The following is a 57,671-nucleotide window of genomic DNA, read 5'->3' on the forward strand; positions in this document are numbered from 1 at the left end:
AGAAAATTACACATATCTGCGTTTAAAGAATGTTCAGGATCATTTCCATAAAAGCGAAGTCCGGCATACCATTTCTGTGTTTCTGTTTCTATATCACCGGGAAGTTTATTATTTATATCCAGTTCATACCGGAGTTCATTGGATTCATTCATCTGCAGTAAAACCCAAAGAATATCGCTGAGAGTAGAAATCTGTACTTTATTTTCAGATAATCCAAATAACCAGTCCAGTGAGACATGAAATTTCTGAGCAATAGTCAATAACACATCATTGGAGGGAGTAACCACACCATTTTCATAACTGGATAAAGTTGACTGACGTATACCAATAGCTGCGGAAAAGTTTTTTTGATTCATCTTCAGATCAGTTCGCAGCTCTTTTATTTTTTCTGAAATAGATGATTCCTGCATATTATCCACCTCCTTAAAAGCTATGATTAGTATATCACAAATGATAAAAATCAACAATATAGAAAAATATCATTCATGATGATAAAAATTATTGACAATGATTATTTAAAATGATATAGTATCAGTGAAAATGATAATTATAGACAAGGAGGAAATGATATGCAGAGACAGAACTATATGATTACAGCGGAAGAAGTTGCAGAGAGCATGGGGATTTCACTTGGATATGCTTACAAGCTGCTTCGCAAACTGAACAAAGAGCTTGCAGATCAGGGATATGTAACCGTTGCGGGCAAGATACCGAGGGCATTCTGGGAAAAGAAATTTTATGGATATTCCCAGATTGCAATGTAAGGGGGTGAGAAAGTATGGCAGCATACAAAGATGAAGAAAGAGGAACCTGGTATGTTTCATTTTATTATGAGGACTGGACAGGAGCCAAAAAGCGAAAAGTAAAAAGAGGATTCCGCACTAAGAAAGAAGCATTAAATTTTGAAGCGGAGTATAAAAGAACAGCGAAAGCAGACATGGATATGACAATGGGAGAGTTTGTAGAAGTCTACTTCCGAGACAAGTCTCAGTCATTGAAGGACAGGAGTATCAAGAACAAAAGAGATACGATGAATGCTCAACTGTTACCGTATTTTAAGGACAGACCGATGAACAGTATCACACCAGCAGAGATTATCCAGTGGCAGAATACGATTATTGAAAAAGGATATTCAGATGATTATCTGAAAACAATACAGAATCAGATGACGGCATTGTTTAATCATGCGAAGAATATCTACAATCTGGCAGATAATCCTTGTGACAAAGTAAAACGTATGGGAAAGACTTCAAAAAAGAAAATGAAGTTTTGGACAATTGAAGAATATCGGCAGTTTATGACCGGAATAGAACCGGGAAGCAAATATTATGTGCTGTTTGAATTATTATTCTGGACAGGAGCGAGAGAAGGCGAAGCACTCAGCATTACACCTGCTGACATTGATTTTGAAAAGAATCTACTTCATATCAATAAAACTTACTACCGTATGCATGGAGAGGACGTGATTACATCTCCCAAAACAGAAGAATCGAACCGTACGATTTCCATACCGGAATTTCTGAAAAAAGAGATTCAGGACTATATTAGCAGACTGTATGAGTTGCCCGAAGATGAACGGATTTTTCCAATGGTTCATGAAGCGGTACAGCATAAGTTAAAACAGGTGGTTCAAAAGACCGGAGTAAAAAAGATAAGAGTACACGACATTCGTCACCCGTATGTCAAGCCCAAGACAAAAAAATTTATAACTTTTTTTGAAGTTTTTGGGCAGCTTCATAGCTGCCCATAGCTGTTTCAAATGGGTGTTCACGGTTATACCTCCTTTTCGGATTCCTTAGTTTCTAAGAAATCCTGTGTTGCATATTCAATCTCAATCCGATCTCCTGGAAAGACGTAAACTTTGTTGATAAGCCGGTCAATCAGAGCTTTTGTCAGAATGTTGGCGTTTCCGACTTCCTGCACAATTTCCTGTTGTTTCAGCTTAATCTCATAATCACTTTTTATCTGCTTTGTCTGTGCAGTGATGACAGCATGAACATTTTTGGCTTGTACCAGTTCCGTGTCATAAACCGCTTTTCGTGTTCGATAGGTTTCCAAATCAATCTCTCCGAGTGCATACTGCTCATAAAGATGCCGCTTGCTGTCTTGAATAGAACGGAGTTTTTCTTCATGTTCGGCCTGCTGGACTGTCTGCAAATCCAATTTATCCTTATTGCTATCAATTCCCAATGCCGGACACATTTGAGCCCGAATTGTTTCAAATACAACCTGCTCCAGATCTGCCATCTTTATGCGCACACCATGACAAGGAAGCGTTTCAGCCACCTCGGAATGACGGCAATAAAACCACGCACCATTTCGTAGAGACATTGCATGATCGCAGCATCCACAGAATACCTTACCACGGAGCAGATAATCACGCGGCTTTTTATTTAACAGAGAGAAACGCTTAATAGAAGCATTGGCTTTCTCAAATAGATCCACACTTACAATAGCCGGATGATGGTTCGGTATTTTGAACCACTCACTTTCATCCTTTAACTGTGTATGTCGGCTGCCAATCTCTTTTACCTTTCTCTTGCCAATTACATAGGTACCGATATATCTTTGATCTTCTAAAATACGCAGGACCGTTGATGTACTCCAAACGCCGTTTGTTCGGGAAACATTGTAATAGTCCTTGCCTTTAAGTTTGCGATATTCCCCAGGGGTGGGGATATTCATAGCATACAATCTTCTTGTGATCTCGGCTGCGGTGTTGCCTTCAGACGCCCATTGAAATATCATCTGCACATTCGGGGCAACATCCTCGTCCGGTTCCATACGTCCGTCTGCACTCTTGCGATAGCCGTAAGGACAGATGACACTCTGATATTCTCCACGACGCATCTTTGCGTATTTTGCACTTTTGGTTTTCATGGACATATCCCGGCTATAACACTCGCTAATAAGATACTTGAAAGCAATATCAATCCCTCCGGTATCACCTTTGAAATTAGCCGTGTCAAAATCATCACTGACGGAAATAAAACGGGTGTGGTAAAGAGGAAATACCCGCTCAATAAAATAGCCGGTTTCAATGCTGTTACGTCCAAATCGGGAAAGGTCTTTTACAATAATACAGTTGATCTTTCCAGCCTGAACCATTGTTAAAAGTTCCTGCACCGCCGGACGCTCAAAGTTTGTCCCTGTATGACCATTGTCAATAAATTCCAAAATCTCACTGTTATCCCATTCCGGCAGAGACATAGCTTTTTCACGAAGAATCAGTTTTTGATTTGGTATACTCAAACTTTCGGTTTTGAAATCTTCCACAGAAAGACGGATATAAAGGGCAATCACATAGTTGCGCACGGTTCCACCGCCTTTCCCTGAAATTCATTTTTGAAACGGAAGGTTACATGAATATTCCGCTCGTGGTCGATCTCAATTCGTTCAATGAGCCGTTCAATCAGTTCTGCAGTCAGTACATGATCCTGTGCCAGTGTTTTTGCATCCTTTTCCATTGCACGGTATCTGGCAAGCTGGTTGTCCAGGGAGTCCATAGATTTTTCAAATACTTCAATCTCACCAGACAGAGCATTGATAGCATGTTCATAATCCGCTTTCAATTCAAAGTATTCGTCATTTGTCAAAATACCCTGTACAAAATTTTCATATAGGCCACGGATCAGCCGGCGTGTTTTTTCAATTTCCTGTCGTTTGGCCGACATCTGAATTTTCAGCTTATCTTTTTCCTGTTTTTGTCTTGCCTCCAACTGAAAGAGTGGCAGCGACATTCCCAGCGCAACTGTCAGCTCTTTTTCAAGAATATCCGTAACAGTAGAAATCAGTTCTTTCTCCTGTATCATCGCACCTTTGCAGCTATCTTTTTCTACCCGGCTGTTTGTAAGGCAGTGGAACCAGTAAGTGTCGGGTCCTTTCCGGCGCTCGGCGCGTTGCCTGTGAAGGCTTCTGCCACAATCAGTACAGAACACTTTACCTTTGAAAATGTTTGGTGTGTAGGGACGTTTTGGAGTTGCTTTGCTTTCTTCACAGATCTGTTTTCTGTATTCCTGAACTGCATGAAACAACTCATGGCTGATGATCGGTTCATGGGTGCATTTTACAATAATCAGATTATCTTCTCCAGCCTTGACCTGCTGATGATCTACAATCTTTGTTTTCCCTTGCACCAGATCGCCTGTATAAACTTCGCTTTCTAAGATTTTCATCACTGTACGGGTCTGCCATTTGCCGCTTCCGATCAGTCCCGGACTGGTAATCTCGCCAGTGGTCTTTTTATAATGGCTCGGTGCCGGAATCCCCATCTCATTTAGGTTGCGGACAATCCGGTTCAGTGCCACATGTTCATGTGCCCATTCAAAAATCTGTTTTACTACAGGGGCAGTATTTTCATCAATCAGAAGTTTATGGCAATCATCCGGGTCTTTCCTGTAACCGTAAGGTGCCCGTGCACCAATATAGTCGCCATCTTTCATAGCCTGCCGCGCCTGTGCTTTGATTTTTCGCCCAATGTCCAGAGCATAGGCTTCATTGATCATATTTTTCAAAGGCAGCATGATACCGCCATGAAGATTTCCGGAATCCGCTGTGTCAAACTGATCCGTAACAGCAATGAACCGAACATTATGCGCATGAAAATATTGTTCGATATAATAACCTGTGTCAATAGAATTTCGCCCTAATCGGGAAAGATCCTTAACAATCACACAGTTAATGTGGCCTGCTTCAATATCAGATAGCATTTGCTGAAATCCAGGGCGGTGAAAATTTGTCCCTGTTGCTCCGTTGTCGATATAAGTATCATACACAACGAAGTCCGGTTTATCTGAAAGAAAGTCATTCAGTACCAACTTTTGGTTTTCTACTGAGCAGCCCCGCTTTTTGTTATCCTCCACAGAAAGACGGATATACAGAGCCACATGTACATACAAAGATGGTGCCGGCATGGGAGCTGCCGTCTGTTTTCTGCTTTTTCTTGCCATTTAGCCCACCATCCTTTCTTCGTTTTTTGTAGCAATCTGTTCCGCCAAAGAGATTGCTTTCTGATACTCATCCTGGTAATTAAATTCAATATGCAGTTCATCTTTACCCATTACCCGTATGCTTCGGATAAGCTGCATGACTGCCCGACGGTCAATACCCTCCATAGTAGAAAATTTCATAAAATGGTTGATCCAACGGTTTCGTTCGCTTCGGTTTTCTAATACATCTGTAAGTTTTTCGTTCCATTCAGCGATTGCTTTTTGGAACAGTTCAATATCTGCATTGTATTTTCGCTTGTAAGAGAGAAATTCTTCCTTTGTCAGAATTCCACTCACCAGATTTTCATAGAGTTTTGCCTTAAAGCCCTCGGTCTGTGCCACACGCTTTTCATTTACTCTGATCTGTGCGGCATATTCCTGCGCCAATTCCCGGTTAATCCGTTCTTGACTGATACTGGACAGCAGGGCATCCAGAGAAGCAACATTTTCAATATGTCCTTTCAAACTGTCCTGTACACATTCAATCAGATCCGACTCTTTCAGCATGACCGACGATGTGCAGCCATTCTTTTTACCGGTCGGGCAGTAATAATAGTGATACTCTTTATCTTTATAGCGGTTCGTCTTGCGGGTCATACGGCAGCCACAGCAGCCGCAGATCAAAATGCCGGAAAACAGGTAAACCTTATCCGATTTAGGAGAAGTCCTTGTGTCAATCCTGCGGAGCCTTTGCACCAGATCAAAATCGTGCTTTTGTATGATTGCCTCATGGGTTCCCTCCACACGAATCCATTCCGAAGAAGGTTTGTCCTCACGCTCTTTTAATTTGAAATGGGGCGTTGTCTGCTTGCCCTGGACCAGTGTTCCGGTGTAAGTTTCATCCTGTAAAATGCGGATGATTGTAGTTGCAGACCATTTGCAATCCTTTCGGTCTGTATAGCCACCTTTTGCATGAGGCATTCCGTGATTGCGCTTATACGCCAACGGTGAAAGAATTCCTAATCGGTTCAGTTCATCCGCTATATGGGAAGCGCTGAATCCTTCCAGCCGTTTTCTGAAAATATCCCGCACAACATTGGCAGCATATTCGTCTACTTCCAGGCTCTTGTGTTTATCGCCGACTTTCACATAACCATAGATGGTAAAAGCACCTACAAAATCCCCGCTGCGCCGTTTTACTTCCAGGGCACTCCGTGTCTTAACGGAAATATCCCGACAGTAAGCCTCATTCATAATGTTTTTGACAGAAACCGTGAGATCATCGGCAGCGTCATTTTCCGTATCCACATTATCGTTAATTGCGATAAAACGCACTCCATAGGCTGGAAACACCCTGCGCATATAGCGGCCTGTTTCTATGTACTCACGACCTAAGCGGGAGAGGTCTTTGACAATCACGCAATTAGCTTCGCCTTGTTCGATCATCTGCATCATTTCCTGAAATGCCGGGCGATCAAACAAAACGCCACTATAACCATCGTCAATTTTTTCTGCCACAACCTCAATTTCCGGGTGTCGGGCTATGTAATCATCGATCAGGCGCCGCTGATTGGCAACGCTGTCACTTTCTACTGTTTTATCATCCGTATAAGAAAGACGGATGTACTTAATCGCTTTGTAAACCTGCATAAAAAAACACTCCTTTCGTTGCACAGAAAAATCCCCGCAATTCAAGAAGTGTGGTTAGTCCATATTCAATTCCTTTTCCGATTCTTATTCTACCATGCTTTTACGGAAAAGTCAGCCCCTTTCTTAAAATTGCGCCTATCGTAAAATACCCTTGATACATTCTTCCAGGGTAGCACCTTCAGCAGAAAAGCTGGCCTGTACAGTAAAACGGCCACACTTAAAATGGTATGGATTTTTTATCTGCTGAACAAATTCTGCAATCCGTTCATCACGGGAAAGTTCTTTGTTGACAGAAACATCCCGAATGTCTACCAGCGTACCCACTTCACTGACAATGGTGTTCATTTCCATAGTATCAACTCCCTTCTGAAAACTGTGTTATCAAAACCACATGAATAGGTCGGATCTACGGTTGTTACACACATAAATCCGGCCCATTATATCTGATTTCGATTTTACTGCCGTATTTGCCACGCACCCCGGCAAGTCCTTCTGTTATAAGGACGGGGCTGTTACAGGCTGCGGGTAGCGTCACCGCATCATAGTCCCACATACGCCGCCGCTTTGCCAGAGCAAGCAAACGCCGCAGGAACTCTCCCCAAGTCTTTAGGAAGCTGTGAAGAAGTACCATTATGATCTGTGTCGTTATCGCGTCCGGCTTGCCACAGCCGGTTTCGTAGGTTGCGTTTATCGCTCGGACAGCCTGGATTCATCACCTCCTTAGGCTGCCTGTCACCGCGCCGCCCCATCTGCCGCTCGGAACACAGAATGAAGTACCTGTAACAGCGTATATTCGGTTGTCAAGGAACAAGCAAGGGGCATGGCAGACAAATTGATATTGCAGTTGGGGTGGGAGGATGTATATGCTTCCTTACCACACCCGTCCAGCTTGTCCCGCCGAATATGTCCCTCTACTATTCAGTACATTTTTAGGGGCAAAGTTGCCGTCTGTTATAAAATTTCTTTGAAATATTTTTCCAGACTACGCAATCCGGCTTCGATAGAACGGGTGATCCGGCTTTTGTGTGTTCCTTCCGCTTTGGCAATATCTGCTTTGCTCATGCCAAGAAAAAAGTGTGCATAGATTCGTTGGCGCTGCTTTACCGGAAGTTTGGAAAGACCTTTATAAATCAACTCCGTCATTTGGCGCTGTTCCCAAATTTCTGCCGGGTTAAGAGGCTTTTGCAATATCTCACGCTCAATACCTTCGTCTCGATCCAGAGAGTAAAATGCTTTATAGCGGTATGTACGAATCCGATAGGCTTCTTCCAACAACATATATTCCCGAAGCAACAAAGCAACTTCATCCGGCACCTCAACGATCATGTCCTGTGTATAATACGGGTAATAATCCCGAAGATTGATTTTCTTCATAGTAATTTCCTCCAATTTCGATGTTTGAGTTGATGGCAAAAATCGAAATCAGAGGGTGGGCTGCGGCAGCGATAAGGTCTAAGTCTCTTTCTGATTAAAAAAAGGGTACAAAAAAGCGCGCCCGTACAAAGAACAGGCGCGCCAAAGCAGCAGTATGAAATTTTTCCGGGAGGTTGACAGCGAAAATGCTCAAACTTTGTCGAAACCAAAAACGCCGCAATCCATACGAGCTGGACTACGACGTATAGGTGACTGAATGTAAAGCAGTTTATCTGCAGATCTGTGTTGCATAGACGCATAGGCATTTCCTCCCATCAAGGAGGAACCTGAATCGGCTGCTTGATACCTCCTTGGGAGAAAATTATATCGGTTATGTTTCCTTTATCAGTCCGCAGATATTCGCTTTTTACTCTTTATATTCGCAATTTTCTACATATTCCGCTCTTAGAATATATGCTGCAAAAAGCAAGCCCACAAGGGGAAACAACACCTTGTGGGCTCATGTTATAGATGTTCAAATTTATAGCCGATCCCGGCGACACTCTCAATATAGTTTGGAAGATCCGGTTCAAAGCGCAACTTCTTACGCAGCTTACTTATATGATTATGAATCGCTTTTCTCGAATAGAAATCACAATCCTCTTTCCAAACCAAATCGGTAATCAGTTCGTAAGTAAAAACACGTTTGGGATTGGCAATGAGCAATGCCAGTATATCAAACTCCTTACTTGTCAGGTTGATCATCCGTTCCCTAACCCTGACAGTGCGGTGTTCCAGGCATAGATAAAGCTCGCCTTCCTGTATTTCTGTTAGAGGATTTTTCTTTGCTGCGAAGGAAGTGTGACAGGAATTGAATACCGTTCCATGACAGGCTCCTTGTTCCAAAATATATTGCATTAGAGCATTCTTTTGTTCCTCGTTAAGAAGCAGAAATAACTTTTCTCCAATCTGCTTGCCGGATTCTTCTATATCAAAAACAGCTAATGTCCCATCACATCATCACCTCCGTATTTTAATAAATTTATTGATTAGAGTTCAATTCTTGCTTTCGATGGCTTATCTTCCCAATAGGTAACTTTAATCGTTGTTCCCTTGTCAGGAACGTTGTTTCCTGCACCAATCCATTTTCGGCAGATGTAATCTTTACCGTCTATCGTATATTTGACCTTGATAATATGCGGAAAGGCTGCGCCATCCATCGCATGAACGCGGGCAGGTTTACGATTCACTTTTAACCACCATTGTTTTATAACTGAAATTACAGTTCCCATTGTTTCTTTTTCCATAAGTTATACCTCCAATGATATTTTTGATTGATGATACCTATTTTCTATTCAGCCTTTTCTTTGTTTGTAGTAAAAGCGGAACGCTGCTGCGCCGGTGGCCGCCAACTGTACCAGAATCAGCACAGCAAACAGACCGAAGCTCTCATAGTAGAACAGTTCATCCCAAAAATATAGTCTGTTCAAATGATGCCATTTATTGTATTCTAAATTTGTAGGTAAGCTGAACGGGTAACTTACCAAGGGATAGCGGCAACAGATGTCTATCTAACCATACTACCATTGAGATCGAAAAGTATGAATTGAAGAGTACAATAATAGGGTTGATTGAGGATCAACTTTTATTTTTTGTACCTTCATGTTAGAAGCCGTTGTGGACTATTACCTAAAAATAATAGATATAACACAAAGAGAATTATTCAATCTGTCCAAGCATAACAGGAAGGAAAAGATTGAAATTCCATAGGTAGTGGCTTCGTTGACGCGACTAAGTTCAATACGGAAAAATCGGTCTGCAGGTGTGTCAAACAGAAGACACTATTTTTTTATATCTGAGACCGATTGTTTCCGATACAATTTATGGAACATTCAGCACATCATGGACAAACCAAGTCTGAGCCGTGACCATAATGGCAAATGTGCAAATAGCAAAGAGAAGTACTTCAGCCACAGCATTGACACGGCTGGATTGAAGTTGCTTTTTCAGATTGGCAGGCAAGATTCTTGACAGCAGACAATAAACTAAAAATCCAATACAGGCTCCAGCGGTATTTGTCATCAAGTCATTGATGTCGGAAGAACCCCAGCCAAACATCTGGACAATTTCAACAGCCAAAGAAAACAGAAAGCCAGTCAATGCAACCGTCTTCATGTGATGATATTTCTTGTACAGCAGCGGCAGGAAAAATCCCAACGGGACAAACAGAATAATATTCAGAATGGTATCAATTGGCCCAGTTATCATACCGATAAATGGAGTCCAAGAAATGTTCGGGCGAAAGGTCATTGTGCTTGTAAAGCCGATGCCTGTGACGGTCAAAAGTCCGAATAAATAATAACCAAAAACAAACACTGCAGCGGTATGGAGAAAACTTTGTGTTCTCCCCAATTTTTTGAGCCACAAGAAATACAGTACGAAGACTGGAACCATAAACACATACCCACTAATTGAGCGGATGAGAATATCAGAAATTGGTATCATTATTATCTCCTTGTCAAATTCAAATTTATTGCCCATTCCAGCATTGAGCATTTTCTCATAAAGCAAACAGAATACTGTCATTAGTAACGACGGTATTCCCATAATGCTAATCGTAAGTCTAATTGTTCAATGTCGATTAGACATTCACTTTTACATTTTGGACAAAAGAGAGGAAAATTTTTAAGTACGGTATCTTCCCGAATTTTGTCGCGTGTTTTATTCCCGCAGACTGGGCAGCGGATGAACTCTGTTTTCTCCATATTGTTCACTCCGAATTGCGATCATTCTTTTTCTTATCCCGATATTTCCGTATGAGTTTATTACGGATAGGAACGCCAACACCAATCAAAAGCACAACTGCCAAAATTGTGAAATCCATACAATCACCTCACATTTCCTTATTCTTCATAACCCGAATGGACAAGAAGATTGAAACCGCATACATCACGACAATAGCAAAAACCGCAAGGAAAACGAGAAGTATCGGAGAAGATTCAACGACTGAAATAATTGAGTTTCCGATAGCTGGCATTTTAGAGAGAAGAAGTAAAGTCACCAAAAAACCGGCCACTGGAATATACATAAATACCCGTCCTTTGATTGAGCCGTACTTGTAATATCCCGGAATCTGGAACACGGTATAGAGTGCAAATAAGAATACTCCTGCAATAGCGGCAGTTACAATATCAAATACGCCAACTGTTTCACCCAGCACTTTCAAGACAAGCGGCTGTGCAATCAAAGAAATAATCAAGGAAAGAAGCCCCATTGCAAGGACAAAAACATAGCGTCCGATCACAAGCTCGCTTTTACGAACAGGTAAAATACCAAACAGACGATCCATGCTGTTTTTTTCTGTGATGGAAAAGGTATATCCCGTCGTCATGGCAATAAAGCACATAGCAAATGATACCCCTGTCAGCAAAGAACGATTGATTGCGGCAAACACAATCGGCAGGAGCAGGGTAAAGCAAATCGTCTTAAAATATGGTTTTACCAATGCAATATCTAATTTTGTGGATTTCAAAATATTACTCATAATCGTCACCTTTCTTGCTTGTAAACACTACAATTTCATCAATGGTGGCAGGATCAACGGTCAGGTTAGGGAAACCGCTAATATCTTCGGTTTTCATCAGAGCCTCAAATCCCGTAGGGAATGTACGAATACCAGCCGCCTTATTTTTCAGATCATCGGACAGTTCCTCAATTCCACCTTTTACAATGCGGAACATATCTACAAAATCATCTTTGCTGCCAGTAAAGTACAGCTCGCCATAACTGATGTAGGTAATATAATCGGCTGCACGCTCCAAATCGCCTGTGATATGGGTGGAGAACAAAACACTATGCTCGCCATCTTCAATATACTCTGAAAGAATTTTCAAAAGTTCATCTCTGGAAACCGGATCAAGTCCACTGGTCGGCTCGTCGAGGATCAGCAGCTTGGCGTCGTATGAAAACGCACAGGCAAGCATTAACTTCATCTGCATACCTTTGGAAAGTTCTTTTACCTTTTTGGTTGGTGCAATGTGAAATTTCCGTAACATATCCGCAAATTTCTGGCTGTCCCAATTTGGATAAAATACCGAAATGGATTTTTCAACCTGCGACACTTTCCAATCATCACTGAAATAATTTGTATCGAAAACAACGCCCAGCTCTGATTTTACTTTTTGTTCTTCTGCGATATTATCCAGCCCCATCACTTTGACTGTGCCACCGGTGCGCTTGAGCATATTCAAAATCAGTTTGATTGTCGTTGTTTTGCCAGAACCATTCGGGCCAATCAAGCCCATAATATATCCCTTTGGCAAAGTAAAGCTGATATTGTGAAGCTGAAAAGAATCAAAAGATTTTGAAAGATTCGTTACCTCTAAATAATTAGTCATCTGTTTTTACCTCCGTTAAAATGTCCAAAAGGCGATGTAATTCCTCTGTGGATAGATTTGCCATTCTTGCAGCTTTTATTGCTTCGGTGAGATTGTTTTCTACTTTGCAAATAAGCTGCTCCTTAATCAGTTCTGAACCAGACCCCATTACGAAACATCCACGCCCCTGCACATTTTTAACAAAGCCCTCTTGCTCTAATTCTGTGTATGCCTTTGTCACTGTTAAGACGCTGATCTTTAAGTCTTTGGCAAGTGTTCTAAGGGAGGGCAAAGTTTCTTCGGCTTGAAGCTCGCCAGATAAAATAGCCGCCTTGATCTGCTGTTTAATCTGCTCGTATATGGGGACGCCAGATACATTTGAAATAATCAGTTTCATTGCTGCATCCTCCGTGTGTTTTAACTGTTATGCTGTTGTGTATAACAGTATAACATGCAAGGCTCCAAAAAGCAATATAGTTTAAGAAAAGTTCATAATAGCAAAAATTGGTCGGGATAATAAAATTACTATCCTGACCAATTTCTTTTAACAGGAAGTGCCTATTTCATCCGCTAATATTCCATCCAACTTTATTCCATAAAAAACACCCCGCCTAATCAGTTCCGGGATATTTACCAGAGTAGTAATGAGGCTGTATTTTACTTTCTTTGTTTGCAGTAAATGCGGAACGCTGCTGCGCCAGTGGCTGCCAACTGTACCAGAAGCAGCACAGCAAACAGACCGAAACTCTCATAGTAGAACAGTTCATCCCAAAACAGGAGAACATCACAGAGGGCAGTCAAGGCAACCGTCCAGCGGATGTGCCGGGCCAGCCATTGCCGGAACACCAGCACAAGGACAACGGGCGGTACGATCAGCAGCGCCAGATTCAAAATCAAGGTCGGGGTCAGTTCCATTGCGTCGCCTCCTCACTTTTGTTGATAAGGGTATTGTAAAACCCCAATGTCAGCGAAGTGTTACAGCGGCTAAGAAATTTCAATGAAAATCGGGGTGAAATGTTACAACGCTCGGACACTTTTATATTAGTTGGGTCTACTTCCTTAGTCTACAATCCGTAATCTCTCAACCAACGGAGTTTTTTGTAAACTGTAAAAAGCGGAAATAGTAATCATCAAAATAATCAGAACCACCACAATGCAATATACAGTAAACAATGCTAATGGAAATGTATATGACAAATAGAAAATCCCTGCACTTATCAAGCCTTTTATCAATATCTGCCCTAAAATAATTCCCAATATCAGAGTAAGTATCAAGCTTCCTATCGCCAATACACAACTTTCGCATAGTGCCATTTTTTCTGTTTGTTTCCTAGTCATACCGATGGATTGAAACATAGCGTATTCCCGCTTTTTTGTTGCTATATTTGTAATGATTGTACTTGCGAAAGTAATGATACTAAAAAGCAGCAAGAATAGTGTTACGCCTATGATAGATATTCCTACCTGCCTTATAGTAGCTTCTTTTGAAGCAATCGCTTCTTGCATAGTCGTCAGTGTTAATCCATCTGACATATCCACTAATTTCTCTAAAGATATTGTGGTGTGTTCCAATCCGGTATCATTTGCCTTTACAATCAACCTAATAGAAACATTAAAAGAAACCGAATTTTCTGCTATCAATTCAGTGGGCATTAAAAACCAGCCGCCATAAATTGCTGTATTTGAATACAGATCACCATCTAATATGCCTCCCACTGTATAAGTTTTTTGGGTGCCATCCCCAAATGTAAATTCTACTGTATCGCCTTTAGAAATACCTTCTACACCATTTACAGCAACGATCTGGTTAGATTGAACAAGCTGTTGGTAATCCAAATCGCCTGATTCGCTGAATTGCTGAATAGAAGCAAAGTCATTAGCGGTAATAATAGAAAGTTGATCTTTGCCTGTGCTATTTTTCCCTGCCCAACTAATATCTGTTTCAACAACTTGCTTTATATTGCTAATGTTTGGAAACTCCATTATCTTTTGTTTGAAGTTTTCAATCTCTGAAACTTTCTCGCTGTATTTACCAGTGGTTTCAATCGCAAATTGTCCATACTGGTAGACATCTTTCTTTACAATAGACTCTGGATCAATGGAAGCGGTGTATGTCGCAGCTAAGACGAATAAAAGCCCGCTTAGGCCCAAAGAAAGCACAGAAACTAAAATGCTTTTCCAGTGTGATGTTATGCTTATGATTGCTAGCCCCAAAGAAGATAATTTTCGTTTTTCTTTGTTAGTAACCTTACAATCAAAGCGTTCCATCATATATTTGCTGGAAAGGATCGGGGAAATGCTGAGGGCTATTTTTGTAGGTCTATTTAACGATACTTTTACAACGAAATTGATGATAAGACTAATGATTATCCCCCAGAATACCGCAGCGATCCAATCCCAACCATCAGGTTGCAACAAATATCCAGCAAGGCCGCCAATCAGTAGACCAATCGGAACCCCAATTCTACATAAAATTTTTCTTTCGTAGCGGATGATTTTCTTTGTTTGCTGCTGTGTCATTCCGACAGTACGAAGCTGCCCAAATTGCCGCACTTGATTTACAACAGATAAATAGAAAACATTGTAAATTACTAAAGCACTCACAATTATAATGAAGATTGCCACCCCCATAAGAACCATGTTTTTCTGATTTAATAGTCCTCCGTTGGGCAAACTATCCATGAATAAGTCGTTTCTTGTTACATGATGAATGTCATATTTTGAAGATATATTATCGACCGCAGAAGAAAAACCATATTGCGTCATTTTTGTGGCATCAACAATGGTAATTGAAGCATCGTACCCGTTTTCTGTTTCAGTTACTTTGATGGATTCGATATTTTCCTCTGAATACAACAACTCAATTTGCTGCTGGGAAAGATCATAAAAAACAACTTGTGGCTGCCCTTCTGCCATTCTATCTTTTGTAGTTTCATATCCGCTTTCAAACATAATCAACATCATGAGTAGTGCTGTTGCAAAGACTATCGTAGTAAGCGAGAAACCCTTTTTAACTCGGTTTTTATCTATATCGTTTTTAGCAATTTTTTTCGTGATAGCACTGGTATCATTCTCAAAAGGCCATGTCATAGCCTACCACCTCCTTATTCCACAATCTTGCCGTCCTCAATGCGGACAATCCGATCTGCAAGGCGGGCTATGTCGTCATTGTGGGTAATCATCACAACAGTTTGCCGGAACTCCGCACTGGTACGCTTGATAAGCCCCAGCACCTCGGCACTGGTCTTGCTGTCAAGGTTGCCGGTCGGCTCGTCGGCCAGCACAATAGCCGGTTTGGTAATCAGGGCGCGGGCAATCGCCACACGCTGCTGCTGTCCGCCGGAAAGATTGTTCGGCATATTTTTCAGTTTATCTTCCAGTCCCAGCAGGTGAACGATCTCGTCCAAAAACTTCTGATCCACCGTGTCCCCGTCCAGCTCCACCGGCAGGACGATGTTCTCATACACATTCAGGATCGGAACAAGGTTATAGTTCTGGAAGATAAAGCCGATGTTGCGGCGGCGAAAGATGGTAAGCTGTTCGTCGTTCATCTTCGACAGTTCTTTGTCCCGGACAATCACATTGCCAGAAGTAGGGGTGTCCAGCCCGCCCATCATGTGAAGCAGGGTAGACTTGCCGCTGCCGGAGGTTCCCACAACGGCCACAAATTCGCCGTCCTCCACGGAGAAGTTCACACCGTCAAGGGCGCGGGTGATGTTCGGCTCTGTGCCGTAATACTTTTTCAGGTCGATAGTCTGTAAAATGCTCATAAAATTCAATCCTTTTTTTGTTTGTTGTAAATGCGGAACGCTGCTGCGCCGGTGGCCGCCAACTGCACCAGAATCAGCACAGCGAACAGGCCGAAGCTCTCATAGTAGAACAGTTCATCCCAAAATAGGAGAACATCACAGAGAGCAGTCAAGGCAACCGTCCAGCGGATGTGCCGGGTCAGCCATTGCCGGAACACCAGCACAAGGGCAACGGGCGGGACGATCAGCAGCGCCAGATTCAAAATCAATGTCGGGGTCAGTTCCATTGCGTCGCCTCCTCACTTTTGTTGATAAGGGTATTGTAAAACCCAAATGTCCGCGAAATGTTACAGCGGCCAAAAAATTTCATTGAAAATCGGGGTGAAATGTTACAACGCTCGGACATTTCAAAAAAATTCACGGCGGACAGCCGGAAATGGTCGTCCGCCGAATCATACTACACAATCTTTTAGATAGATTGATTGTGAAATAATTTCAATCCAATCACCACATCTATCATAAGTTCCACAATGAGAATTATACTAATGGCAACATTAAAATTACATAGGTTATATAATCCGATATAGATTTCACAAGTAAGAAATACAACTTGCAGACACAAATTTAAGTATGTCACTAAATGCTCGTTAGTTCTATTCCACAATCTAAACAGGAACATTGTAAAAATAGGTTTTCCCGTAAAAGCAAAAAGCACTGACAATACCGGCACCAAAAATACATAGTAAGAATCTACTGCATTGCTGGGGGATGTACCTACCCATTGAATTGCTATTTTATCAGGAACAACGAAAAATAAAACAATAGATAAAATAACATTGATTATTAAGATGATTGTTGTTGCTTTGCAAAAATTGATTTTTTTCATGGTGTTTTCTCCTGTTATAAGTGTGCTTTATTTAGTCGGCAACATAATGGAAAATTCCGAACCCTTGCCCGGCTCCGAAACCACTTTGATATAGCCGCCCTGCCGTGTTACGATCTCGCGGGCCAGATACAGGCCAATGCCCACGCCCTGCTGTTCGTGTACTTCTTCCTCACGATAGAAGCGCCGGAAGATGGCGGCCTGATTGCTTTCGGAAATGCCCTTGCCGGTGTCGGCTACTTTGATTTCCACATACATTTCCCACAGCACCACCGACACAGCGATTTTCCCGCCTGCCGGGGTGTACTTCACCGCATTGTCCAGCAGGTTAAAAAGGGCTTCGGATGTCCACTTGCTGTCATGGAAAACGGTCAAATCCTCCGGGCAGTCCACGGACACGACGATTTCCTTTTTCTCTGCTGCATACACAATTCCACTCATGGCCTGTGCCACGGTATCAAAGAGGCGGCCCGGTTTCTTATCCAACTGGATCACGCCCGTTTCCAGCCGGGAAGTTTTCACAAGGGCCTGAAAGAGAAAGTCCAGCTTATCCGTCTGGCTGCGGATTCCCCGGATAAAGTCGGTGCGCTCCGCCTTGGTCATAGGCTTTTCCAGCAGCGTGTCCGTCGCCATTTTCAGATTGCTTACCGGCGTTTTCACTTGATGGGAAATATCCGATACAAGGGTCTGTAACTCCTGCCGTTCCTCGTCCACCCGGCGGCGGTTCTCCTGCATGATCTGATAGAGCCTTGCCAGCCGGTGTCCAATTCTGGCAAGCTGGGTTTCGCTGTCCTCTGGCCGCTGGGGCGCTTCATTTCCGGCGATCATGTGGTCTAAAGTCTGGCATAGGTCAGCGGTAAACTGCGACAGTCGCTTTCCAAACGCCTGCGTCAGTACAAAAATCCCCACAAGGGCGCACAGCAGCAGCGCCCCGCCCGTCAGCAGCACCGCCGTCTGTTTTGTCACAAGAAACAGGGCTATGGTGATCCCGGACATGGAAAGGACAAGCCCCATTGCTACCCGGCCAAACAGCCGCTTTACCGAGAGATTTTGCAACTTCATTTTGCCTCGCCTCCCGTCCATTGATAGCCCATGCCGTAAACAGTTTTGATGTAGGGCGCGCCGCCGTCGGATTCGATCTTACTCCGAATCCGGCTGATGGAGGTTGTCAGGGTGTGTTCGTCCACAAACTTCTCGTCTATATCCCACAGCTTTTCCAAAAGCTGCCCACGGGTCAGCACTTGCCGGGGATTTTTACGGAACAGGTTCAGCATTTTGTACTCCATCGGGGATAGGGTCAGGGGCTTGCCGTTTAAGGAAGCCGTCTGCTCCGAGAAGTCCAGAAACAGCCGCCCGTCGTCGTAAATGTCCTTGGCCGGTTTGTGGTGTTCCAGCATGGCGAACATGGCTTTGATTTTTCGCTGCAAGGCCCCGATCACAAAGGGCTTTGTGATGTAGTCCACCGCGCCCACCTCATAGCCCCGTATCTGGTCGCTCTCCTGATCGTTAGCGGTCAGGAAAATCACAATGGTGTCCGGGTGCTGGGGCTTTATCAGTTTGCACAGCTCAAAACCGTTGCCGTCCGGCAGGTTGATGTCCAGCAGCACTAAGTCAAATTCCCGCTGGCGTATGGCTTCGGCTGCGGTTCTGGCGTTTAGGGCAGAAGTCACGCCGTAGCCGTCTGCGGTCAGGTTATAGTCTAACATCTTATTCAAAAAACTGTCGTCCTCGACAATTAAAATCTGCTTCATATTCTCACTTCCTTTGCTTTTTGCAGATAGTATAACAGGCAAATGTCCGCGAAATGTTACAGCGGACAAAAAATTTTAATTTTTTGCATTTCTCTGTTATAGCAGTTCAAAATAACAACTCTATTATAGGCAGTTATCAAAGGTTTATCAATGCGGCAACTGTAAACAGATCCTCTGCCAAAAACTCTTAAAACTACTGGCAAGCAATGCAATCTTACGTAAGATTGCGTATTTAGCAGAAATCCCGTTCCCGGAATTCCTGCTAAATGCTTGTTGGTGACATATCCCCAAACCCCTGAGATCATTGCCGGTGGCAATGGCTGCGCGTTCCGTTGGAACGCTGAAAACGAAAAGCTGACAAACCTTATTGACGTGATTTTTCTGTGCTGCGCTGCGGTAGCGGTGGGGAAGAAATCTCTAATAGATATTCCACATTAGCCCGAACATTATGAAGTTCTTTCATATCATTTTTGGCCTGCTTATAGGCAGAATAGGCTTTCCGTTTTTGTTCCAGAAGATCGGTGTATTCCTCCCGGAGAGATTTAACAGAGGGGAGCTTTTGGATTCCTAGCTCGTCAAAATGATTCTTTGCCGCCTGGTGTAGCAGAATTTCAGCCTCATGTACTATTCGGTATTTTTTGCTGTACCCGGCTTTGCGATATTCTACATAGACAGCCCGCGTTTTCGCATAGTTTACGATCTGCTTTTGTAGCTCGGCATTGGCGTTCATTCTTGACTCTAAATCTTTAATTTGAACGGATAAGGTATTGAAATTAGTGGTAGCGGCGTTGGCTTTTTCCAGAAGATCCTCATAACCCATATCGCCATGTTCTTTTAAGTAGAGCACTGCCTGGGAAAGCTGTTTTAAGTTGAACACTTTTGCCCAACGCTCATAACCGGGACCTTTGCCGGAACGGATTGCAGCCTCTATATCTACCAGCAATCCAACTTTGGAAACCGGTTTTTTTGAAAAAGTATGGTGGGATTTTACTGTCCGTGTACCGGCAATTCGTTCTTTGATGGCCTGTTCTGTATAATCGCCTTTGAGCGTATCGCATCGGGTATAATTTTCTTGTCCCGGAACTCGGAACCGAAGATGTTTTCTTTCACGGTTAACTTCAATCCCGGCAGCCTCCAGCTTCTTTAGAAGTTCCTCAAAATCTTTTGGCTTTTCCTCTAATGCAGCATCAATAGCAATGCGTATCTGCTCCTGAAAGGAAGGCTGCTTTTTATTTCCCAGCCATGTGCCATAATGCTCCCGGCTGGGTTTCGGATTTTCTACAATCGAAAGTCCATGCTCCAAACACAGCTTGTCATTCATTCGCCGGATTGCCCAGGTAGAACCCCAGAAGTTGCGAAATTTTTTCTGACAGTCCAGTGTAGTAGAGTTGATAATGATGTGATTATGGACATGGTGCTTATCCACATGGGTGCAGACAACAAAGGCATGGTTTCCTTTTGTGAGCTTCAGTGCCAGCTCCCTGCCGATCTGATTAGCTTCTTCTGGCGTAACTTCGCCGGGCTTAAATGCCTGACGGAGATGGTAGGCGATCACATCATCTGCACCCTGATTTCTGCCGGTCAGATTTGCATACTGTCGTTTGGACAGAAGAAACTCTGCATCAGCAAGCCGGGTATCACACTCATAGCCATAAATGAATTTTCCAAAATCGGTTTTCTGCGGATTTTCTACATAATCAATAATATCTGAGATCGCAGTAGAGATATTCCGACCTTTTCCTACATGCAGAGGCATCAGTCTTGTGGTCGCTATTTTCGTCACCTCCTTAACTTAATTCCAATCAGAGAAGTTATAATTGCAGAAAAAGAGCGGGGCTGCCTATGCGCCCCGCCAAATCTGCTTAACCAAATATAAAATCCTTTAAGGCACTGTTTGCCCCGCCAATGATCCCTACCAGCCATGCAGCCGCCAGAGGCAGACCGTATGGACTGATAAGAAAGGCGATCATAAGCCATGCAAGACCCGGCAAAAATCCTGCGACAAAGAACAGCACCAATGCCGCCAGAAAGATGATCCCAGAAAGAATCCCAAGTACCGCACCGGAAAGAACCACTAAAAATTTACATACCAGATAAAGAATCCCCGTAACCAGCATAAAGGGAAGTGCCAGTAATTTACCTATCAAACGCATACGCTTTGCCTCCTTTCAGAAGGGCATCTGCCCTTATAAAAATTTTACCGTGACGGCAAAAAGAAAGCAACGGCTTTCCGGCTGTTTATGAAATGTTTGCAAATCCCCGGATCAGTTTGTCCATGCCATCCCAAAGGCTGTCCAGACGGGTGCGGATGTCATCTATATCTGCGGCATAAATATTGCCGGTCTCATTGGCCCGTCTGGTATATTGGTTTAAGTTATTGGAACAAATGCGGAGAAGCCGGATCATTTCCTGAATATCTCCCATATCAAGGTGGATGATGTAACCGTCTACGGCCATCTTTCGCAGATATGCCGACAGGTTGGTAATGCCAAGTTCCGCCATGCGTTCTTTTACCAGTTCGGCCTCCGCTTCGGACATGACAAATTCGACGCGGACGGATTTTTTGTTATGCCCGCCATTCATCGTTCCAACCCTCTTTTATGAGATGAGACCTCCTGCGTCGAAACCGCCGTCTTTGCTCTTTTGAGTTTTTCCCGCAGGGTGGTCTTTTCCAGCTTATCAAGATATTCCTCCAGATTTCCGGCTGTCGCATGATAGCTGCGTTTGAGGCGTTCCCGTTTTAGAATTATCATCAGCTCCGGCTCATTTTCTGGCAGATAAGTCATTGTTTTAGGGGCTCCATGCTCTGGCATAAGCCGGTTCATAAATTGTCTCCGTTCCTGATAGGGAATCGTGATAACATTTCCATCCTCAAAAGCAACGGCTACATTTCCGATTGGACAGGTCAATTTTTTCATCCGTTCCACATGTTCTCTATAATTTAGCGGATAGAGATCGCCAAATATTTTTCCGTCCCTGACTTCTTTCAAAGAGATGGCATAAGCCAAAACGGGATCATTTGTCTGCTCCTGGTAAAACCGCCACACTTTGTTTTCATGGCTGCCCTCCAGATAAACTTCCCGTTCGCGCAGGGTATAGGTTCCGCAAGGGCGTGACATCCAAAGAAGCTGTTTATCCTCTGAACGCTCTGACACAGCCAGTTTTGAGATCAGTTCCTTATCCAGGTCAAAGTCCTCTTTATAATGTTGGGTATGAAGATCTACGATACGGGAAAGAGCACCCAAAAGATCTACATCCTCAAATCTTACCCCGGCCATCAGCGTTCCCTTTCCGGCACCGGAGGGATCATCTGCCTTGCTTCATGCTCCGGTTTGTCTGCTTTCAAACGGTCCATCAAAGACGGCTTTGCTTCCGGCACCAGCTCCCGGATTTCTTCATCCGTCTGTCCGTCTGTCAGATCCGGGCGCACAGGAGGTTCGTTGTTCAGCCTGCCATCCAGCATATTGTAGTTGCCGGTCTGACCTTCCTCATAAAGTTCTGCATTGCGCAGATAACTCTCCGGCGCCTGAAATGGCTGTCCGGCAAACAGAATTTCTCTTTGGGTGGTAAACTGTGCAAGGACCCCATTTTGCAGTCTTGCAAATTCTTCATACTGGCGCAGGGTAAGCCCTCGTTCCAGCATTTCCGCCTGGGTATGCGCCCAGCCTTCTCCATAGAGAAAATAGTACATGTCGGGCTGATCACAGACAAAACACAGGGAACCGTCCTGATTGTCATAGTAAGATGGCTGCATATTCTGGTAATGGCAGCGTTCCTCACGCCCCAAATACACACGGTTGTCCGCACCCAGCATAGCGACCATACCCGCGTAATTACTATGGACCGCAGAGCGGATTTCTACCAGCGGATCTGTTTGAGAAGGAATCTGTCTGCCCGGAATCTCATTTTGTTTTTCCGCTGCATCATTTCTTGGTATCACTTCTTCATGGCTGCGTGCATCCAGCTCCGGTTGAGATGTTCCTTTCCGAACAGCACCGGGCTCCGGTTCTTTTTCTTTCACATAGTATCGGACATTTGCTGTCGTATGTTCGTTGGCTTCCTTTGCATAGTTTTCAGCAGCAGCTTTGGTATCAAACTCCAACGGTTTTCCATTTTCCTTGCACCAGCTTTGTGCCGGTCCGAAAATAGAAGTGCTGCTTCGTACTGCCCATACACCATAGGTCCGTTTCTTTTCCATTCCGCATCCCTCCTTATCGTTCCTGCTGTTTGGAAGTTTGTTGCTTTTTTACCGGGTCTGCCGGTTTTGTTGCTTTTAGCTGCTGACGGAGAGAATTCTTATGCTCCAGTTTGGAATCTGTGATGTTGACATATTCGCCAATGATACAGAGCGCTTCTCCATAACTGCCGGAAACAAATACCCGATCAGACATTTCTTTTGCCTGTTCTTTCAAACCATGCTCCCGCAAAGTACGGGAAGCAATACCCAGCAGATTAAAAATGTTCCCATCTGCTCCGATCAGCGGACAATCCGGTTTATCTGCCAACGCTTCCGGTGTTTCTATAAATCCGCCTAAATAATTCGGCACAAAGTCCGACAGCCATGTGCCGCCATAGACTTCATGGGTCTGTAAACGCCACAGGGCAAGTTTTCCTATATCCAGTTTCACATCATCAAACGGGTAAAGCAGACAGGTCAGTTCGCCGTGCTGAAAAGCAGCCACATTCTCAAACTGACAGCCATCTTTCAATATGCCTGCTTTTGTCAGCATTTCATTGATCCCGTCCACCCACTCTGTCAGATCCCCGCCACAGCCCTGTAAAATCAGTCCTTCCTTATCCGGCATGCGGCGAAGATCCTCCGCAGTAATCGTGTTGATATTCAAAAAATCGCCTCCTATCGTTTTTGTTAAAATATATGTTTTGTCCGCAACTTAACCTCATTTCAAAGCACCGGAGTATTCTTATACAGCTCCCTTGAAAACAGGTGCAAAAAGCCCTTGAAAATCAAGGACTTTTAAGGCTAAGTTGCGGACATATCATGGTTGGTTTTGCCGCTTCCGGCGTTTGCGTTCCCGCTCGGATTTCCGTCTTGCATAGACCCGGCAGGCAGCGGAACAATATGCCTGGCTGGTTGTAGGAAGATATGCCTTTCCACACACAGGGCATATTTTCTGTCTCATGGAGGTGTCCTCGCCGGTAATGGCTGATTCCAGTGCTGCATCCACCGGCAGCACCGCTTTTTCAAAGTACCTGCAATAAGCACCGGTCCACCATTTATTCAGCATGTAACAAGGGCTGTCCAGAGGAAGGCAGATCTTATCCTGGGAGTCATAGTTGGCGCAAAGCTCCGTAACCAGCTTTCGGATCGTAGCCCGCTCCGAGCGGTTCAATTCTCTCTCCGCCATAACGCCTACCTTTCTGGGGCTCTGCTTTGCCGACCGCTGGAAATTTCGGTTGTATCAGTAACATTCCTGGGCTGTGAAAGGGCATCGGCGATAGAGTTCCGCTTTTTCTGTTTTGGTTCATGGTAAATAAAAAGTTCATTTTTTCCTGGTACATACAACAATCCATTTTCTTCGCAGCGGAAAATATCACATTCTTTGTCTGTTGAAACGGTATAAAAGTCTTTGTAATCATAAGGTGCTTTTTGCCGATCCTGATAGGTACACAGCCCTAAGTTGGGGTCACTTGCCAGCCGTTTCGATATGGCGAAAAAGTCGCCTTCTTTTTTGTGAAATTTTCGTATGGGCGTGAAGTGATAACCGCCATATTCAAAGGTTTTTCGATCGCTCATTTACGCCTGCCTTTCTTTACTGGAAATTCCAGCTTGAAATTCACATATTTACCGCCGGTATCATCCAGAATCACTTCCGCATCATAGGTCTTTCCTGTTTTTTCACTGTAAAGCCCGGACATAGAAATACGGCCCTCTTTCAAAAGAGCCGCTGCCACAGACTTTGTGATGGATTTTTTCTTGCTGGAAAAGAAACGGTTATCTTTCCAAAGAGCAAAAGAACATTCCCTGTTGTCGCAGAAAAAACCTTTCTTTCCTTCATATACCGGGGCTCCGCAGCGAGGACATACCCCTACGGCTTCATGTGCAGTTCCTCTGGAAGAAGGAAACAGATCCGCAAAACGTTCTTCCGGGGTAGTATGTTCTTTTACCAGCGTCCGGCTCATATCTGCAATCTGATCCATAAAAGATGTTGCCGACAGTTCGCCATGTTCCACTTGTTTCAGCATGGATTCCCATTCTGCAGTTAAGATGGGAGATTTGATATTGTCCGGCAGGACTGCGATCAGGTTCTTTCCTTTTTCCGTAGGAATGAGCTGCTTTTTCTTTCGCTGTACAAATCCGGCAGAAACCAGCTTTTCCAGTGTTGCCGCACGGGTAGCCGGAGTACCCAATCCTTTACGCTCGGCATCTTCCGGCATATCTTCCGCACCGGCAGTCTCCATAGCGGACAGCAGTGTGTCCTCCGTATAGTGTTTCGGCGGTGAAGTTTTCCCTTCACGGAGACTTGCTGATACAGCTTCAAAAGTCTGTCCTTCCTGCAGCACAGGGAGAGCGACAGCTTCATTTTCTTTGTGTTCCGTTTCACTCTGCCTGATACTCATACGGTGAATCCGTTCCACCTCTTTCCAGCCGGACTGTAAAATAGTCTTTCCTTTTGCCGTAAAAGTATATCCCTGGCAGTCCAATATAGCGGTGACCGCTTCAAATCGGTGTACCTGCGTTGTGGCACAAAGCAGTCTGACGGCAAGCAGGGTAAGCACATCCCGCTCCCCGGAAGGAAGCTCCGACAGGTCTGTCCGTGCAATCTCCACAGTTGGGATGATGGCATGGTGGTCGGTCACTTTGCTGTCGTCTGTTACCCGGTCAATGTCCGGCTCTCCGGCGCAGCCTTTTCCAAAGGGCATATTGTCACGCAGCCATAGGATCAGGGAAGCGGCGGTTGCCTGCATGTCCTTCGTCAAATACTGGCTGTCCGTTCTCGGATAGGTTGCCAGCTTCTTTTCATAGAGAGATTGCACATAATCAAGGGTCTGTTGAGCCGTATAGCCATAAATACGGTTACATTCCCTTTGCAGAGTTGTAAGGTCATAAAGGCGGGGAGGCTGTATAGTTTTTACCTGCTTTTCCGCAGAACGCACAAAAGCGGAGTTGTGGTCACAGTCCATACGGATTTTTTCAGCCTCGGATCGTTCCGTCATTTTTTCGCCGGAAGCAGTAAAACCTCCGCAGGTGATTTCCGGCACATAAAAAGGCTTGCTGATGAAGGATTCAATATCCGACTCACGCTGTACCAAAAGTGCCAGCGTCGGTGACATAACACGGCCGACATTTAGTGTGACACCATACAGGACAGAAAAAAGCCGGGTGGCATTGATCCCGATCAGCCAGTCGGCTCCTGCCCGGCATACTGCCGCATCATAGAGTTTATCGTAATCACTGCCGGGACGGAGATGGTCAAAACCCTCACGGATCGCCGCATCCTCCATACTGGAAATCCAAAGGCGTTCCATAGGCTTATTACATCCGGCATATTCATAGACCAGACGGAAGATCAGTTCTCCTTCACGCCCGGCATCCGTAGCGCATACCACGGAATCCACCCGTTTGTCCTTCATCAACCGGCACAAAAGGGCAAGCTGCGTTTTCTTATCCTTTGGCACTTCATATTTCCAGTTTTCCGGTAGGATCGGAAGATCCTCATACCGCCATTTGGCGTACTGTTCTTTGTAAGCCTCCGGCTGTGCCAGTTCCAAAAGATGTCCCACGCACCAGCTCACCAGATAGCCGGAACCTTCGAGATAACCGTCTTTTCTTTCCGTTGCGCCTAATACTGCTGCCAGTGACATAGCAACAGAGGGCTTTTCTGCAATCACAAGTTTCAATTTTTATTCCTCCTTCATAGTTTCAAATTCTTTATCCGCAAGTTTTCCGGTTTGCATAAGACACATCAACATAACGCCGGAAGCCATTCCTCCGGCAAAGGTAAGGAAATGTGAAATCAGGTTCCACATAAGCATTCCTCCTAAAAATGGGTAAAGAAAAACGCCCACTTCAAAGTGAGCGCATCAACAGGTATCTATTTTGTTTTTGGTTTCAAGTGATCCGGCAGGACGATCTCTCCAACCGGGATTTCCCGCAGTTCCTTTTTCATCCGATGGGTGAAGCGGATCGTCTTTGCCGTACCGCCGGTTTCCCGTCCGTCATATACAGCGATCACTCGGTCGGAGTGCTCCACCATATAGCGGTTTCTGTGGGAGTAGACGCTTGGGAGATATTTTTCCTGTATGACAACAACATCCGCACAAGCCTCCAGCAGTTCACGGGTTCTTGTTTTCTTATTCAGGCTGTCCAGACGTTTGCGGTAAGGGATCACTGCGATCAGCTCCAGCGCCGGATTAGTCTGCTTTCTTTCCAACACCAGCTCTGCAAAATACTGATCCACGCCATCTGCAAAGCCACTCATAAAACAGGTAAATCCATCTGTAACGGCAGCATCGATCTCATGTTCCAAAGCGGCTTTTATTTTGTTGATCTCATTCTGCGGCAAATCCCTGTGTCCGGTAACACAGCAAGTCTTTCCTTTCATCGGTCATCCCTCCATCTGATAGGTAAATTTCTTCACTTTTCACATAGTAATAGATTTTATTTAGCAAGTCAACGATAATACCCTTTTTCTCTTTGCGGATAATAAAGGGGTGTAAGGTACAATCTATTACAGAATGGGAGGTGAAGGCGATGTATGAAGATTTTGTCCCGGAACGATTAGCGAAGCTGCGGACACAGAAAGGAGTTTCCGCACGCGATATGTCTTTATCGTTAGGTCAGGCAAACAACTACATCAATAATATTGAGAATAAAAAGTCACTTCCCGCTATGCAGTCTTTTTTCTACATCTGCGAATATCTGGGTGTGACTCCGCAGGAATTCTTTGACGAAGGAAATACTTACCCGGAAACCTTGAAGGAATTCATTGCAGAGGCAAGACAGCTTGATCCTCAATCCATGCAATATATCCTTGGTATTATGAAAGAACTCAATAGCAGAAAGTAGGCGGTCACGGTAATGGCCGCTTTTTTCGTGACTTTCTTTATTATATTTTATAATGTTCTCGAAATGTCCGCTCCCTATACCGATAAGTATTCAAAAACTGTTCCCCAAACAGCCTTTTTCTATTCGCCGGTACTGCCAAAGCTGCCGGTTCCTCGCTCTGTTCCCAGATCTGTTACAAAATCCGCAATGACAGTCGGCGTGATCACAAGCTGCCCGATACGGGCTCCCTTAAAAAGAGACTGCGCCTGATTGCTTACATTGCTGATGATCGCATGGATCTCTCCTCGGTAGCCGGAATCCACAGGCGGCAGTTCACAGACCAGACCTTTTACCGCCATACTGGTACGGGGAAAGATATATCCCGCATACCCATCCGGTATTTCCAGTCCAAAGCCAAGAGGAATTTTGGCGATTTCTCCGGGCTGTAAGGTGCAGTCATAGGGCAGATAAACATCTGCTCCGGCATCATTGCCATGAGGACGGTAAGGACGCTGGTGCTCCGGCACGCCAAAATCGATTAGTTTTATTTTCATCGGCAGCCTCCTTCCCAAAGAGCGGGATAGTCTTTTTCTAAAATATCCTCTGGCGTCATATCTGCCTGCAGTTTTCGCCCGCAGGTCATTTTCCCTTCCAGACATCGATCCAACTGACAGAAAGGCCCGGTCAGTGACGGGGCAAACAAGGCAGGGCTTAGGTCATAAAGTTCTTTCCAGACCTTTAACAGCACGATCCTTGTTTCATCTGTATTTCTTCGGCATACCCGCTGGCCGATGATATGTTTCCACTGATAAGGGGTGGCGCTGATGAGCAGTACATTCCGTAATCCCTGGGGCGTGGCATAGCCGGCCGCATCGTGCCCGCTTCCGGCAGTGCACAGGGCTTCATAACATTTCATGCTTTCATTACAACTTTTTAAGTACAGCTCCTGTACCACAGCCGGAGCCGTCATAATAGAATACGGGACAGCGAAATCCGCCTGTCCCGTATAGTTGCTGTACTGCAGCGATGCACTCATAAATTTTACTTCGTTCTGGTGGCGGGTGATCTGCGCCAGAAAACGCCTGCTGGCGCCGACAATGGCTACCGTGATCACCGCAAATTTCTGGATGGTAGGATGGGGAAGCGCCCCCATAGCTGCTACTGTCTGAACGCTGAATGATTTTTCGTAGAGCTCCATCAGGTCGTCCATTGAGGCAATCTTATGTCCCTGCTGGGTAAGTCTTGCCGCAAAGACCATGTTTTTTTCTGCTTCCGCTACCGCCTGGCAGTTCAAAATTTTTACTTCAATCTGTTTAATTGGTATGTCCCTCCTTTACAATCGCTTTCAGTAAGAACAGATAGTTAAGACTGTCTGTGATCTTTTCGTCCCATGTGTCCATCGGATAAACTGTTTCCTCGGCAAAGCACATATCGTATAGAGAAACAATATGCTTTGCCAGCATACCGGCAAGGGCACGCTGGGGCGTTGTGTGCTGTAAAGTTGCCGCTGCCTTAAATGCACCCAGCCGGTCCGGATCATCCCCGGTGTATTCTTTGGTTTTCCGTTTCAAGGTATCAGCACAGAGCCGCACCTGTTCGTCAAAAACGGCATTGACTTCATTTTGCGTAATATAGCATCCCTCCTTTGAAAACAAGAAACCGGCTATTCTAAAGCATCTTAGAATAGCCGGCAAATAAATGGATATGTAATTGTTTATAGTGTATTGATCTCTTTTTCCAGTTCCTGGACCGCTGCTATGACTGTCTCAAATGTCGGAATATCCCCATACAACATATCCTGCATAGAGTTATAGTCCGTTTCCAATGCTGCGAACCGATATTCCGGCGGGAGTAATTTTAATGTGCCCGGCACAGCCTCCGGGTACTTCGCCCATGCTCTGGGATAGAATTTCATTTTGAAATCTACAACTTTCTTCAGGAGATCCAGCCTGGAAAAAGCAGCTTCTTTGACCGGTGTTGCAGCCATGCGGTAGAGATCATAATAATGTCTGGAATACCGCTGCGGCATTTCCAAATGTTCCGGTCTGTTCGCTTCATGGTGCAGGATTGTGGCTTTTTCCCAGAAGGTCCGTTCCGGGGCAACGGTAAGGATTGCGGTTTCTTTTTGCTCAAAAATCTTCGGATAATATTTTGCCGCGTATGGTTCGATCAGCGCTGTTTTTGCAGGAGTCCACGCTGCCAGCGCACCAATCTCTAAACGGATCACCTGTAAAGTCGCCGTATTCGTAAAAAGGTGCGGATAGGCGAAAATGACCGTCTGTTTATCCTTTTCATCTATGTAGACATTTGCTTCACAACCGATTTCCTGGGATAAGCCGGCTTTGACTGCCGGGCAGAATGTTTCGGACAGAAATACCTCTGCACGCACATTGGCTTCTTTGTTAAAAGCATCCTGTTTTGTATTGGAACGTTTCTCCCATGGTTCATCTTTGCCATATCCCAATACACGCCAGTCCAGAATCAAATCAATATCTTCTGAAAACCGGCTGATCAGGTGAAAGGCTTTTGAAAGGCTGGTACCTCCCTTAAAGGTGATGGACTCTTTCCATGGTGAGCGGTGAAATAAATAATCCAGCGTAAAACATACCCAAAAGTCTTTTTCCACGATGGCATCATTCAGCCCCATTTTATCTGCTGTATTTCTGAACAGCTCCCTGCGGTCGTTATCTGAAAGTCTTGCTATATTTCTCATTGTACCTTTTCACCTCCACAAATCTGCCGTATCGTATCGTAAACCCAATCCGTAGACTCGGTTGCTTCCTTCAAACAAGCCTGTTTATCCTTGTCTGTCAGTTTTTCGGAAAGCATCTGTATGACTTCTGGCGTAACATTCGATCTGCCAAGCGTTTTTAATGCCTGTATAACCAAACTTGTCATATAGGACAATCCGGTAATCTCCTTATTGGTCCGGTGCTTAAATTCCAGCTTTGTAGAGTTCCACTCGTAGGTCTTATATGGACCATCGCTGATATAGGACCATACTGCTGTTACCTGTGTTGAAAGACCTAACAGGTTCAATGCTGTATTCCCACATGGGGCAATCGTCCAGTGATAACTTCGTGCCAATGCGTTCGCCACCGCTTCCGGGTCTGCCGCCACATATTCATCCAGAAGTTTGCTATATTTTGGTTTTTCATAAACTCCTTTCAAAATACGGCGCAATGTTCCTGATTGCACTAAACGGCTTAAACTTTGACGAATAGTGGATGTATCTGCAATATCCGCAAAATCAGACATCACAAAAACAGTTCCATCTTCAAGAGAAAGAACACGCTCTCGTATTCGTTTTGTATATCCGTTGTCCACAATACCGCCTCCCTTCATGTCACGAATATTATATATTATTCGTGACATGATTGCAATAGGTCCTATTCCTCTTATTTTGAGTGTTCCCATTAAAAATCTGATTTATACATCAAAAATCAAAAATTTTGCAAGGCAGTACAGTTTTCATATATGTCACATATTTTATATATTATTCGTGACATCAGGCAGTTGGCAGGTAGATCCAGTCGTGCATCAGGCACACGCTGGGTTCATCCTCCCTGGGAACCAGACGGTAGGTACATTCCCCATAGACCGTGCGTTTGTCCTCGATCTCCATGCCATAGGCTTTATAAAAGCGGTATTCCAGATTGGAGATAATACAGCGCAGGGTTTGCAGAGCCTCCCTTTGAGCTGATACGATCAGGTCACGGTCAATGCTGCGCTTCAAAAACAGCAGCGATTTGTAAAGCTGTACCTCTGTGCGGTAAGGGCGGCAGTCTTTCGTTTCCAGCCATCCGCAAAAAGCGACCGGTCCGCTCTGGATCACACTGCGGTCCGGGTGATAATACTCATAGCAGTCCAGGTTTGCCGTATTCAGAAGATAGAGCATTTCCCGGACTTCATTTTCCGGCATGTCGTAAAACCGCAAAAGCGAGCGGTAAAGATGGACATAGCCGGGAATGGAAATCATGGTATTTACCATAAAATAAAATCCTCCTTGTAAACAGCAGGTGCGGGAGCTTTTGCCCCCGCACCGTCTAAAATCTATATTTCGTTATCTACTTTCACGAGTTTTCCCATGACAAGAAAGCGTCCTGTGCCGCCCGGCGTACAGGTAGAAAGGGTCAGTACCTTATCGCTGCAGGTCACAGTCACATCACTTTCCACCGCAGAACGTTCCTTCATAGCTGTAAGCCAGGTAGTATAAGCACCGTCATCCTTCCAGGAAAGCTGCCAGGGAGAAGTTTTACTGCCGGATTCTTCCGGTTTTGCTGCAAATGCCGTAAAGATCTCCATGACATAACCCCCCTTCGGAGTAACGAGATACATCTGCCTGTGAGTATCAAAGTAACTTTGTTCATCGTACCGGTTCAGCAAGGCAAACATGGAACCATCCCGCATATTATGACCGTAAATGATCGTATTGCGGTCTGAAAAATCTGCCCGGTTTTCATAGTCGGCAAACAGGCAGCCAACCTTGTTATAGGTCCCGTCATAAAGATGGTTCAGGTAATACTCGTTGTTGTCGGTATGCGTCACCGGATAATTGAGCACCGTATCAGGAAGAGAAAGCCATCCGATGATGTCCGGTCCATTTTCACGGAGCGTTTCAAAGTCTACCGAAGGCAGGACAATATCGGCATCGTCCCGTTTTGGTTCTGTCGGATCGGGTGCCGACTCCGGGGAAGCTGTCTGCTCCGGTACTTCCACATATCCGGCAAGATCTCGATAGGCATCTTTACTCTCAGCATACTGGTTCAAGTCACGGAACACCAAAAAACCGCTGCCAAGAGCCACCAGAACGCAGAGTGAAAGGACAGAAACCCCGACAGCCGTTCTTTTCGGGGAAGTCCTGCTGTATTTTCCCTTTTTGAAATAATACACAGCAAATACGCTGCCACCGATCAGTACGGCTGCCAGCAGTCCGCCATACAGGAAAATATACGGATCATCCCCGGTCTGCGGTACCGGCTTTTGAGGGGTGGAAGGATTGGAGGGAACAGAAGGCTTTTCCGGGTTCTTTGGGTTATCCGGCTTTTCCGGTTTTTCATTAAAGAACTGGACTGTAGATGTCTGATCTGCCTTGATCTCCACCGTAGCGGCATCAGGAATGATGTAATCCTTGCTTGCCCGGTTTGCAACTTCTGTTACGGTATAAATACCGACACGAAGGCCCTTAACTTCAATCACGCCGGATTTTGGAGTGGTGAATGTCTCGCAGTAGGAGCCGTCCGCACTCTTAACCTCGATGGCAAAACCATCTTTGCGCCCGTCGCTGGAATCCTTTGTGATCTTTAAGTTGCCGCGGTAAGCCTCATTGGTAAACCCGTGCCCGGCTTCTCCATTTTCCACAACTGCGACCTGTCCATCTTCTGTGATGGAAAAATAGTAAGCGTTTGAGTCAGGCTGATAGCCCTCCGGCGCTTTGCTTTCTTTGATAAAGTAGCCGCCAGCCAGAAGGTTTTCCGCCGTATGATAGCCTGCATCGGTTTCTTTCAGCGTACCGATCTTTTGATCGTCAGGATCATATTCCTGGTTGGCGTTGGAATCCGCATACAGGTCGAACACTGCACCGGGCAGGAAGCGCAGGAAAGAATTCTTGTCTTTCTTATCCTCCTTTTCCACAGGGGACGGTTCCTCCACAGCTTCGGTTTTAGTTACCTGCACACTGCCGCGGATCAGGGTGTTTTCCACACGGATCTCGATATGCTGTCCGTCTGCACCGATATATACATGGTGCTGCTGCGGGCTTACCGTATAAAGGTCAGGGGCAGAGATCTCCTTGACGATCCAGTGTCCGTAAGGAATGTTCTCAAAGGAAAAACTGCCGTCTTTTCCGGTAATAGCAGTAAGCAGCGCATTTTCTTCAGTAAATTCTTCGGTATCAGGTCTAAACAGACCCATGAGCGCACCGGCAAGCGTGACATCCTCGCCGCCTTCCGGGTTTTCCCCGACTTTTACACCGTCTACACGCCCACGGAGAAGTTCATTGGAAACAGCCTCGCCTTCATTGACAAGGATCTGTACCAGGGCGGTTTCCTGACCAGCATACTCAAAGACAACCGGATATTCCTGATCCGAAAGGATATAGGCGCCGTTGGTTGTGCGTTCCTTGACATAATAGCTGCCAAAAGGCAGGTCGGAAGCGAAGGAAGCGCTGTAACCGCCGGATTCCTCAGACGAAACAGAGACCACTTCCAGAAGTCCACCTGCCGGGATTACGCTGCCATCTGCCGCCGTCAGGTCTGCGGAAGCATAAAGTCCAAAGGAAATATCCTTATATTCCTCGTTCATGCCAAGACCGAACAGGTCATCGGTCTCCATTGCCTTGAAAAGTGTGACATCCACTTTCTGGCGTTCGTCATAAAGACCGGCCGCTGTCTGTGTAACCTCTATGGTCTCACCCGCATAGGTCAGTTCCACATATTCCGGTTGAGGATTCAACACACAGCCGGAAGGCGCCTGACGTTCCTCCAGACGATAACGGCCAAGATAGAGAGACCCGCTTTTCGCTGTGCCGTCCTCGCCGGTCGTAAGTGTTTCCACAACCGTATCTTTTTCTGCCCGCAAGGTACCGTCACCGGTATAAATATCTTCATCTGCGATCACATCATAGACCGCTCCAGGAAGTCCGGCAACCTCATATACCGGTTGGTACAGTCCGTCGTTTTCCTGGACAGAAGCAAATACTTCTCCGGTCTTTGTGATGGTAAGCTGGCCTTTCTGCGGCATATTGTACTGCGTGACCGTCACAACCGCCTCGCTGCCGTCAATGGTAAACGGTACCGGCTGGTCGGAAAGCACATAGCCGTAAGGAGCAGCTACCTCATAAAGTTCATAATCCCCGGCGGCCAAAGGCTCCGGCAGCATCAGCCAGCCCTCGTCAGAAACATAGAAGGTATTCAGTGTTTCCGGGTTCGGATAGTAGACGGTCTGGGTGATAAATTCCCCGGTGGAAAGATCCTTGATCTGAAAACCGGTTCCGGTCACAGGGATAATCTTTCCGGTCTCTGCGTCACATTTTTCAACTTTCAGACGGGCTGTGATGGTGCGGTTGTTCAGGATATAGCTGTAAGTCTTTCCGTCAGAGGAAATGAATACCGTAAAGTCCGGGACAAAGGCTTTGCCTTCCTCGCCTGCGATTTGATGGACCGTATAATGCCCATACGGAAGCGGTTTACTGGAAGCAAAACCATCCGCATCCGTGGTAAGAAGGTCGCGTTCACTTTCCTTTGCCGCGTCATAGCTTCCGGCTGCCTTTAAGTAAATTTCAAAGACTGCGCCTGCTTCCGGGCGTTCGATGATACCGGCATTGGGATCGTCGGTATTTTCGCCCTCAGGCACATCCGGGTCCAGGTCATCGGTGTGCTTGACAAGCTGGATATTTCCGTAAATAACCGTTTCCGTCACCTGATTTTCTGTGGTATTGAGTTCCACTTCATACAGGGAAGGGGATGCACCCACTTCATAAACGGTTTCATTCAGAAGATACCCGGTGCTCGGTTCGATCTCCCGGATCGTCCAGTTATCCCCGCACACATAATAGCGAGTCATAAAGCTGCCATCCGGCCCGGTAGTATAAGTGTCGATCAGTTCGCCATCACGGAAGATCCCATAGGTCGCCCCTGCAAGCGTGGCGTCCCCCTGGGCATTTCCGGTATCAGCGTCGCTCTTTACCACATGGACGCGGAACTTCTTCAGGATATTGCTGAAATGTACCGAAGAAGTTTGCCCGCTTTCAATGGTCACGTACTGTGCGGAAGGGGTCACATAGCGGTCCACCGGCAGCTCTTTTACCAGATAGGTTCCCGGCAGGAGCTTCTTTTCAATCTGGCCGTTTTCTCCGGTCGTGACTTCCTCATTGACTTCATTTCCCAAAATGTCCGTACCGGAAATATGGAAGGTGATACCGGAAACAATGCCGTCCTCACTGGTCTTGACAAGTTTTGCAGTACCGTAAGTTTCCGTTTTGATCTTTACAAAGAAGGAAACCGGATCGCTGGCGCCGGTCATCATGGTCTGGTAGCCTGGTCTGCCCCAGATCAGCATGTCATTTGCCACCGGGATATTCTTTCGGAATTCAAACAGCACCGGGTCCATCATCATCTGCCTGCTGGTAAAGGTGTATTCATTTCCGTTTCTTGTCACAGAAACGCCGCTGCCTTTCAAAGCCTCCAGGTCGATCTTCAAGTTGTTGGTATCTGTGACCGTCAGGGTATAGACCTTTTTTTCTACATCCCATTTCAGTTCCAGTTCCGGTGCTTCGCTTTTCTTAGAAGAAGTAAAGGAAGGGACTGTGGAATGGGAAGCGACCTGTGCCAGAATCCAGTCATAGGCTTTTTCAGCCGGTCGTCCGGCGATCACGCTGAAATACTGGTCACCATCTGCGTGGCCGTTTCCGTGGCGGTTGTACGGATCGCTTCTAAGCTGCTGCTGGTATTCCCAAAGGATGATCTGGGTTGCCATCTTATAGTCATCCTCGTTGATCCCGGAAACAGGGAGCGTCGCACCGGGTTTCCAGCCATAGATCGCAGTCAGGGTGATCCCCCTCCTTGCCTCGGCAGGAAGCAGGTTCAGGTATTGGCTGTTGGTCCCGCTTTCTGAAACATAGGTGTTTTCCGAAGTATGGTAAGGAATCCCGCTCTCCACACAGTAAACCTGATGGCTGATCCCGTCAGAATCCGTCAGCATATAGTGCCGGTAAGCATTGCCCCCGGAACTGGTGTGTACGTCGATGGTTCCGTCTGCATGGTAGGCAAGATAGGTGTAAGGTGCCGGGGCGCGGTAGTGGTTTCCATCAGAGCCCACATACTGGTCGCCCAGCCAGGAGCTTGCCGTTTGTCCGACAGACATGGCAAAAGCCTGAGCCGGAAGAAGCCCCAAAATGCTTGCCATACAAAGCAAAAACGCCAACAGCTTGCGAAAGCCGCGGCGCCTGGTTATGATATGTTCCATGAAAAAATCCTCACTTTCATAAAATCTAAAAGGACAGCCTTATTTGCTGTCCTTGTCGTCAAAATCATCCTCGGAAAGATATTCCGGTTCCCCGTATGCCTCATCCGGGTCAAAGCCTTCTCCATAACCGTCATCCTCAAATTCCGCATCGTCCTCGGCCTGCTGTTTCGGACGCACGATTTTTACATAGTAACCGATCCCGCCGACCGCAAGTAAGGCAGCAAGGATAAACAGGATCGTGCCGACACTGCCGGTCTCTTTCTTCGGCTTTTCCGGTTCAGCCGGTTTTTCGGTTTCCGTCGGCTTTTCTTTTCCTTTGCAGCCACTCAAGTCATTTTTGCAGACCGGACAGCCGGTATTGACTTTTCCTGCCTCACATTTTTCGGTGCAGTTGCAGCTTTCTTCCTGGGGAATCATGCTCATGCTGCCATTGTTCTTTTCTGCAAGCGCCATCAGGTCGGACTCTGTGACGCCGTTTAAGAAGTAGACATTGTTATCTTCCCGTTTCCCGTCGATCACCAGATAAAAGACATTGCCCGCGTCCGTAGTGATGGTGTAAAACTGTTTTTCCCCATCCGTACCGCTGATGTTGTCCTGTACCGTTCCGGTGCCTTCCGGGGTAAATGCACCTTCCGGGATCGCAGAAGTATTTTCCTGCTGTCCGGTACTGTTATCTGAACCGGAAGAATTTCCGCCGCCGGAAGGGGTTGCAGCGTTTGAGCCGGAAGGTTTTTCTTCCTTAGGCGGTTTTGTCTGTGTACCGGACGGACTCTGGGGTGCTGCCGCAGCAGGTTTCTTTTCAGGAGCCGGTTCTTTGTAATACGGATTATCCAGCTTTACCACATCAGAACGGTTGCCGGCATAATCTTTTGCGTATATGCTTACCTGTTTTTCTGTTCCTGCATAATCTTTTAGTGCAACCGACGCTTTCCCATCGGTGAGGGAGTTGATACGGTTTTCATCAACAAAGACCGCCTCCACGCCGGATAGATCGTCACTGCTTTCTATTTTCAGGGCATCGCCCTCCAGGGAAGCAGTCAGCGTTGGCGGTGTGGTGTCTTTGGAACCGCCGGCATGAGCCGTTACAGGTAATGCGCTGACACTTACAAGAAGCGTAAGCGCCAGCAGCAGGGAAAGTTTTTTAAGCCTCATGCACATCCTCCTTCTCCTGCGGTAAAACAGTTTCCGAAGGGGCTGCCTGCTGTGATTTCAAAAAATCCGCAAGCTGCTGGGGCGTCAGTTTGAAACTGCGCGCCACCGCCACATAATCGGTATTTTCCAGTTCTGTTTTCTGTTCCTCCAGCTTATGGAGCTTTGCCTGCATTTCCGCAATCTTTGTTTTGGTCTTTTCAATTTCCTTTTCCAGTTTTTCAATTTTAGGATTCAATTTATTACCTCCAATCTGTTAAGGCAGACGCCCAAATGTATAAAAATGCTGCTGCCAGTAGCTTGTATTGATGTTTGCATAAGAAATCGGGTCTCCACAGTGGATCATCATTCCATTTCCCACATAGATCCCTACATGGCTTGCGCCGCTGGTGTTGTAGGTCCCCTGGAAGAAGATCAGGTCGCCCGGTTTTGCATCCGCACTTGATACCGGCGTACATACACCTAAAAGACCATCCGCGGTCAGCCTTCCGAAATTCCAGCCAACGCCGCAGTTGTTGATCACCCAGGACACATAGCCGGAACAGTCAAAGGAAGTGGAAGGGCTTGCGCCTCCCCATACATACGGATAGCCAAGATATTTTTCCGCCTCGGCCATCATTGCGGCAAACTGTTCATCCGCAAGGGCTTCCGGTGGAATGTCATAATCGAAGTAGTTTCCTGTGCCGCCTGAACCAACTTCCGGCAGGTGCCGTTCGCTGGTATCGCCGGTATCGGCAAAATACAGGGGATTCAAATACTGGCCGTCAACCAGGACTTCTAAGTGCAGGTGGGCCCCGGTAGAATTTCCGGTATTCCCGACCTTTGCAATCACATCCCCGGCTTTGACCTCCTGCCCGGCAGAAACAAGGATCTGGGAACAGTGCCCGTATTTGGTCGTCAGGGTATGTCCTTCGTATGCCTCGCCTTCAATAGCGACACACAAGCCATAACCGCCGACATTTCCCGCAAGGGTGACCGTTCCGTCATGCCCGGCAAGGATCTCTGTGCCCTCCGGCATCCCGATGTCCACACCGGTGTGATAGTTCTTTTCCCCACTGATGGGATGTACCCGGTAGCCGTAATAACTGGTCACATAAGGGAGCCAGTTGGTGCCAAAGACATTTTTGACATACTGGCGGTTTCCTTTTGTCTGCAGCAGGATCTCGCAGATCTCTTTCTGGTCTGCGTTCATCCGGGAAACGACCAGGTTTTCTAGAGGTGTGACTGTGAGCTTGACATTTAAGATGCGCCATTCATAAGGCACTTCCTCCTGGGTTTCTTCCCCGGTTTCCGGATCAACGGAAGTTTCGGTGCGGTAACGGATCTCGGTTTCTTCTGAAAAGGACAGGGTATATTGTTCCTGGAAAAGCTGCCGCAGCACGCTTTCCACTTCATCGTAAGTAAATCCCTGATAAGCAGAAGTCAGATACCCCATCAGCACATACGGGTCATGCTCGATTGCGCCCAGGTTATACTGGTATTCGTCATAGCCGGGGCGGTCTGATTCCACCCGGTCTATTTCCATTTGCAGATCCGTTTCCCATTCGGTATAGGTAAGCTCCGCCTGGTTGATGTCCTGATCATCTGCAAGATAGGTAGAAGCAGCCAGACTTCCCAAACCGCCGGTCCCGATATTGGAGAACGTGGAAAACAGGGATGTGATCAGGAAAATTACCAAAAGGAGAAGCAGGAGGACAAGGCAGATTACAGGGTGCCGTTTGACCGCATGGACAATACCGACGCTGACCCTCTCTGTTGTGACTGCGGCATTTTTTGCCTGTTTCCCGGCTTCACGGGCAGCCTTGGCATACTGCCTTTTCAGTTTTTGTTTCTGCCATATCCGGGCAATCGCATGTTTCTTCAGCTCCGGGTGGTCGCTAAGAGCCTGCCGGTAAGCAAGTCTTGCGTTGGCCTTTGCTGATTTTTGCTGTAATTTCGCTGCCTTTCGGTAGGGGGCAGTTTTATGCCGGTGATATGCCGTGCGAAGCCCTGCCTCGCCCACAAGTTCAGAGCGGTGGGATGCCTTGATCCCCACATTTTCATCCTCTGCCTCATAAATCTTTTTATGGGCGTAACCAATGGCAGTATTGGCGCCCGCCTTGACCGGACGCAGTGGTACAGGCCCTTTTACATGGGCCTTTTGTGATTTGACCTCCTTTTCAAATTTTAAGTGTTTTTTGGCTTTTCCGGTCTCCGGGTCGGAAACCGTCTCCATGCGCAGTTTCTTCCGGGCCGGCAGACGATTTTGTGCCTGCTCTGCTTTTTGTGCAGTACGTTCGGCCTTCCGCCTTGCATGGGTGAGCTTTTTATCCTCTGTCTGCGGCGGCAGTTCATCCGCAGTAAATTCCAGCTTGGATGTTTTTGGCGGTTCGCTATCCACACCCTTTTCCTTCTGCGCTGCCTGTTCCTCCGCCTGTGCCGCTTCCTGAAAACGCTGTTGATATTTGTTCCCATGCTGATGTGTCCGGTAACGGTGTTCCTGACTGGATCTGTCTGTGCTGTCCGGTGTGGCTGAGCCTTCGGAAGAAGGAGCATATTTTCCGGTATCATGGTCTGTCGCATTCTCTGTTACAAGAAAACGTCTGGAAGCCTCCTGCCGGAAATTGCTTCGCACGTTGTCCTGTATCGGGGGCGCTGTCCTGGCAGCATCCGGTGTCTCAAAGTGTTCCGAAAAACCATCCAAAGCGGTTGCATACGCTTCGCCCTGTTCCAACAAGGACTCCGGTGTTTCCGGTGACAGATGGGAAAATTCCGTCTGTACAGGGATGTCCTGCCTGTGTGTCTTGCCGTTGACAGAAGAAGGGGTGTCCCGTGCCCTGCGCAGGTCAAAATCCTGTTCGGTCTGCCTGGCTGCCGGCTGATCCTCCCCGTGGGAATCACGCACCGGCATCCGGGTATCTTTACGCTTCCTTTGAAATTCCCTGTCGTGTGCCATTGTTCTCACCTCCGATCCATTTTAATTTTTGCCTCATGCTTTGGTCCCCGCCACTTCATCCGGTCTTGTGGTAAGCACGCTGTACAAGAGTGTGTCCTTCGGGAAGTGGTCCACAAAGGGGATGATCACATTTCCAAAGAACAAAAGCCCCTCGCCGGGACCGGAATGGGTCACATACGAAAGCTGGTGCGGGGAGATCCCCAACTGCTTTGCCAAAATCTGACGGTCTCCCTGGGCCTGGTTGAGCATATAGATAAAGTCCGAGTTCTATAGTGATAGGTAAGCCTCTGATATCATCTCGGGCTTTTCCCCCACTCCACACCGTGCATGCGACTTTCACCGCACACGGCGTTCCATCGGTTAGTATTTTTCATTGTCTAAACAATCAACCTTTGAATAGAATAAAAACTGTAGTAGTTGAAATAAGATTAAATAGGTTGCATGGAAGCCAACTCACGAAGGTGGTTAACCTTTATAAGCTGTTTGATATCTAGCTGTAGTAAATCCATATATTTGTAAATAGTTTCCGCTTTTGAAGCATGAATGAGTTTATGTACGGAATTCTTTATGAGAATAAGATTCTCATAGGCATCCGTACCGCCTAAATGTCGGGGTAACTTATGATGGCAATGAATTTCCCCAACAGAGGAGAATTCAACACCTGTTATAGCACATTTTCCCCATTGGGCTGAGAAGAGAGATATTCGATTGTCTGCGTATTCCGCACTATTGGAATAGGCTGGTTGACGCATGAGAGCCAACATCATAGGGATGTTGATTCTCAGACAGTTGTGAATACCTTCTCGTCCTTCGGGAGTGTAATAATTCCAGCTCTTCTTACGGAAAAGCGGGTTTTTGTGCTGTGTGTATCCTATTGGATACACGGGCTCATTCGTACCAGCGACATATCGCATCATTTTGGATTTACCAAAACGGGCTTTTTCAAACTCCGTAAGCTCTCGCCCTGTTTTCACAAGACGGTTGCCTGTGCGAGTGCTAAGCCTGTTTGTCAGCAAGGTCATGACTGTGCGGTTTAGGGAAGCACAATCATGATTAACATGTGTGGCGATACAGTAATAATTCTGCATGCCAGTAACCATACTGTTATAGAGTCTGATTTCCCCCTGTTCGCCATATATTTTGCGAGGGTGAACGATTCTCTTTGCCTGTTCTTTAAGCTTCTCCCTTTTGTGCTCGAGATTTTTATCTGCGATATGAGATATAACCACGAGTTTGTTGCCTTTTCTGTGAACTTTCATTTTGAATCCGAGAAAATCAGAGTAATGATTTCTTACATTGACAATCCTCGTTTTCTTTTCAGAAATTTCCAGTTTGAGCCTTTCTTTCAGCCACAGAGTGACTGCACATTTGGTGCGTTCAGCGGAGTCCTTTGTCCTACAAAAGATTCGAAAATCATCTGCATAGCGAACAATGAACATTTCCTTCAGGTTAGATTTCTTAGCCTGTCGAAAGCCGTTTTCAGGTCTAGCATTCCGTTTGCAAATCGGACACCATTGCCATTGACTTTCTACCCAGTGGTCTAATTCGTTAAGCACGATATTAGCCAGAAGTGGCGATATAATACCTCCCTGTGGGGTTCCTTTGTCGGGTGTGATAAAAGTCCCATCTTCCAGTTTGATTGGTGCTTTGAGAATTCGTCTTATGACAAATATCAGTTGCTTGTCATGAATACCCATAGCCCATATCTGTCGTATCAGCTTGGCATGATTCACGTTATCAAAGAACCCTTTTATATCGAATTCAATGACATAGTGAAGATTGGCATGTTGAAGTAGCTGATAACTTCTTGCTATAGCGTTCTCAACCGAATGGTTCGGTCTGAATCCATAGCTGTTTTTGCTGAACTTAGCCTCACAAACAGGTTCCAATACCTGTTTGATACATTGTTGAACAAGTCTATCCCATATACACGGAATCCCTAAGGGTCTCATTTTACTTGGGTCGTATGGTTTTGGTATCTCCTTACGCCTTACAGGTTTTGGGCGATACCCATGTTCACTTCCATTAATAATAAATCTAACTTTTTCAACAACCTCATCGGGGGAACATCTTCCAATGTCCTCGATTGTGAGATTGTCTGTGCCACTTGTTTTACTTCCCGTATTTTTCTTGATATTTCTGTACGCTAGAAGAATGTTTTCCCGTTGAAGAATGACAGACATTAAATCTGTAAAAACTTCTCCGTTCAAACTTGCCTGGTATAGATTATCAATCGTATTCTGCATTCCGTAATACTCATTGTGACGCAGATTATCCTCACAGAGCAGTTGCTTTTTCTTTTTCATGGTCATAAGGCATCACTCTCCTTTCTTGGGAAAGTGTCCCTTTTTGTCATACTCGTAATCCTTATAAGATTGAATGACAACAATTGTTTCTAACCGACTAAAGCCCATTCCTCGAGCCCGCCTTTTTCGTAGGGCTGTCGTAGGTTCGAGCTTCGCTTTTCAGCACAGATTAGGCGGCTTATATGATTCGTCCGCAGATTGCTTATGAGCAACTCTGTACCTTTCCACGTTCCGATAATTCTATCTGTGCATATATCCTTAGGTGTCCGCTATAGTCCTGTCAGCTTGATTGTGCCTGTAACACAATACGGAGTTTCATATTTTCGATTCTTACTACACCGCACTGACCCACAATTAAGTGTCCATACATTTCTATATGGTAAACATCTAGACCCGTACATTCGCGGTTTTCGTCAGTCCGTCGTGGACATTCTCACCATAGATATTTTATAGACTCCCGACGTGTCATCTGCATACAGTACCTCTACCGCACTTTCGACAGCTGTATTTCTACACTGTTTCGGCAGACTTCCGCCGACTTTATCGAGCTCCAGACCCCAACCATTACAGTCGGAGCCGGTCGAAGTATCAGAGAAGGCATTTCAAGGCGTTACCCCATCATTCTACCTTTCGAATTATCAGTTGTTACTTACCTCGTAAGAAGGTAAGTCCGACGATTTTAGCATCGCATGGCCATAAGTCCATGAAGTTTTACCCTCATAGAGCGATGTTTGTGCGTCAACGTGTCGCACCAAAAATATTTTCGATCTCACGGGAAGCCAGAAGGTCCTTGACATTCTGCGTTAAACCTGATGGGATTCCGCCCCATTTACGGAAGCGTTTCCAGATCTCCACGCTGAAACTTCCTGTCTGCCCTTTCAAAAGAAGATGGAATTCGTCGATATAGAACCAGGTTGTTTTATGTTTGGAGCGATTGGCCGTGACACGGTTCCACACCGCATCCTGCATGATCAAAAGCCCGATTTCCTTTAAGGCTTTTCCCAGTGACTTAAGCTGGAAACACAGTACCCGGTGTTGATCCATCTGGATATTGGAACGGTGGTTGAACACGTTAAGGGAACCATTGACATAGATTTCCAGTGCCGTTGCGATATTCTGTGCTTCCGGTTCAGACTGTTTCAAAAGCAGCTCGTAAAGATCGCCTAAGATCGGCATATTTTCCGGGCATGGGTTCTGCAGGTATTCCCGGTACACCAGTCTGGTACAACGGTCGATGATCGTCCTTTCAATAGGGGAAAGCCCTTCTTTGCCGCCGATGATAAGGTCGCACAGCGACAGGATAAAATCACTTTTCAAAGTAATTGGGTTTTCATCATCGGAATAGTCCAGATTGATGTCCATCGGGTTGATGTAGTTCGTGGAAGTAGGAGAAATATCAATGACCTGCCCCTGGGAACCGAACTGCTGTACCAGCGGCCCATACTCATTTTCCGGGTCAGCGATAATGATGTCGTCCTCCGTCAGAAGAAACACATTGACGATCTCACGCTTGGCAGAGAAAGATTTACCGCTTCCTGGGGTACCGAGAAACAGCCCATTGGGATTTTTCAGCGTTTTTCTGTTCGCCATGATCAGGTTATTGGAAAGGGCGTTCAGACCGTAATACAACGCCTCGCCCTCCTGGAACAATTCACAGGTGGTAAACGGTACAAAGATCGCTGTGCTGCTGGTCGTAAGCCCGCGCTCAATTTCAATCTGGTTCGTGCCAAGAGCAAGCGAGGACATAAGCCCCTGTTCCTGTTGGTAATCCAGCCGTTTTAAGGCACAGTTGTATTTCTGTGCCACACCCGAAGCGGCAAAAATATCATTAAACAGCTTCTGACGTTTGGCAGCGATATTTTCCACCAGTACCGTCACAAGGAACATGCGCTCATTGCGGCTCTGTAAATCCTGCAAAAGATTTTTGGCTTCCTCTCCATAGGTGGCAAGGTCGGTGGGAATGATGTCCATATCATACCCGGATCGGACCGCTTTCTTTTGTTCCTCAATGGTCATTTTCTGCAGGTCCGACATTTTGCGTTTGATGTTTCGGATCGCCTGCGCCTGGTCGATAGACTGGATATGCAGGTTGACGGTCACGGCGTCGTTTAAGTCAAGAAGATCCGCTAAAAGCCGGTCGGTAAGCTCCGGCGCCAAAATCTGCAAAAAGGAGACAGCACCGGAATGGTCGCCTACCCGGAATGTCTTTCCATCCTTTGAAAAAGACAGCCCGGATGGGGAAATGAAGTCTTTGGTAGAAAGACCGGTCTTAGGCAGATCCGACCACTGGAAATGAAATTTTTCCTGACCGTCCGGGTGAAGCTGGCTGTGAAGAAGTTCCAGACGTTCCAGTCCGTTTAAGGATCTTGCCTGGACTCCAAGGGTTTTGAAATTTGCCAGTACATCCGTTTCAATGCGTTCCAGACGCATTTTCGCAGTACGCAGGTCATCTGCCTCGATCCCAAAGGTAATGTATTTGCGTTTGGTGAGACCGTTATTTCCTTTCTGCAACTGGTTTTTTAACATATCCCCGTATTCCTTGCGGATTCCGTCATACTCGTCGCCGCGGGGAGGGATGTCAATGCTTCTGGTAAAATCCTGCATATTGGCCCGCTGGTTGATAAAGGTAAGCTGCACATGGATCGAGGCGTCGAAGTAATTTAAGAAATCGCAGTAACCCTCGAAGATCTGTGCTTTATCATCTGCCTGTGCAAGCTGATAGTTAATATCAAAAAATTGCACCGTTTTGGTGTAAAGGGTATCGGTCAGCCGGCAGATCCCATCCCGGTACATTTCACGGTAGGGAATGCTCTGCTGGACCGTCTGCGGGGCATCTGCTTTCAGCCCGGCAAAAAAACCGCCTTTTTTAGACGGCTTGGAACGGGCAGACTTAGTTTTGCCCTGCTTTGCATCGGCTCTAGTCTTTTTGGCCTGCCTGATGTTTTTTTGCAGACGCTTTTCCTGAGCTTCCTGCTGCTTGTTTTTTGGCAATCTTTGTAACCTCCTTCTTTGACATAGATTTATACAGGTTATCCGTCTTGTATGGACGGTCCTTCGGCCAGAGCTTATAACGGAGCCGGTTCTTCAAGATCTTTTCTGCCGGCTGCCCGTCACGCTCATACATGGCGAAGAAGAAAAAGGGCATCATCAGCCCGATCATCAAAAGTACAGCCGCCGAATTGCCGATCGCCCCGCGGGTAAAGAAATACACCGGAAGGCCGACAAGCCCGGCAAGGCTGAAACAAATAAGCTGGCGCTTCGTCAGATTGAAGGCCAGCTTAGTCTTAACTTTGGTTAAATCCTTTGGTACAGGTACATAAGGCATCTATACACCTCCCATCGTAATATAATTTCCGGCCCATTACCGTGCACCGAAATCGCGTACCGGTTTCTCCACAGCCGGACATTCCCGCACTTCCTGAGCCGCATTTTGCAGCCGTGCCAGGACAGAAACAGCCGGCTCTCTCTGACACAGGTATTCCTGGCTGTCTCGGATTCCGGCAATATTTTCCCGAATATCCATATCCACGTCGAACACATCTGAAACCGGCATAAGCCAACGGTCTGCAAAGTATTTCAAAGGATTCTCAAGCGCCAGCACATCATCCAGCATTTCATCCCCGAACTCAAACTTTGTTGTCAGATAGGAATACGCCTCCTGCATGGCTGTAATTTCAGCAGCTTTTTCAATTAAGGATTCCTTATCTCTTGACATAAGGCTTTCCCTGTAAGCAAAGTAATTCTGTCCCAGCCGTTTCATCAGGAGCGTATATTTGTCCTGTGCGGAAGGTTCGCTTGTGAAATGTTCAAATTTTTGCGCTGCATCAATTTCTTTGAGAAGATCGCAGATCGGGAAACTGTGTTCATGGTTATTTTCTTCCCAACACCATCGGGCTACATCCAACGGGTCCTGAAAAGAAAGAAGCGCCTCTACTTCCGCCGGAGTAAATACATGCTCAACCTTCAGATAATAGTGGAGTTCCGAAAGTCCCTGTAACTCGTAAATACTGCCGATGTTCTGTGCATCCAGCATATCCGCATGAACCTTCAAACACTCGTCCAGCCGTTCCATAAGCAGCCGCTTTGCATCTTGTTCTATCAAAATCACCCCTTTCGCTCCGGCATAGTCAGCGTACAGTTCACTTCATTGCCCCATACATCCCAGCCGGGTGTCTTTTGTCTTGCAAACAGTTCCACTCTGGGCTGATCGCCCATGAGTTTTACGATCTTATCCCGCACCTCGTCCGGTTTCTTGCTGTGCTGCTCAATATGGGAGATCACAAACTGATGGATTCCCGCACATTGGCGTTTCGGACGGCCTCTGGTTGCCAGCAGGCAGACCTCCGCGTTTGAGCGGGTCCAAAAGCCCATGCCATAAAACCAGCTATCCGCTTTCCGGTTCTGTTTGAGCCATAGAAAAGCCAGCGTTTTATATTTGAATCCCCAGGCATCGATCACCCGGAAGGCTTCATTGAGCTGCGGGAAGGTTGCCCACAGAAAGAGGGCGCTGTCTTTTGCGGCAAGTTCCGATACCGGCAGGGCACAGATTTCTTCAATGCTCATTGTGGGGTAATGGTTTTCCGCAACGCCGCTTCCATGTTTCCTGTCATAGCGCCAGGGCGGATCGGCATAGATAATGCCGTACTGTTTCGTTTCCGGCATTAGCGAGCCTGCTCATTCTTAGATGTGGCCGGTTTGGCCGGCTGTTCTTTGACCTTACCGGCATTTTCTTTCAATGCACCGGTCAGGGAAGGTTTTTCCGCTGCTCCCTTTGTCGCTTCAAGAGTTGCCTGCAAATTTTCAATAGCCTGCCCGTACCCATCGATTAAGGCATCGTTGAGCTGCTTGCGGAACTCTGCCGTAACCGGCCAGCAGACATCTTTCCAGTTGCCTCCCTTATCCTGGGTTGCGGGCATATTGACATACAGCCCCTTTTCACTGGAACAGATACGGAAGCCGTCAATCTTAAAGCATCCGCCAATCGTAACATTGGCAAACGCCAGCAGGTTTCCCATTGGGGCGATCGGACGCACGCGGACATCCAGCTTCATGCCGTTTGCCATTTCCGGCGTCTGTGTCTCCGGCGCCATTTTTTCTGTATTGGTTTTACTCATATATAAAATCCTCCTTTTTAGAATTGGTTTTGTTCATGCTATCTTGCATTAAATATGGATTTGGATAACGAACCTGTCTTAAACAGGGCAAAAGCCAGCAGTACCGTATAACCCGCCGTTCCCCAGATCGCGCCGTGCACGTCGCCGGACGATGGGATAGACTGGACCAGCACTGCATAAATGGCAACACAGATCAGGATCAAAAAACCCTGAAAACCCAGGGCAAAAAGGGAACGCAGATACCCGGTTCCCATTTGTCCCCATTCCCGGTTTGCCATTGTGGAAAACGGGATCGGTGCAAGGCTCACGGTTAAATAAATCTCGATCATACGGCCATATACAATGACAAAGATCACGATGGACAGTACCCACATACACAGATTGATGATGTTGGTTTCCAGCCACAGTCCAATCAGTTCCCACATTCCCATTGCTTCAAGCTGGGTTTTCAGATCAGACAACGCCGCCTGCACATCCAGGTTCCCGTTTATGACACCGGCACTTTGCGACACCACATTTTGGGCCACATCAAAGACCGCCATCACAATCGTAAAACAGTTGGTGAGCAGGTAAGTGGCAACAAAAGTCTTGAAAATCCACTTGAAGATGTTGAATGTATCGAATTCGTGCATGTTGTTCTTTTCGAGAATCATCTGGATCAGTTCATACACCAGAACAAAGGTCAGGATCATGCCCGCAATGGGAATGACGACGGTTTCTGAAAGATTCTGGATCATGGAAAACACGCCGCCATTCCAGCCCTGCGGGGTCTGTCCTACCTGATTTGCCACATCCGCAACCTGATTGTTGACGGAGTTGAAAATACTGGTGTACTGTCCGGTGATCGCATCGATCAGGCCCTCTTTAATCCAGTCTGTTATCCATTCAAACAGACTGCCCATAAGTCAGCCCTTAACCGAACAGGCCGGAAAGCAGCGGGATCAGCGTTGCACCAACCAGAGCGATACCTCCGCCTGCCATAAGCTGCTTGATCCCCTGGGATTTTGCACCTGGGTTATCATTTCCGTAACCTTCGAGAAGGTTTACAACACCCCATGCGCCCAGACCTGCGCCCAGGGCGATCACAAGGATCTTCAAAGTATCAATCGCGCTTGCAAAAAATGCCATAATGTTCCTCCTTTAATTTCAGAAATTTTAATTTGTGATATGGCCATATCAGGCCGGAAACAAAAAAAGCCGCCGCACTGTTTTTAGAAAAAATCTGTTTCAAACAGCACGGCGGCATGGGGCAGGAAAAATCCTGCGGTTATTTACTTTTCAGGGAGAATCACGAATCCTCAAAAAATCCTCCTTTCATCGTGACAAAAACAAAGCCTGCCAGGGCGTCATGCTTTGACAGGCAGGAACAACTTTATAAAGTCTGGGAAGCCAGATCTTCGGCTGTGACTTCATAATTGCGGTATCGTTCACCGGGACGCATCGGCATCCGGGTAGAAAGAAACTTTTCGATATTAAAAGCGTTCTTCTCATTAAAATCGGAAAGCAGTTTGTAATTTGGGTGTTTGGTTATATCGTATTTCCGGGAGAGGAACGGCCGCACACCCCTGATCTGCAACAGACATTTACCCCCGTCCATGACTGCCAGTTCATCCACCGACATCAGATCCTTTCCCAGCTTTTGAAAATTTTGTCCGTGGGATTCCTGATTGCCCTTTGTGACACTGGTGTTATACAGGTCGATGGTCTCTTTCCCCAATAGGGAGTTCCAGCTTTTTAAGGTGGTTTCTTCTTTGCCTCCTAAGAAAAGGGAGGCGTCACAGTTACCGATGATGGTGTCCATGTTGTCTTTATACAGGGCTTTGAGCTGGCTTTGCGCCTGCAGCACCAGGCAGGCAGAGATCTCACGGCTTCGGATGGTCGCCATAAGACGCTCCAGGTTCGGGATCTGCCCGATATTTGCCGCCTCGTCGATCAGGCAGCGCACATGGATGGGAAGCCTTCCACCATATACATCATCCGCCCGCTCACACAAGCGGTTAAACAAAATGGAATAGATCAGACTGATCAAAAATGCAAAGGTCCCGTCCGTATCACTCATAATAAGGAAAAGAGCAGTCCGTTCATCTCCCAGCATATCCAGATCCAGTTCGTCATACATGGTAATTTCCCTGACTTCTTTAATGTCAAAAGGAGCCAGTCTGGAAGCACAGGAAATAAGGATCGACTTGGCTGTTTTTCCGGCAGCGAGCTTATATTTCTTATATTGACGCAGGGCAAAATGATCCGGGTCTTTCTGTTCCAGCGCGTCAAAGAGAAGGTCAACGGCATTTTTGAACGACTCATCATCCTCACGGACTTCCATTGCGTTCAGCATTTCTACCAGTGTGGCAAAATTCTGTTCGTTTGCCGGAGCCTCATAATAGATATATCCGATCAGTGCCGTATAGAGCAGGGTTTCTGCCTTGACCCAGAAATCGTCTCCGGCTTTTCCTTCGCCTTTGGTATTGGCGATTAGGGTAGTGACGATCTTCAGAATATCTTTCTCGGAATGAATGTAGGCGAACGGGTTAAAGTGCATACTTTTCTGGAAATTGATCGTATTGAATACCCGTATTTTATAGGACTCATAGATGATCTTTCCTTTTTCATTACGCACAGGCTTTCCGTCCTTGTCCAGCTTTGGTGTGCCTCGCTGCAACATCTTTCCGCATTCCACAAGGACTGTACCTTTCGGATCGGTGACGACGTAGGAACTGTGCATTTGCATCAGATTGGGCTTGATGAAAAAGCGCGTTTTTCCCGAACCTGATCCTCCGACTACCAGTACATTTTTATTTCTTGCATTGGCCGGATTTTTGGGCCTTCCGTTTAACATCAGTCCTTCACTTTGGGTAAGAATGATATTGTTTTCCGGATTTGGGTCCATAAACGGGGCAATATCGGCTTTATTTCCCCATCTTGCAGAACCATATTCCACATTTTTGCGGTATTTCTTAGCGTCTTTCCCTCTAAGATAGACTGCCAGCCGCATAATGGCTGCACCGCAGAAACCGATCAGCCAGTCCATTGCCGCACCCGGCCACATACTCTGAAACGCAAGGGCAAAGCCTTCGGACAGTCCTAACAGCTTTTGGGAAGCGTCTGCTCCGGGAGCCAGCCGCACCGCTTCGCCCAGCTTGGCAAATACCAGAAGGAACAGAACATAAGGCAGATGGAGAATGACCTGTTTTTTCAATGTTTCTGCATCAATCTTCATCGTTCCGGTCCTCCGTGTTCTTTGTTCTTTACACGGTCACGGCCAAGCGACTGTGCCAGTTCTTTGAACTTATGAAGCTGTATAAGCAGCGACGGTCTGGTGCTGCGTGTAAGGTCTTTCTTTGTATATTCCTTAAAAGCTGCCGTCAGTGCATCCGCCTGGTTTGCCTTGAAATATACCGTCCATTTTGGGGGATCGGTCCCAAGTTCCTTTTCTATATGGTAGCGTACCTGATGTTTTCTGGCATACCGTTCAAAAGAGCGGATTCGCCCTGAAACTTCAATGGTATTGGCTCCGGGGTCTTTATAAGTCAGCCGCTTCATGCTGTTGCGCCCGACTTTTGGCATTGTGCGTTCCTGTTCCATCTTTTGGAGTACCGCAGCAATAGCCGCACGCAGTACCCGCCCTGACAGTTTTGCTGCCTGTATAGAAACAGAAACCGTTCGTTGTTCGAGTTCTTCCTGCAAGAGCATCCTCCTTTCTGATAAAATCGGTATTTATAATATGGAAATAACTTTTTACCGGCTTTCCCCAAGAACCTGCTGTCGGGAAGCGTGTTCAAAGGCTTTTGCTGCCTGATCGACCTGAATTTTAGCATGTTTCAAAAGCGTCTTGATGATCGTAGCCGGGCGTTCCTGTTCCTCCAGATGATCGACCATCCCTTTGCACTCATCCGGGAGGTATGCCGCCATATCTTTCAACACATCGGAAAAGTTACCCATAAAGCCCCAGCAGCTATCCGACAGCTCCCCGTTTTTATAAAGCTCAAACCCATAACATTCGCCACGCAGATAGGAATCATAAGCGGCGACTTCGCTGCGCATCAGTGCGTCCGCTTTCTGCCGGATGGCGCCGGTCATCTTGTCAGCGTCAAATTCCTTTAGGGCATCTTCTTTGGAAACATAGATCCAGCCGACCTGTCCGCTGTCCCATTCTGCATGAGGAGCCCTGCCTGAGAAACTTTCTGTACTCATGGCAAGACCTGAGTGGTCGTAGAGATAGAGGGGGAGCATCAGATACTTTTCCGAAATTACTTTCTGCATTGCTTCATCGATCGCCCGTTCCTCTGTCTTTGGTCCATGCCGGAAACGGCTGCTTACAATGTTTACCATCCGTTCATAGCGTTTCATGCCGGCTTCATCATGTCCTACGGTATCTAAATACATTTCCCGCAGGAAGTCATCTTTGTCCATATGGTTGTGATGGTCGCCCAGCGCATAGCGGGGATGAAAGCATACCATCGTCCCAAAATGTTCATCTACCTCACGGGGAGAGATCAGAATATCGTCCGGCTGCACCATAAGGGCATAAGGTTCATTTACTGCCATTAACATAATTGGCTCCTTTCTTTCTACAAATCCGGGCCGGAATGGTGCATCATCGGTTTTTCCCGGTGCTCATTGGTTGCAGGCTGCTTGACTGCAATGATCTCGCCGGCAAGCCTTGCAAATTTTTCAGGGTACTTAAACTGCTCCCCATATTTCTCCATCAGATCCGGGGAAAGGTCTGTAAAATTTTCCTCGCCAAGACCAACGATCAGAAAATTCCCGGACACAATATCATAGATGTGGCCGTCATCGTCAAAGAGAGCTCGGTTCAAAGGCAGCCCCATCAGCTTGCCTTCTTCATTGCAGATCAGAGCCACCGGGTCCTCATACGGATAGACCGCCTGAATATCTCCGCCCACTGCCGCCTGCAAGGATTTCAGACCACTTTCGATCTCCGCAGCATAAGGGGACTTGCCCGGCTCTACCATTAACACTTTCATAATTGTATATCCTCCTTCTTTTTCATTGCCGTACCGGGAGTGGTTGGCGTTTTTTCCTGAGTTTTTGCCACAGAGAGCTTCCCCAGGACGGAAGGCTTCTCCTGGTTTTCGGGTGTAAAAATACCGCCCTCCGAAACCTCGGCGGCGGCATGTTCCGTTTTGGCCTGTTCCAGTCCTTCAACCGTATAGCCAGGTAAAAGAGTACCGTGAACCATAAAATGGTGCTCATATTCTTTCGGGATCGGCGGGGAAATTTCCGTGAATAAATGGGAATAGGCTTTCTTTCGCCCGTCCAGGTATTTTATGGCTGCGTTCTTATCTGTATATCGTTTCTGGTTTTGTCCGGCAATCTTTGCTCCATATCCCTGCTTCGGGGAATGAATACGGACTTCCCATGTCACATACCAGGCAATCGGAACACTCTGTTTGGTTTCTCTGTCATATTTCGTATCTTCCCAAATACTGCAGGTCATCTGATAGACCCGGTTGCTGATTTTCTGATCCGCCCTCCAGTTATCGGTGTCTTTCCACTGGTTGCCGGTATGTTCAATCTCCGGTGTACGAAGATATTCCAAAGCCCGGTTGATCGTCTGTGTTGCCGCTGCCTGCTGTTCCCATTGTTTTGCAGCAGCCACCACGATTTCATAGGCTTTCTGCTCCCCGTCGATACTTCCCTGGCGCATGGCTTCCAGGCTATCTATTCCCATTGTGATCAGAGTAGAAATATCCACATTTTCACAAACTACGCTGTGTTCAATTTTAAGCTCTGATCCCGGCGTCAAGTGGTCGCCATACCGGTAGGCATGATAATCTTTATTTTCTTCCAAAATGCTGTTCACCTCCTGCTATATTTCCGGCTCGTGGTTTTTTCTGGAAAACGTCTGTGCCGGTGATTTTTTATCTGCCGGCCTGTTTGCCGCAAGCTGATCCATCACGGAAGGACGGCCGACGCCGAACATGGATAGCTGCCCGTCCGCCGCCTCACGAAGTTCAGAAACAGAGAGGGGAAGCGTTACATCGGCATGGGTCAATAGCTGTTCCCGTTTCAAATCCTGAATGATCTCGTCAAAAACAGCGTTGATTGCACGGCGTTCTTCCCCCACAGGGAAGGCTTTCAATACCTCCATTTCTCCGTCTTTACCGGAAACCAGGGTAAGGGCACAGTCGGCATGGCCTGCCAGATAATCCGATGTGTAGGGCAGTTTGTCCTTGATATAACAGGCAAAGGCTCTGGCTGTCATTTCCACATTGCTGTCCCAATAACCGCCGTCTTTTTCACATTCTTTTCCCATGCGTACCGAATTACGGTAAAAATCAGTTTCCGTCCGTCCAATCTGCGGAGCTTCCTGCGCCTGCATCCCGGAAAGCATACGCTCAAAAATTTCCAGCCGTTCCCGTTCACTTTTGGGAATTACCCGGCCGGTAACATTCTTCTTAAATGCGCTGATCTGTTCCACAGAGCCGGGTTCGCCGGACAAAAATGCTTCCCGCAAGACTGCGTAGGTTTCCATCTGTTCCTCATTGCCATACCGTTTCAGGGAGGCAAGAACCGAGGAATCCAGCCAGCTTGCCGCATTTTTCCGGGTGCGTTCTGTTTGTGCTTCCGTGCGCTTTGCTGCCTGTTCCGGTGTTTCCGGTTTATACTTCATGGTGTCAATGAGTTTTTGGAACGGCGCATAGAGGTGGGGCTGTTCTGACAGCATCCCTTTTGCTCTCATCTTTGTACCAAGATAATCGTCAAGTCCATGCCACCATTCATGTGCCAGGGAACCGGCCCCGTGCATTTTTGTAAGATTGATGACTGTACGCAAAGGTTCATAATGAGCTGCAGCATTGCCGCTGCCTCTTGCACCAAAAGCGATAGCAAGTGTTCCCTGATAAGCAATATCTTTATCGCTGATCTTAAGGGCTGACGCCAGATCCTTTAGTGCTTCAAATCCCATGTTAAGGGAGGTCTGCCGGTCGTTCTGGTTCATCCAGTTTCCAAACTCACCGCCGCGGAACCCAAAGGTATCAAGATAATGCTGTCCGGTGATCTCCACGCCATTCCGATAATCCGGTCCGGTACGTTTGACATGGGCAAGCTGTGGAGGGACAAAACGGATCTTTCCGTTTTTGTTCCTGCCTTTGGCAAGTTCCTGCACCCATTTCAGGGCAGCTTCTTTGGTCCCAAAATTGGTCCGCAGGATCGAATAGCCTTTTGTCACATAGTAGGTACCGGGTTTCCAGTCCCCATTTTTAGAATAGGTCTGTTTCCCGTCGTTGAAGTGGATCGCATAACCTTTCGGTATTTTCTGCTCTTTGGAAACACAAAACTGTTCCTTTTTTGCTTCCTGAGTAAAGTTGCGCTCAAAATATTCAGCTGAGCGGATCAGCATGGTATTGGACAATTTGTTTGTGATCACGGGATTGTCCTGTCCCTTTTTCGTTGCCCGGTAATGGATTCCGCTTCCCCAGCCCTGTACCTTTTCTAAATATCCATTGTCAACGAAAAAGCGGTCATAGGCTCTCACAGCATCCTCCACAGTACGGACATCTGAAAGCACTGTCTGCAATTCCCGGACTGTTTTTATATATTCCTTTTGTCTCGCGGTCCGTTTTTCCGGGGTGTCATCCGTGCGGTAATACTGAGGGGAAGCGTTTAAGCCGTCTCTTGCTTTTTTAATAAAATAGACCACGCCAAGAGGAATCCCTTCCTCCAGCATGGCTGCATAGTCCGGCTTTTTCCAAACATTATCCTTTTTCACAAATTTTTCGGCTTCGCGCTCATTCATGGCTTCCAGATCATCTGCATACAGCCCGCGGTCTTTCCACAGGTCTTTTTTCGCACCGCCGATCTTTTCGCCGAAATCTTCATGCACTCCTGCCAATCTTCATCACCTCCAGTCAGTGTAAAATTCTTATCGCTCCGGGGCAGGGCGGCGTTCTTCGTTTTTGTGAAGTTGTGGGAGGTTTCCTGTGAGCCGGTCAGTTTCCCTGCGGATCAGTTTGTCCAGAGCGCCTAAATCCTCCGGTGCAATGGCAAACTCCCGGTAATTTTCATACCACAGGCCCGTAGAGATTGCCGCGATGGGCGCAATTTTCTCCGAACCGGATGGAAGAAGGCGATACACAGGGGCTTCGTCATAAAGAAGCATCTGCTTTGCCGTTCCCTGTGGTATGCGGTACTTATCCATATCCGGGTTCTGGGCTGCCTCCATATATTGCATATTCAGGCGTTCTTCTAAATCCTGGGGCATATAACGAAATGCCTGATCCATCCACTGTCTGAACATCGTGGAATAGTGGTACTGCCATTCCGTAACTTGATTCGGGGCATAAGAAAATCCCCAACTTTTCAGAGCATCTTTTTCGTAAAGCTCCATTTCAGTCCATTCTTTCAGGCTGACCGTAGCCGCTGAACCATCTTTGCGTTCAATATTGACGCCGCAGGGATAGAGGATATTTCTTTTTATATCCTGCCGCAGCGTGTCTAAATCCATCATCAGGACATCTCCGTACAAGTGACCGCCCTCGCTCCGATCCGTATGAAACAGGAAAGCCCTCGCTCCGATGAACTCCGTTGTTAAGATCATTTGATGAAGATCCGCCGTAGAACAATAAGCAAATAAGGCGTCGGAAAGCCACATGTGATTTTTCCCCATGATGGCAATGGAATCAGCCCCGGTATTTGTTGCCAGAGAACGCATATTGAATTCGCATTCTCTAAGAAAATCTCCGGCAAAAATATGGAGTTCATACGCAAAGACGGATAAGTCTGTATCGCGGATCAAATGAATCTGCGGTAGTGGTTCCTGATTCAATCAAATTCCTCCTTTCATGTGAAGCAGCTCTTTGACCTGCTCATTTTCCGCAAACGGCTGGCTATCTGTCCCCGCCATTTAATCAATCCCTCCCATCTGCCGGTAGCTGCCCGCCGGCAATCTTGCCGACAATCTCCGGACCGGTTTCATAAATCTGCATGAGGCGTTTTGCTGTGCCGCAAGGCTGTGCAGCTCCGCTGGTCCAAAGACGCACTGTGGATGGGGCAACATTCATCAAAAGCGCAAAGCCCTTTTCGTTCATGTCCAGCTTTTTCATCAGCGATTTAACCATATCGGGGCCGTAGTCTGGACACCGGGAAGCCTCGGCAATCATCTGCAAAGCGGTATTTTCAATTTTTTTCATTTTCAAATCCTCCTGTTATTTGTTTTCCAGCCTTATGCCGGGGCAAAGCTGATCTGGTTGTGTTTCATCCTTTTGGCAAAGTCCGGCATCGAATAATTTACCCCGTCAATTTCTGCATGGGTGTCATCCAGACGATGACAAACAGCAAAGTGCCTGTCCCCGTTTCCATAGAACAGGCAGAGTAAACCATTGTCGGGAATGGAAAACAGCGCTTTTCCGGCGCTGTCTGTAAAGCAGATATGTTGAGATCCATTCATGTTGAAATCCTCCCTAAATTGAAACGGCCGCCTCTTTTGGGCGGCGTTGGTGCTGGCTGGTTTGCAGTTGTTCCCGAACCAGCAGCAATTTCTCATT

At 46.5% G+C, this 57,671-nt stretch carries 62 protein-coding genes and 1 pseudogene (2 of these 63 cut by a window edge); 3 read left to right on the forward strand and 60 right to left on the reverse strand.

Features of this window, described 5'->3' with window-relative positions:
- A protein-coding gene (locus DWW68_RS05910; protein WP_070100139.1) for a helix-turn-helix transcriptional regulator crosses the window boundary here: on the reverse strand, positions 1-410 show its 5' portion. 205 nt of this gene lie to the left of the window's left edge; only the first 410 of its 615 coding nucleotides appear in the window; its start codon is at positions 408-410; its stop codon lies off the left edge, out of view.
- A gap of 159 nt (positions 411-569) precedes the next feature.
- On the opposite strand from DWW68_RS05910, the gene DWW68_RS05915 reads away from it, so the two are divergent.
- A complete protein-coding gene (locus DWW68_RS05915) occupies positions 570-764 on the forward strand; it encodes a hypothetical protein (RefSeq protein WP_055053915.1) in 195 nt (64 codons plus the stop codon).
- Positions 765-778: 14 nt separating this feature from the next.
- On the forward strand, positions 779-1,750 hold the full coding sequence (locus DWW68_RS05920; protein ID WP_243053101.1) for a site-specific integrase: 972 nt from the start codon (positions 779-781) through the stop codon (positions 1,748-1,750).
- Between the two features lie 23 nt (positions 1,751-1,773).
- On the opposite strand, the gene DWW68_RS05925 is transcribed toward DWW68_RS05920, so the two are convergent.
- The 30 genes from DWW68_RS05925 to DWW68_RS06080 form a co-directional block, all read right to left on the reverse strand.
- On the reverse strand, positions 1,774-3,315 hold the full coding sequence (locus DWW68_RS05925) for a recombinase family protein (RefSeq protein ID WP_118589741.1): 1,542 nt from the start codon (positions 3,313-3,315) through the stop codon (positions 1,774-1,776).
- Positions 3,300-4,949, reverse strand: a complete 1,650-nt coding sequence (locus DWW68_RS05930) for a recombinase family protein (RefSeq protein WP_033143714.1) — start codon at positions 4,947-4,949, stop codon at positions 3,300-3,302. Before DWW68_RS05930 ends, DWW68_RS05925 begins: the two co-directional genes overlap by 16 nt.
- Positions 4,950-6,578, reverse strand: a complete 1,629-nt coding sequence (locus tag DWW68_RS05935) for a recombinase family protein (protein WP_033143713.1) — start codon at positions 6,576-6,578, stop codon at positions 4,950-4,952.
- A 135-nt stretch (positions 6,579-6,713) separates the two neighbouring features.
- Positions 6,714-6,929: a DUF6870 family protein gene (locus tag DWW68_RS05940; RefSeq protein ID WP_033143712.1), complete on the reverse strand. Its 216-nt coding sequence runs from the start codon at positions 6,927-6,929 to the stop codon at positions 6,714-6,716.
- 600 nt (positions 6,930-7,529) lie between these two features.
- Positions 7,530-7,952: a hypothetical protein gene (locus DWW68_RS05950; protein WP_015542925.1), complete on the reverse strand. Its 423-nt coding sequence runs from the start codon at positions 7,950-7,952 to the stop codon at positions 7,530-7,532.
- Between the two features lie 504 nt (positions 7,953-8,456).
- Entirely contained in the window at positions 8,457-8,849 is a 393-nt protein-coding gene (locus tag DWW68_RS05955; RefSeq protein WP_055201467.1) for a winged helix-turn-helix domain-containing protein, read from the reverse strand.
- A 131-nt stretch (positions 8,850-8,980) separates the two neighbouring features.
- Positions 8,981-9,238: a hypothetical protein gene (locus DWW68_RS05960; protein WP_025580951.1), complete on the reverse strand. Its 258-nt coding sequence runs from the start codon at positions 9,236-9,238 to the stop codon at positions 8,981-8,983.
- Positions 9,239-9,812: 574 nt separating this feature from the next.
- Positions 9,813-10,436: a VanZ family protein gene (locus DWW68_RS05970; protein WP_025580950.1), complete on the reverse strand. Its 624-nt coding sequence runs from the start codon at positions 10,434-10,436 to the stop codon at positions 9,813-9,815.
- An 80-nt stretch (positions 10,437-10,516) separates the two neighbouring features.
- On the reverse strand, positions 10,517-10,696 hold the full coding sequence (locus DWW68_RS05975; protein WP_074021989.1) for a cysteine-rich KTR domain-containing protein: 180 nt from the start codon (positions 10,694-10,696) through the stop codon (positions 10,517-10,519).
- A gap of 128 nt (positions 10,697-10,824) precedes the next feature.
- Complete coding sequence (locus DWW68_RS05980; RefSeq protein ID WP_015542934.1) at positions 10,825-11,475, reverse strand: ABC-2 transporter permease; 651 nt, start codon at positions 11,473-11,475, stop codon at positions 10,825-10,827.
- Positions 11,468-12,328, reverse strand: coding sequence for an ABC transporter ATP-binding protein (locus tag DWW68_RS05985; protein ID WP_004611597.1), 861 nt, complete (start codon positions 12,326-12,328; stop codon positions 11,468-11,470). The genes DWW68_RS05980 and DWW68_RS05985 overlap by 8 nt, the downstream gene beginning before the upstream one ends.
- Positions 12,321-12,704, reverse strand: a complete 384-nt coding sequence (locus DWW68_RS05990; protein WP_002578893.1) for a GntR family transcriptional regulator — start codon at positions 12,702-12,704, stop codon at positions 12,321-12,323. Before DWW68_RS05990 ends, DWW68_RS05985 begins: the two co-directional genes overlap by 8 nt.
- A 260-nt stretch (positions 12,705-12,964) precedes the next feature.
- Complete coding sequence (locus DWW68_RS05995; RefSeq protein WP_055158488.1) at positions 12,965-13,222, reverse strand: hypothetical protein; 258 nt, start codon at positions 13,220-13,222, stop codon at positions 12,965-12,967.
- A gap of 144 nt (positions 13,223-13,366) precedes the next feature.
- Positions 13,367-15,397, reverse strand: coding sequence for an FtsX-like permease family protein (locus DWW68_RS06000; RefSeq protein ID WP_055158489.1), 2,031 nt, complete (start codon positions 15,395-15,397; stop codon positions 13,367-13,369).
- A gap of 14 nt (positions 15,398-15,411) precedes the next feature.
- On the reverse strand, positions 15,412-16,077 hold the full coding sequence (locus tag DWW68_RS06005; protein WP_005362411.1) for an ABC transporter ATP-binding protein: 666 nt from the start codon (positions 16,075-16,077) through the stop codon (positions 15,412-15,414).
- A gap of 5 nt (positions 16,078-16,082) precedes the next feature.
- Complete coding sequence (locus DWW68_RS06010; RefSeq protein WP_118589740.1) at positions 16,083-16,343, reverse strand: hypothetical protein; 261 nt, start codon at positions 16,341-16,343, stop codon at positions 16,083-16,085.
- A 182-nt stretch (positions 16,344-16,525) separates the two neighbouring features.
- Positions 16,526-16,942 (reverse strand): hypothetical protein, encoded by a 417-nt coding sequence (locus DWW68_RS06015; RefSeq protein ID WP_004611616.1) that lies wholly within the window; start codon positions 16,940-16,942, stop codon positions 16,526-16,528.
- Positions 16,943-16,969: 27 nt separating this feature from the next.
- Entirely contained in the window at positions 16,970-18,001 is a 1,032-nt protein-coding gene (locus tag DWW68_RS06020) for a HAMP domain-containing sensor histidine kinase (RefSeq protein WP_005361155.1), read from the reverse strand.
- The gene (locus DWW68_RS06025; protein WP_118322771.1) at positions 17,998-18,690 is read right to left on the reverse strand and encodes a response regulator transcription factor; all 693 of its coding nucleotides are present in this window, start codon (positions 18,688-18,690) and stop codon (positions 17,998-18,000) included. The genes DWW68_RS06020 and DWW68_RS06025 overlap by 4 nt, the downstream gene beginning before the upstream one ends.
- Before the next feature lie 364 nt (positions 18,691-19,054).
- Complete coding sequence (locus DWW68_RS06030; protein WP_055158534.1) at positions 19,055-20,464, reverse strand: relaxase/mobilization nuclease domain-containing protein; 1,410 nt, start codon at positions 20,462-20,464, stop codon at positions 19,055-19,057.
- Positions 20,465-20,552: 88 nt separating this feature from the next.
- Positions 20,553-20,843 carry a CD1845 family protein gene (locus DWW68_RS06035; RefSeq protein WP_005361132.1) on the reverse strand — a complete coding sequence of 97 codons (291 nt, stop codon included), beginning with the start codon at positions 20,841-20,843 and terminating at the stop codon, positions 20,553-20,555.
- A gap of 85 nt (positions 20,844-20,928) precedes the next feature.
- Positions 20,929-21,273 (reverse strand): plasmid mobilization relaxosome protein MobC, encoded by a 345-nt coding sequence (gene mobC, locus DWW68_RS06040; RefSeq protein ID WP_055158497.1) that lies wholly within the window; start codon positions 21,271-21,273, stop codon positions 20,929-20,931.
- The gene (locus tag DWW68_RS06045; RefSeq protein ID WP_055158499.1) at positions 21,270-21,968 is read right to left on the reverse strand and encodes a hypothetical protein; all 699 of its coding nucleotides are present in this window, start codon (positions 21,966-21,968) and stop codon (positions 21,270-21,272) included. The genes mobC and DWW68_RS06045 overlap by 4 nt, the downstream gene beginning before the upstream one ends.
- Entirely contained in the window at positions 21,968-22,888 is a 921-nt protein-coding gene (locus DWW68_RS06050) for a DUF4316 domain-containing protein (protein WP_005361129.1), read from the reverse strand. Before DWW68_RS06050 ends, DWW68_RS06045 begins: the two co-directional genes overlap by 1 nt.
- Positions 22,889-22,901: 13 nt before the next feature.
- The gene (locus DWW68_RS06055) at positions 22,902-23,534 is read right to left on the reverse strand and encodes a hypothetical protein (protein ID WP_025580946.1); all 633 of its coding nucleotides are present in this window, start codon (positions 23,532-23,534) and stop codon (positions 22,902-22,904) included.
- A gap of 153 nt (positions 23,535-23,687) precedes the next feature.
- Positions 23,688-24,056 carry a cysteine-rich VLP protein gene (locus tag DWW68_RS06060; protein WP_055156923.1) on the reverse strand — a complete coding sequence of 123 codons (369 nt, stop codon included), beginning with the start codon at positions 24,054-24,056 and terminating at the stop codon, positions 23,688-23,690.
- Positions 24,057-24,061: 5 nt separating this feature from the next.
- Positions 24,062-24,445 (reverse strand): hypothetical protein, encoded by a 384-nt coding sequence (locus DWW68_RS06065; protein WP_025580944.1) that lies wholly within the window; start codon positions 24,443-24,445, stop codon positions 24,062-24,064.
- Positions 24,442-26,550, reverse strand: a complete 2,109-nt coding sequence (locus DWW68_RS06070; protein WP_118589739.1) for a DNA topoisomerase 3 — start codon at positions 26,548-26,550, stop codon at positions 24,442-24,444. The genes DWW68_RS06065 and DWW68_RS06070 overlap by 4 nt, the downstream gene beginning before the upstream one ends.
- A 3-nt stretch (positions 26,551-26,553) precedes the next feature.
- On the reverse strand, positions 26,554-26,679 hold the full coding sequence (locus DWW68_RS06075; RefSeq protein WP_081017347.1) for a DUF3789 domain-containing protein: 126 nt from the start codon (positions 26,677-26,679) through the stop codon (positions 26,554-26,556).
- A 65-nt stretch (positions 26,680-26,744) separates the two neighbouring features.
- Positions 26,745-27,254 carry an SLOG family protein gene (locus DWW68_RS06080; RefSeq protein WP_055158503.1) on the reverse strand — a complete coding sequence of 170 codons (510 nt, stop codon included), beginning with the start codon at positions 27,252-27,254 and terminating at the stop codon, positions 26,745-26,747.
- Between the two features lie 149 nt (positions 27,255-27,403).
- Between DWW68_RS06080 and DWW68_RS06085 the strand changes: the two genes are divergently transcribed.
- Positions 27,404-27,718 (forward strand): helix-turn-helix transcriptional regulator, encoded by a 315-nt coding sequence (locus DWW68_RS06085; protein ID WP_005361112.1) that lies wholly within the window; start codon positions 27,404-27,406, stop codon positions 27,716-27,718.
- A gap of 119 nt (positions 27,719-27,837) precedes the next feature.
- Here DWW68_RS06085 and DWW68_RS06090 read toward each other — a convergent pair whose 3' ends face one another.
- The 29 genes and pseudogenes from DWW68_RS06090 to DWW68_RS06235 form a co-directional block, all read right to left on the reverse strand.
- Positions 27,838-28,251, reverse strand: coding sequence for a deoxyuridine 5'-triphosphate nucleotidohydrolase (locus DWW68_RS06090; protein ID WP_055158506.1), 414 nt, complete (start codon positions 28,249-28,251; stop codon positions 27,838-27,840).
- Positions 28,248-29,015 (reverse strand): FAD-dependent thymidylate synthase, encoded by a 768-nt coding sequence (locus tag DWW68_RS06095; RefSeq protein WP_222847488.1) that lies wholly within the window; start codon positions 29,013-29,015, stop codon positions 28,248-28,250. The genes DWW68_RS06090 and DWW68_RS06095 overlap by 4 nt, the downstream gene beginning before the upstream one ends.
- Positions 29,011-29,352, reverse strand: a complete 342-nt coding sequence (locus tag DWW68_RS06100; RefSeq protein ID WP_226875831.1) for a hypothetical protein — start codon at positions 29,350-29,352, stop codon at positions 29,011-29,013. Before DWW68_RS06100 ends, DWW68_RS06095 begins: the two co-directional genes overlap by 5 nt.
- Positions 29,353-29,411: 59 nt before the next feature.
- The gene (locus tag DWW68_RS06105) at positions 29,412-30,410 is read right to left on the reverse strand and encodes a nucleotidyl transferase AbiEii/AbiGii toxin family protein (RefSeq protein ID WP_055158508.1); all 999 of its coding nucleotides are present in this window, start codon (positions 30,408-30,410) and stop codon (positions 29,412-29,414) included.
- Positions 30,407-31,114, reverse strand: coding sequence for a DUF6088 family protein (locus DWW68_RS06110; RefSeq protein ID WP_330410933.1), 708 nt, complete (start codon positions 31,112-31,114; stop codon positions 30,407-30,409). Before DWW68_RS06110 ends, DWW68_RS06105 begins: the two co-directional genes overlap by 4 nt.
- 91 nt (positions 31,115-31,205) lie before the next feature.
- Positions 31,206-31,688: a hypothetical protein gene (locus DWW68_RS06115; RefSeq protein WP_015542949.1), complete on the reverse strand. Its 483-nt coding sequence runs from the start codon at positions 31,686-31,688 to the stop codon at positions 31,206-31,208.
- Between the two features lie 62 nt (positions 31,689-31,750).
- Positions 31,751-36,661, reverse strand: coding sequence for a class B sortase (gene srtB / locus DWW68_RS06120; protein WP_067536897.1), 4,911 nt, complete (start codon positions 36,659-36,661; stop codon positions 31,751-31,753).
- A gap of 39 nt (positions 36,662-36,700) precedes the next feature.
- The gene (locus tag DWW68_RS06125) at positions 36,701-37,813 is read right to left on the reverse strand and encodes a DUF4366 domain-containing protein (protein ID WP_055158513.1); all 1,113 of its coding nucleotides are present in this window, start codon (positions 37,811-37,813) and stop codon (positions 36,701-36,703) included.
- Positions 37,803-38,048, reverse strand: a complete 246-nt coding sequence (locus DWW68_RS06130) for a DUF4315 family protein (protein ID WP_025577937.1) — start codon at positions 38,046-38,048, stop codon at positions 37,803-37,805. The genes DWW68_RS06125 and DWW68_RS06130 overlap by 11 nt, the downstream gene beginning before the upstream one ends.
- Positions 38,049-38,066: 18 nt before the next feature.
- The gene (locus tag DWW68_RS06135) at positions 38,067-40,745 is read right to left on the reverse strand and encodes a CD1108 family mobile element protein (RefSeq protein ID WP_118375179.1); all 2,679 of its coding nucleotides are present in this window, start codon (positions 40,743-40,745) and stop codon (positions 38,067-38,069) included.
- A 33-nt stretch (positions 40,746-40,778) separates the two neighbouring features.
- Positions 40,779-41,012 (reverse strand): annotated as a pseudogene (locus DWW68_RS13880) (conjugal transfer protein TraE); the annotation flags it as partial.
- 161 nt (positions 41,013-41,173) lie between these two features.
- Positions 41,174-43,057 (reverse strand): group II intron reverse transcriptase/maturase, encoded by a 1,884-nt coding sequence (gene ltrA / locus DWW68_RS06150; protein ID WP_062807161.1) that lies wholly within the window; start codon positions 43,055-43,057, stop codon positions 41,174-41,176.
- 732 nt (positions 43,058-43,789) lie between these two features.
- Positions 43,790-46,042 carry a VirB4-like conjugal transfer ATPase, CD1110 family gene (locus tag DWW68_RS06155; protein ID WP_118589738.1) on the reverse strand — a complete coding sequence of 751 codons (2,253 nt, stop codon included), beginning with the start codon at positions 46,040-46,042 and terminating at the stop codon, positions 43,790-43,792.
- Entirely contained in the window at positions 45,969-46,376 is a 408-nt protein-coding gene (locus DWW68_RS06160) for a PrgI family protein (protein WP_118322758.1), read from the reverse strand. Before DWW68_RS06160 ends, DWW68_RS06155 begins: the two co-directional genes overlap by 74 nt.
- Positions 46,377-46,412: 36 nt before the next feature.
- A complete protein-coding gene (locus DWW68_RS06165; RefSeq protein ID WP_243053100.1) occupies positions 46,413-47,159 on the reverse strand; it encodes a hypothetical protein in 747 nt (248 codons plus the stop codon).
- Positions 47,156-47,713, reverse strand: coding sequence for an MT-A70 family methyltransferase (locus tag DWW68_RS06170; RefSeq protein ID WP_029731790.1), 558 nt, complete (start codon positions 47,711-47,713; stop codon positions 47,156-47,158). The genes DWW68_RS06165 and DWW68_RS06170 overlap by 4 nt, the downstream gene beginning before the upstream one ends.
- The gene (locus tag DWW68_RS06175) at positions 47,713-48,165 is read right to left on the reverse strand and encodes a SpoVG family protein (RefSeq protein ID WP_117442477.1); all 453 of its coding nucleotides are present in this window, start codon (positions 48,163-48,165) and stop codon (positions 47,713-47,715) included. The genes DWW68_RS06170 and DWW68_RS06175 overlap by 1 nt, the downstream gene beginning before the upstream one ends.
- 38 nt (positions 48,166-48,203) lie before the next feature.
- On the reverse strand, positions 48,204-49,067 hold the full coding sequence (locus DWW68_RS06180; RefSeq protein ID WP_117442478.1) for a VirB6/TrbL-like conjugal transfer protein, CD1112 family: 864 nt from the start codon (positions 49,065-49,067) through the stop codon (positions 48,204-48,206).
- A gap of 10 nt (positions 49,068-49,077) precedes the next feature.
- The gene (locus DWW68_RS06185; RefSeq protein ID WP_005361081.1) at positions 49,078-49,293 is read right to left on the reverse strand and encodes a Maff2 family mobile element protein; all 216 of its coding nucleotides are present in this window, start codon (positions 49,291-49,293) and stop codon (positions 49,078-49,080) included.
- Positions 49,294-49,537: 244 nt separating this feature from the next.
- The gene (locus DWW68_RS06190; protein WP_005361076.1) at positions 49,538-51,382 is read right to left on the reverse strand and encodes a VirD4-like conjugal transfer protein, CD1115 family; all 1,845 of its coding nucleotides are present in this window, start codon (positions 51,380-51,382) and stop codon (positions 49,538-49,540) included.
- The gene (locus tag DWW68_RS06195; protein WP_040446572.1) at positions 51,379-51,849 is read right to left on the reverse strand and encodes a PcfB family protein; all 471 of its coding nucleotides are present in this window, start codon (positions 51,847-51,849) and stop codon (positions 51,379-51,381) included. The genes DWW68_RS06190 and DWW68_RS06195 overlap by 4 nt, the downstream gene beginning before the upstream one ends.
- Positions 51,850-51,900: 51 nt before the next feature.
- A complete protein-coding gene (locus DWW68_RS06200; protein WP_227135380.1) occupies positions 51,901-52,710 on the reverse strand; it encodes a hypothetical protein in 810 nt (269 codons plus the stop codon).
- Between the two features lie 23 nt (positions 52,711-52,733).
- Positions 52,734-53,150 (reverse strand): DUF3846 domain-containing protein, encoded by a 417-nt coding sequence (locus DWW68_RS06205; protein ID WP_005361068.1) that lies wholly within the window; start codon positions 53,148-53,150, stop codon positions 52,734-52,736.
- The gene (locus DWW68_RS06210) at positions 53,147-53,977 is read right to left on the reverse strand and encodes a hypothetical protein (RefSeq protein WP_040446570.1); all 831 of its coding nucleotides are present in this window, start codon (positions 53,975-53,977) and stop codon (positions 53,147-53,149) included. Before DWW68_RS06210 ends, DWW68_RS06205 begins: the two co-directional genes overlap by 4 nt.
- A gap of 18 nt (positions 53,978-53,995) precedes the next feature.
- Positions 53,996-56,011 (reverse strand): LPD1 domain-containing protein, encoded by a 2,016-nt coding sequence (locus tag DWW68_RS06215; RefSeq protein ID WP_330588435.1) that lies wholly within the window; start codon positions 56,009-56,011, stop codon positions 53,996-53,998.
- Between the two features lie 39 nt (positions 56,012-56,050).
- Positions 56,051-56,953 (reverse strand): hypothetical protein, encoded by a 903-nt coding sequence (locus tag DWW68_RS06220; RefSeq protein ID WP_040446567.1) that lies wholly within the window; start codon positions 56,951-56,953, stop codon positions 56,051-56,053.
- Positions 56,954-57,035: 82 nt separating this feature from the next.
- Positions 57,036-57,317 (reverse strand): hypothetical protein, encoded by a 282-nt coding sequence (locus DWW68_RS06225; RefSeq protein ID WP_005361060.1) that lies wholly within the window; start codon positions 57,315-57,317, stop codon positions 57,036-57,038.
- Positions 57,318-57,349: 32 nt separating this feature from the next.
- Complete coding sequence (locus DWW68_RS06230; protein WP_005361058.1) at positions 57,350-57,574, reverse strand: hypothetical protein; 225 nt, start codon at positions 57,572-57,574, stop codon at positions 57,350-57,352.
- 13 nt (positions 57,575-57,587) lie between these two features.
- Positions 57,588-57,671, reverse strand: partial view of a toprim domain-containing protein gene (locus tag DWW68_RS06235; RefSeq protein ID WP_067536870.1) — the 3' end only. 897 nt of this gene lie beyond the right edge of the window; only the last 84 of its 981 coding nucleotides appear in the window; its start codon lies beyond the right edge, outside the window; its stop codon occupies positions 57,588-57,590.

Origin of the sequence: Eubacterium sp. AF16-48 (assembly GCF_003479405.1) — a bacterium.
In the GTDB taxonomy this organism is placed as follows: Bacteria; Bacillota; Clostridia; order Lachnospirales; family Lachnospiraceae; genus Eubacterium_G; species Eubacterium_G segne.

Coding starts and splice junctions, on each gene's coding strand:
- DWW68_RS05915 (WP_055053915.1), top strand. CDS start 570: ATGCAGAGACAGAACTATATGATTACAGCGGAAGAAGTTGCAGAGAGC.
- DWW68_RS05920 (WP_243053101.1), top strand. CDS start 779: ATGGCAGCATACAAAGATGAAGAAAGAGGAACCTGGTATGTTTCATTT.
- DWW68_RS05930 (WP_033143714.1), bottom strand. CDS start 4,949: ATGGCAAGAAAAAGCAGAAAACAGACGGCAGCTCCCATGCCGGCACCA.
- DWW68_RS05935 (WP_033143713.1), bottom strand. CDS start 6,578: ATGCAGGTTTACAAAGCGATTAAGTACATCCGTCTTTCTTATACGGAT.
- DWW68_RS05940 (WP_033143712.1), bottom strand. CDS start 6,929: ATGGAAATGAACACCATTGTCAGTGAAGTGGGTACGCTGGTAGACATT.
- DWW68_RS05950 (WP_015542925.1), bottom strand. CDS start 7,952: ATGAAGAAAATCAATCTTCGGGATTATTACCCGTATTATACACAGGAC.
- DWW68_RS05955 (WP_055201467.1), bottom strand. CDS start 8,849: ATGCAATATATTTTGGAACAAGGAGCCTGTCATGGAACGGTATTCAAT.
- DWW68_RS05960 (WP_025580951.1), bottom strand. CDS start 9,238: ATGGAAAAAGAAACAATGGGAACTGTAATTTCAGTTATAAAACAATGG.
- DWW68_RS05970 (WP_025580950.1), bottom strand. CDS start 10,436: ATGATACCAATTTCTGATATTCTCATCCGCTCAATTAGTGGGTATGTG.
- DWW68_RS05975 (WP_074021989.1), bottom strand. CDS start 10,696: ATGGAGAAAACAGAGTTCATCCGCTGCCCAGTCTGCGGGAATAAAACA.
- DWW68_RS05980 (WP_015542934.1), bottom strand. CDS start 11,475: ATGAGTAATATTTTGAAATCCACAAAATTAGATATTGCATTGGTAAAA.
- DWW68_RS05985 (WP_004611597.1), bottom strand. CDS start 12,328: ATGACTAATTATTTAGAGGTAACGAATCTTTCAAAATCTTTTGATTCT.
- DWW68_RS05990 (WP_002578893.1), bottom strand. CDS start 12,704: ATGAAACTGATTATTTCAAATGTATCTGGCGTCCCCATATACGAGCAG.
- DWW68_RS05995 (WP_055158488.1), bottom strand. CDS start 13,222: ATGGAACTGACCCCGACCTTGATTTTGAATCTGGCGCTGCTGATCGTA.
- DWW68_RS06000 (WP_055158489.1), bottom strand. CDS start 15,397: ATGACATGGCCTTTTGAGAATGATACCAGTGCTATCACGAAAAAAATT.
- DWW68_RS06005 (WP_005362411.1), bottom strand. CDS start 16,077: ATGAGCATTTTACAGACTATCGACCTGAAAAAGTATTACGGCACAGAG.
- DWW68_RS06010 (WP_118589740.1), bottom strand. CDS start 16,343: ATGGAACTGACCCCGACATTGATTTTGAATCTGGCGCTGCTGATCGTC.
- DWW68_RS06015 (WP_004611616.1), bottom strand. CDS start 16,942: ATGAAAAAAATCAATTTTTGCAAAGCAACAACAATCATCTTAATAATC.
- DWW68_RS06020 (WP_005361155.1), bottom strand. CDS start 18,001: ATGAAGTTGCAAAATCTCTCGGTAAAGCGGCTGTTTGGCCGGGTAGCA.
- DWW68_RS06025 (WP_118322771.1), bottom strand. CDS start 18,690: ATGAAGCAGATTTTAATTGTCGAGGACGACAGTTTTTTGAATAAGATG.
- DWW68_RS06035 (WP_005361132.1), bottom strand. CDS start 20,843: ATGCGTTTGATAGGTAAATTACTGGCACTTCCCTTTATGCTGGTTACG.
- mobC (WP_055158497.1), bottom strand. CDS start 21,273: ATGAATGGCGGGCATAACAAAAAATCCGTCCGCGTCGAATTTGTCATG.
- DWW68_RS06045 (WP_055158499.1), bottom strand. CDS start 21,968: ATGGCCGGGGTAAGATTTGAGGATGTAGATCTTTTGGGTGCTCTTTCC.
- DWW68_RS06050 (WP_005361129.1), bottom strand. CDS start 22,888: ATGGAAAAGAAACGGACCTATGGTGTATGGGCAGTACGAAGCAGCACT.
- DWW68_RS06060 (WP_055156923.1), bottom strand. CDS start 24,056: ATGGCGGAGAGAGAATTGAACCGCTCGGAGCGGGCTACGATCCGAAAG.
- DWW68_RS06065 (WP_025580944.1), bottom strand. CDS start 24,445: ATGAGCGATCGAAAAACCTTTGAATATGGCGGTTATCACTTCACGCCC.
- DWW68_RS06075 (WP_081017347.1), bottom strand. CDS start 26,679: ATGTGGAACCTGATTTCACATTTCCTTACCTTTGCCGGAGGAATGGCT.
- DWW68_RS06080 (WP_055158503.1), bottom strand. CDS start 27,254: ATGAAAGGAAAGACTTGCTGTGTTACCGGACACAGGGATTTGCCGCAG.
- DWW68_RS06085 (WP_005361112.1), top strand. CDS start 27,404: ATGTATGAAGATTTTGTCCCGGAACGATTAGCGAAGCTGCGGACACAG.
- DWW68_RS06090 (WP_055158506.1), bottom strand. CDS start 28,251: ATGAAAATAAAACTAATCGATTTTGGCGTGCCGGAGCACCAGCGTCCT.
- DWW68_RS06105 (WP_055158508.1), bottom strand. CDS start 30,410: ATGAGAAATATAGCAAGACTTTCAGATAACGACCGCAGGGAGCTGTTC.
- DWW68_RS06110 (WP_330410933.1), bottom strand. CDS start 31,114: ATGGGAACACTCAAAATAAGAGGAATAGGACCTATTGCAATCATGTCA.
- DWW68_RS06115 (WP_015542949.1), bottom strand. CDS start 31,688: ATGGTAAATACCATGATTTCCATTCCCGGCTATGTCCATCTTTACCGC.
- srtB (WP_067536897.1), bottom strand. CDS start 36,661: ATGGAACATATCATAACCAGGCGCCGCGGCTTTCGCAAGCTGTTGGCG.
- DWW68_RS06125 (WP_055158513.1), bottom strand. CDS start 37,813: ATGAGGCTTAAAAAACTTTCCCTGCTGCTGGCGCTTACGCTTCTTGTA.
- DWW68_RS06135 (WP_118375179.1), bottom strand. CDS start 40,745: ATGGCACACGACAGGGAATTTCAAAGGAAGCGTAAAGATACCCGGATG.
- ltrA (WP_062807161.1), bottom strand. CDS start 43,057: ATGACCATGAAAAAGAAAAAGCAACTGCTCTGTGAGGATAATCTGCGT.
- DWW68_RS06160 (WP_118322758.1), bottom strand. CDS start 46,376: ATGCCTTATGTACCTGTACCAAAGGATTTAACCAAAGTTAAGACTAAG.
- DWW68_RS06170 (WP_029731790.1), bottom strand. CDS start 47,713: ATGCCGGAAACGAAACAGTACGGCATTATCTATGCCGATCCGCCCTGG.
- DWW68_RS06175 (WP_117442477.1), bottom strand. CDS start 48,165: ATGAGTAAAACCAATACAGAAAAAATGGCGCCGGAGACACAGACGCCG.
- DWW68_RS06180 (WP_117442478.1), bottom strand. CDS start 49,067: ATGGGCAGTCTGTTTGAATGGATAACAGACTGGATTAAAGAGGGCCTG.
- DWW68_RS06185 (WP_005361081.1), bottom strand. CDS start 49,293: ATGGCATTTTTTGCAAGCGCGATTGATACTTTGAAGATCCTTGTGATC.
- DWW68_RS06190 (WP_005361076.1), bottom strand. CDS start 51,382: ATGAAGATTGATGCAGAAACATTGAAAAAACAGGTCATTCTCCATCTG.
- DWW68_RS06200 (WP_227135380.1), bottom strand. CDS start 52,710: ATGGCAGTAAATGAACCTTATGCCCTTATGGTGCAGCCGGACGATATT.
- DWW68_RS06205 (WP_005361068.1), bottom strand. CDS start 53,150: ATGAAAGTGTTAATGGTAGAGCCGGGCAAGTCCCCTTATGCTGCGGAG.
- DWW68_RS06225 (WP_005361060.1), bottom strand. CDS start 57,317: ATGAAAAAAATTGAAAATACCGCTTTGCAGATGATTGCCGAGGCTTCC.
- DWW68_RS06230 (WP_005361058.1), bottom strand. CDS start 57,574: ATGAATGGATCTCAACATATCTGCTTTACAGACAGCGCCGGAAAAGCG.